Source organism: Paenibacillus sp. FSL H7-689, from assembly GCF_000517905.1.
Lineage (GTDB): Bacteria > Bacillota > Bacilli > Paenibacillales > Paenibacillaceae > Paenibacillus > Paenibacillus amylolyticus.
In genome coordinates, this window is sequence record NZ_ASPU01000002.1 from 230,439 (window position 1) to 288,109 (window position 57,671).

The 57,671-nt window shown below is 47.2% G+C and carries 60 protein-coding genes (2 of these 60 cut by a window edge); 49 read left to right on the forward strand and 11 right to left on the reverse strand.

What is annotated here, in order from left to right; all coding sequences use genetic code 11:
* From cntA to C170_RS01010, 12 genes are all read left to right on the forward strand, one after another.
* Nucleotides 1-838: the 3' portion of a staphylopine-dependent metal ABC transporter substrate-binding lipoprotein gene (gene cntA / locus C170_RS00955; RefSeq protein WP_155985003.1), read on the forward strand. It extends 791 nt beyond the left edge of the window; only the last 838 of its 1,629 coding nucleotides appear in the window; its start codon lies off the left edge, out of view; its stop codon occupies nucleotides 836-838.
* A gap of 13 nt (nucleotides 839-851) precedes the next feature.
* Nucleotides 852-1,784, forward strand: coding sequence for a nickel/cobalt ABC transporter permease (opp1B, locus tag C170_RS00960; RefSeq protein WP_036605824.1), 933 nt, complete (start codon nucleotides 852-854; stop codon nucleotides 1,782-1,784).
* Nucleotides 1,784-2,680, forward strand: a complete 897-nt coding sequence (cntC, locus tag C170_RS00965) for a staphylopine uptake ABC transporter permease subunit CntC (protein WP_036605825.1) — start codon at nucleotides 1,784-1,786, stop codon at nucleotides 2,678-2,680. Before opp1B ends, cntC begins: the two co-directional genes overlap by 1 nt.
* Nucleotides 2,661-3,470, forward strand: coding sequence for a staphylopine uptake ABC transporter ATP-binding protein CntD (gene cntD / locus C170_RS00970; RefSeq protein WP_036605826.1), 810 nt, complete (start codon nucleotides 2,661-2,663; stop codon nucleotides 3,468-3,470). The genes cntC and cntD overlap by 20 nt, the downstream gene beginning before the upstream one ends.
* Nucleotides 3,471-4,223, forward strand: a complete 753-nt coding sequence (locus C170_RS00975; protein ID WP_036605827.1) for an ABC transporter ATP-binding protein — start codon at nucleotides 3,471-3,473, stop codon at nucleotides 4,221-4,223.
* Between the two features lie 14 nt (nucleotides 4,224-4,237).
* On the forward strand, nucleotides 4,238-5,431 hold the full coding sequence (gene cntE / locus C170_RS00980) for a staphylopine family metallophore export MFS transporter CntE (protein WP_036605828.1): 1,194 nt from the start codon (nucleotides 4,238-4,240) through the stop codon (nucleotides 5,429-5,431).
* Between the two features lie 29 nt (nucleotides 5,432-5,460).
* Nucleotides 5,461-6,693: a staphylopine family metallophore export MFS transporter CntE gene (gene cntE, locus C170_RS00985; RefSeq protein ID WP_327196606.1), complete on the forward strand. Its 1,233-nt coding sequence runs from the start codon at nucleotides 5,461-5,463 to the stop codon at nucleotides 6,691-6,693.
* A gap of 236 nt (nucleotides 6,694-6,929) precedes the next feature.
* Nucleotides 6,930-8,126, forward strand: coding sequence for a GTP-binding protein (locus C170_RS00990; RefSeq protein ID WP_036605830.1), 1,197 nt, complete (start codon nucleotides 6,930-6,932; stop codon nucleotides 8,124-8,126).
* 53 nt (nucleotides 8,127-8,179) lie between these two features.
* Nucleotides 8,180-8,449, forward strand: a complete 270-nt coding sequence (gene rpsN / locus C170_RS00995) for a 30S ribosomal protein S14 (RefSeq protein WP_036605831.1) — start codon at nucleotides 8,180-8,182, stop codon at nucleotides 8,447-8,449.
* Nucleotides 8,450-8,565: 116 nt separating this feature from the next.
* Nucleotides 8,566-8,901: a DUF3024 domain-containing protein gene (locus tag C170_RS01000; protein ID WP_051446918.1), complete on the forward strand. Its 336-nt coding sequence runs from the start codon at nucleotides 8,566-8,568 to the stop codon at nucleotides 8,899-8,901.
* A 279-nt stretch (nucleotides 8,902-9,180) separates the two neighbouring features.
* Entirely contained in the window at nucleotides 9,181-9,657 is a 477-nt protein-coding gene (locus tag C170_RS01005; RefSeq protein WP_036605833.1) for a DUF2975 domain-containing protein, read from the forward strand.
* A gap of 9 nt (nucleotides 9,658-9,666) precedes the next feature.
* A complete protein-coding gene (locus C170_RS01010) occupies nucleotides 9,667-9,900 on the forward strand; it encodes a helix-turn-helix domain-containing protein (RefSeq protein ID WP_036605834.1) in 234 nt (77 codons plus the stop codon).
* 79 nt (nucleotides 9,901-9,979) lie between these two features.
* Here C170_RS01010 and C170_RS01015 read toward each other — a convergent pair whose 3' ends face one another.
* Nucleotides 9,980-10,831, reverse strand: coding sequence for a helix-turn-helix transcriptional regulator (locus C170_RS01015; RefSeq protein WP_051446919.1), 852 nt, complete (start codon nucleotides 10,829-10,831; stop codon nucleotides 9,980-9,982).
* 181 nt (nucleotides 10,832-11,012) lie between these two features.
* Between C170_RS01015 and C170_RS01020 the strand changes: the two genes are divergently transcribed.
* Nucleotides 11,013-13,085, forward strand: coding sequence for a beta-galactosidase (locus C170_RS01020; RefSeq protein ID WP_036605836.1), 2,073 nt, complete (start codon nucleotides 11,013-11,015; stop codon nucleotides 13,083-13,085).
* A 149-nt stretch (nucleotides 13,086-13,234) separates the two neighbouring features.
* On the opposite strand, the gene C170_RS01025 is transcribed toward C170_RS01020, so the two are convergent.
* Nucleotides 13,235-14,278 (reverse strand): substrate-binding domain-containing protein, encoded by a 1,044-nt coding sequence (locus C170_RS01025; RefSeq protein WP_036605837.1) that lies wholly within the window; start codon nucleotides 14,276-14,278, stop codon nucleotides 13,235-13,237.
* Nucleotides 14,279-14,515: 237 nt separating this feature from the next.
* Here C170_RS01025 and modA point away from each other — a divergent pair, with 237 nt between their 5' ends.
* From modA to C170_RS01130, 21 genes are all read left to right on the forward strand, one after another.
* Nucleotides 14,516-15,388: a molybdate ABC transporter substrate-binding protein gene (modA, locus tag C170_RS01030; RefSeq protein ID WP_036605838.1), complete on the forward strand. Its 873-nt coding sequence runs from the start codon at nucleotides 14,516-14,518 to the stop codon at nucleotides 15,386-15,388.
* Entirely contained in the window at nucleotides 15,385-16,071 is a 687-nt protein-coding gene (gene modB, locus C170_RS01035; protein ID WP_081745806.1) for a molybdate ABC transporter permease subunit, read from the forward strand. The genes modA and modB overlap by 4 nt, the downstream gene beginning before the upstream one ends.
* Nucleotides 16,072-16,344: 273 nt before the next feature.
* The gene (locus C170_RS01040) at nucleotides 16,345-16,677 is read left to right on the forward strand and encodes a hypothetical protein (protein WP_017692504.1); all 333 of its coding nucleotides are present in this window, start codon (nucleotides 16,345-16,347) and stop codon (nucleotides 16,675-16,677) included.
* Between the two features lie 315 nt (nucleotides 16,678-16,992).
* The gene (locus tag C170_RS01045; RefSeq protein ID WP_036605942.1) at nucleotides 16,993-17,814 is read left to right on the forward strand and encodes a transporter substrate-binding domain-containing protein; all 822 of its coding nucleotides are present in this window, start codon (nucleotides 16,993-16,995) and stop codon (nucleotides 17,812-17,814) included.
* A 23-nt stretch (nucleotides 17,815-17,837) separates the two neighbouring features.
* Complete coding sequence (locus C170_RS01050; RefSeq protein ID WP_036605839.1) at nucleotides 17,838-18,593, forward strand: amino acid ABC transporter permease; 756 nt, start codon at nucleotides 17,838-17,840, stop codon at nucleotides 18,591-18,593.
* Nucleotides 18,594-18,672: 79 nt separating this feature from the next.
* Entirely contained in the window at nucleotides 18,673-19,383 is a 711-nt protein-coding gene (locus C170_RS01055) for an amino acid ABC transporter permease (RefSeq protein ID WP_036605840.1), read from the forward strand.
* On the forward strand, nucleotides 19,380-20,132 hold the full coding sequence (locus tag C170_RS01060; protein WP_017692508.1) for an amino acid ABC transporter ATP-binding protein: 753 nt from the start codon (nucleotides 19,380-19,382) through the stop codon (nucleotides 20,130-20,132). Before C170_RS01055 ends, C170_RS01060 begins: the two co-directional genes overlap by 4 nt.
* Before the next feature lie 121 nt (nucleotides 20,133-20,253).
* Entirely contained in the window at nucleotides 20,254-20,541 is a 288-nt protein-coding gene (locus C170_RS01065; protein ID WP_017692509.1) for a hypothetical protein, read from the forward strand.
* Nucleotides 20,542-20,564: 23 nt separating this feature from the next.
* The gene (locus tag C170_RS01070) at nucleotides 20,565-20,906 is read left to right on the forward strand and encodes a hypothetical protein (RefSeq protein WP_017692510.1); all 342 of its coding nucleotides are present in this window, start codon (nucleotides 20,565-20,567) and stop codon (nucleotides 20,904-20,906) included.
* Nucleotides 20,903-21,202 (forward strand): hypothetical protein, encoded by a 300-nt coding sequence (locus tag C170_RS01075; RefSeq protein WP_017692511.1) that lies wholly within the window; start codon nucleotides 20,903-20,905, stop codon nucleotides 21,200-21,202. Before C170_RS01070 ends, C170_RS01075 begins: the two co-directional genes overlap by 4 nt.
* A gap of 1 nt (nucleotide 21,203) precedes the next feature.
* Nucleotides 21,204-21,545 carry a hypothetical protein gene (locus C170_RS01080; RefSeq protein WP_051446920.1) on the forward strand — a complete coding sequence of 114 codons (342 nt, stop codon included), beginning with the start codon at nucleotides 21,204-21,206 and terminating at the stop codon, nucleotides 21,543-21,545.
* Nucleotides 21,546-21,796: 251 nt separating this feature from the next.
* Nucleotides 21,797-22,891, forward strand: a complete 1,095-nt coding sequence (locus C170_RS01085; protein ID WP_081745808.1) for a CgeB family protein — start codon at nucleotides 21,797-21,799, stop codon at nucleotides 22,889-22,891.
* 60 nt (nucleotides 22,892-22,951) lie between these two features.
* Nucleotides 22,952-24,091 carry a CgeB family protein gene (locus tag C170_RS01090; RefSeq protein ID WP_036605841.1) on the forward strand — a complete coding sequence of 380 codons (1,140 nt, stop codon included), beginning with the start codon at nucleotides 22,952-22,954 and terminating at the stop codon, nucleotides 24,089-24,091.
* A gap of 66 nt (nucleotides 24,092-24,157) precedes the next feature.
* Entirely contained in the window at nucleotides 24,158-25,783 is a 1,626-nt protein-coding gene (locus tag C170_RS01095) for a glycosyltransferase family 4 protein (protein ID WP_155985004.1), read from the forward strand.
* A 14-nt stretch (nucleotides 25,784-25,797) separates the two neighbouring features.
* Nucleotides 25,798-26,889 carry a non-hydrolyzing UDP-N-acetylglucosamine 2-epimerase gene (gene wecB / locus C170_RS01100; RefSeq protein WP_036605946.1) on the forward strand — a complete coding sequence of 364 codons (1,092 nt, stop codon included), beginning with the start codon at nucleotides 25,798-25,800 and terminating at the stop codon, nucleotides 26,887-26,889.
* Entirely contained in the window at nucleotides 26,882-27,868 is a 987-nt protein-coding gene (locus C170_RS01105; RefSeq protein ID WP_017692517.1) for a polysaccharide biosynthesis protein, read from the forward strand. The genes wecB and C170_RS01105 overlap by 8 nt, the downstream gene beginning before the upstream one ends.
* On the forward strand, nucleotides 27,865-28,692 hold the full coding sequence (locus C170_RS01110) for a dTDP-4-dehydrorhamnose reductase family protein (protein ID WP_036605842.1): 828 nt from the start codon (nucleotides 27,865-27,867) through the stop codon (nucleotides 28,690-28,692). Before C170_RS01105 ends, C170_RS01110 begins: the two co-directional genes overlap by 4 nt.
* Nucleotides 28,674-29,615: an NAD-dependent epimerase/dehydratase family protein gene (locus C170_RS01115; protein ID WP_036605843.1), complete on the forward strand. Its 942-nt coding sequence runs from the start codon at nucleotides 28,674-28,676 to the stop codon at nucleotides 29,613-29,615. The genes C170_RS01110 and C170_RS01115 overlap by 19 nt, the downstream gene beginning before the upstream one ends.
* Nucleotides 29,612-30,328: a glycosyltransferase gene (locus C170_RS01120; protein ID WP_036605844.1), complete on the forward strand. Its 717-nt coding sequence runs from the start codon at nucleotides 29,612-29,614 to the stop codon at nucleotides 30,326-30,328. Before C170_RS01115 ends, C170_RS01120 begins: the two co-directional genes overlap by 4 nt.
* Nucleotides 30,329-30,424: 96 nt before the next feature.
* Entirely contained in the window at nucleotides 30,425-31,141 is a 717-nt protein-coding gene (locus C170_RS01125) for a glycosyltransferase (RefSeq protein ID WP_036605845.1), read from the forward strand.
* A gap of 249 nt (nucleotides 31,142-31,390) precedes the next feature.
* Complete coding sequence (locus C170_RS01130; RefSeq protein WP_036605846.1) at nucleotides 31,391-31,921, forward strand: GNAT family N-acetyltransferase; 531 nt, start codon at nucleotides 31,391-31,393, stop codon at nucleotides 31,919-31,921.
* 144 nt (nucleotides 31,922-32,065) lie between these two features.
* Here C170_RS01130 and C170_RS31090 read toward each other — a convergent pair whose 3' ends face one another.
* A complete protein-coding gene (locus C170_RS31090) occupies nucleotides 32,066-32,236 on the reverse strand; it encodes a hypothetical protein (protein ID WP_164783209.1) in 171 nt (56 codons plus the stop codon).
* Complete coding sequence (locus C170_RS01135) at nucleotides 32,233-33,471, reverse strand: glycosyltransferase family 4 protein (protein WP_036605847.1); 1,239 nt, start codon at nucleotides 33,469-33,471, stop codon at nucleotides 32,233-32,235. Before C170_RS01135 ends, C170_RS31090 begins: the two co-directional genes overlap by 4 nt.
* 186 nt (nucleotides 33,472-33,657) lie before the next feature.
* On the opposite strand from C170_RS01135, the gene C170_RS01140 reads away from it, so the two are divergent.
* Entirely contained in the window at nucleotides 33,658-34,017 is a 360-nt protein-coding gene (locus C170_RS01140; RefSeq protein WP_036605848.1) for a hypothetical protein, read from the forward strand.
* A gap of 218 nt (nucleotides 34,018-34,235) precedes the next feature.
* The gene (locus C170_RS01145; protein WP_235200694.1) at nucleotides 34,236-35,765 is read left to right on the forward strand and encodes a DHA2 family efflux MFS transporter permease subunit; all 1,530 of its coding nucleotides are present in this window, start codon (nucleotides 34,236-34,238) and stop codon (nucleotides 35,763-35,765) included.
* 64 nt (nucleotides 35,766-35,829) lie between these two features.
* Here C170_RS01145 and C170_RS01150 read toward each other — a convergent pair whose 3' ends face one another.
* On the reverse strand, nucleotides 35,830-36,903 hold the full coding sequence (locus C170_RS01150) for a glycosyltransferase family 4 protein (RefSeq protein WP_235193923.1): 1,074 nt from the start codon (nucleotides 36,901-36,903) through the stop codon (nucleotides 35,830-35,832).
* Between the two features lie 436 nt (nucleotides 36,904-37,339).
* Here C170_RS01150 and C170_RS01155 point away from each other — a divergent pair, with 436 nt between their 5' ends.
* The 6 genes from C170_RS01155 to C170_RS01180 all read left to right on the forward strand — a co-directional run bounded on the left by C170_RS01155 (nucleotide 37,340) and on the right by C170_RS01180 (nucleotide 43,264).
* Nucleotides 37,340-38,422, forward strand: coding sequence for an ABC transporter ATP-binding protein (locus tag C170_RS01155; protein WP_036605850.1), 1,083 nt, complete (start codon nucleotides 37,340-37,342; stop codon nucleotides 38,420-38,422).
* Nucleotides 38,419-39,135 (forward strand): ABC transporter permease subunit, encoded by a 717-nt coding sequence (locus C170_RS01160; protein ID WP_017692528.1) that lies wholly within the window; start codon nucleotides 38,419-38,421, stop codon nucleotides 39,133-39,135. Before C170_RS01155 ends, C170_RS01160 begins: the two co-directional genes overlap by 4 nt.
* A 4-nt stretch (nucleotides 39,136-39,139) precedes the next feature.
* Nucleotides 39,140-40,534 carry a GldG family protein gene (locus C170_RS01165; RefSeq protein WP_036605851.1) on the forward strand — a complete coding sequence of 465 codons (1,395 nt, stop codon included), beginning with the start codon at nucleotides 39,140-39,142 and terminating at the stop codon, nucleotides 40,532-40,534.
* Nucleotides 40,531-41,538: a DUF4340 domain-containing protein gene (locus C170_RS01170; RefSeq protein WP_036605852.1), complete on the forward strand. Its 1,008-nt coding sequence runs from the start codon at nucleotides 40,531-40,533 to the stop codon at nucleotides 41,536-41,538. Before C170_RS01165 ends, C170_RS01170 begins: the two co-directional genes overlap by 4 nt.
* Nucleotides 41,539-41,805: 267 nt before the next feature.
* Nucleotides 41,806-42,795 carry a YhcN/YlaJ family sporulation lipoprotein gene (locus tag C170_RS29870; RefSeq protein WP_051446921.1) on the forward strand — a complete coding sequence of 330 codons (990 nt, stop codon included), beginning with the start codon at nucleotides 41,806-41,808 and terminating at the stop codon, nucleotides 42,793-42,795.
* Between the two features lie 244 nt (nucleotides 42,796-43,039).
* On the forward strand, nucleotides 43,040-43,264 hold the full coding sequence (locus tag C170_RS01180; RefSeq protein ID WP_017692532.1) for a helix-turn-helix domain-containing protein: 225 nt from the start codon (nucleotides 43,040-43,042) through the stop codon (nucleotides 43,262-43,264).
* A 201-nt stretch (nucleotides 43,265-43,465) separates the two neighbouring features.
* On the opposite strand, the gene C170_RS01185 is transcribed toward C170_RS01180, so the two are convergent.
* The gene (locus tag C170_RS01185) at nucleotides 43,466-43,855 is read right to left on the reverse strand and encodes an aspartyl protease family protein (RefSeq protein ID WP_036605853.1); all 390 of its coding nucleotides are present in this window, start codon (nucleotides 43,853-43,855) and stop codon (nucleotides 43,466-43,468) included.
* Nucleotides 43,852-44,112 carry a hypothetical protein gene (locus tag C170_RS01190; RefSeq protein WP_036605854.1) on the reverse strand — a complete coding sequence of 87 codons (261 nt, stop codon included), beginning with the start codon at nucleotides 44,110-44,112 and terminating at the stop codon, nucleotides 43,852-43,854. Before C170_RS01190 ends, C170_RS01185 begins: the two co-directional genes overlap by 4 nt.
* A gap of 229 nt (nucleotides 44,113-44,341) precedes the next feature.
* On the opposite strand from C170_RS01190, the gene C170_RS01195 reads away from it, so the two are divergent.
* Nucleotides 44,342-44,881 carry a DUF4303 domain-containing protein gene (locus tag C170_RS01195; protein ID WP_036605855.1) on the forward strand — a complete coding sequence of 180 codons (540 nt, stop codon included), beginning with the start codon at nucleotides 44,342-44,344 and terminating at the stop codon, nucleotides 44,879-44,881.
* Between the two features lie 225 nt (nucleotides 44,882-45,106).
* Here the strand turns inward: C170_RS01195 and C170_RS01200 are convergent, their stop codons facing one another.
* A complete protein-coding gene (locus tag C170_RS01200; protein WP_036605856.1) occupies nucleotides 45,107-45,358 on the reverse strand; it encodes a hypothetical protein in 252 nt (83 codons plus the stop codon).
* Between the two features lie 209 nt (nucleotides 45,359-45,567).
* Here C170_RS01200 and C170_RS01205 point away from each other — a divergent pair, with 209 nt between their 5' ends.
* The 4 genes from C170_RS01205 to C170_RS01220 all read left to right on the forward strand — a co-directional run bounded on the left by C170_RS01205 (nucleotide 45,568) and on the right by C170_RS01220 (nucleotide 48,922).
* Nucleotides 45,568-46,431 carry a MurR/RpiR family transcriptional regulator gene (locus tag C170_RS01205; RefSeq protein WP_036605857.1) on the forward strand — a complete coding sequence of 288 codons (864 nt, stop codon included), beginning with the start codon at nucleotides 45,568-45,570 and terminating at the stop codon, nucleotides 46,429-46,431.
* A 9-nt stretch (nucleotides 46,432-46,440) separates the two neighbouring features.
* Entirely contained in the window at nucleotides 46,441-47,169 is a 729-nt protein-coding gene (gene nagB, locus C170_RS01210) for a glucosamine-6-phosphate deaminase (protein ID WP_036605949.1), read from the forward strand.
* Nucleotides 47,166-48,386, forward strand: a complete 1,221-nt coding sequence (nagA, locus tag C170_RS01215) for an N-acetylglucosamine-6-phosphate deacetylase (protein WP_036605858.1) — start codon at nucleotides 47,166-47,168, stop codon at nucleotides 48,384-48,386. Before nagB ends, nagA begins: the two co-directional genes overlap by 4 nt.
* A 164-nt stretch (nucleotides 48,387-48,550) precedes the next feature.
* Entirely contained in the window at nucleotides 48,551-48,922 is a 372-nt protein-coding gene (locus C170_RS01220) for a hypothetical protein (protein ID WP_036605859.1), read from the forward strand.
* A gap of 606 nt (nucleotides 48,923-49,528) precedes the next feature.
* Here the strand turns inward: C170_RS01220 and C170_RS01225 are convergent.
* From C170_RS01225 to C170_RS01235, 3 genes are all read right to left on the reverse strand, one after another.
* Complete coding sequence (locus C170_RS01225) at nucleotides 49,529-51,115, reverse strand: oleate hydratase (RefSeq protein ID WP_051446922.1); 1,587 nt, start codon at nucleotides 51,113-51,115, stop codon at nucleotides 49,529-49,531.
* A 155-nt stretch (nucleotides 51,116-51,270) separates the two neighbouring features.
* The gene (locus C170_RS01230; protein ID WP_235200695.1) at nucleotides 51,271-51,906 is read right to left on the reverse strand and encodes a TetR-like C-terminal domain-containing protein; all 636 of its coding nucleotides are present in this window, start codon (nucleotides 51,904-51,906) and stop codon (nucleotides 51,271-51,273) included.
* A gap of 1,027 nt (nucleotides 51,907-52,933) precedes the next feature.
* Nucleotides 52,934-54,289: a dipeptidase gene (locus tag C170_RS01235; protein ID WP_036605860.1), complete on the reverse strand. Its 1,356-nt coding sequence runs from the start codon at nucleotides 54,287-54,289 to the stop codon at nucleotides 52,934-52,936.
* A gap of 215 nt (nucleotides 54,290-54,504) precedes the next feature.
* On the opposite strand from C170_RS01235, the gene C170_RS01240 reads away from it, so the two are divergent.
* Both C170_RS01240 and C170_RS01245 read left to right on the forward strand, forming a co-directional pair.
* On the forward strand, nucleotides 54,505-56,910 hold the full coding sequence (locus C170_RS01240; RefSeq protein WP_051446923.1) for an AraC family transcriptional regulator: 2,406 nt from the start codon (nucleotides 54,505-54,507) through the stop codon (nucleotides 56,908-56,910).
* A gap of 348 nt (nucleotides 56,911-57,258) precedes the next feature.
* Nucleotides 57,259-57,671 carry the 5' end (the start) of an ABC transporter permease gene (locus tag C170_RS01245; RefSeq protein ID WP_051446939.1) on the forward strand. The gene runs 502 nt beyond the window's last position, so only the first 413 of its 915 coding nucleotides appear in the window; the start codon lies at nucleotides 57,259-57,261; its stop codon lies off the right edge, out of view.

Sequence of the window (57,671 nt, forward strand, 5' to 3'; positions counted from 1 at the left end):
TATCGATGTCGAAGCCATGGACCAATTGGCTGAATCCGGTGATTATCAAGTGGTTCGAAGTGAAGCGATGAACACCAATATGATCGTAGCCAATAGCAGTCGCGAGAATAGTCCGGTTCAGGAAACGGCAGTGCGGGAAGCGCTATGGGTGGGCATTGATCGGGAAACGATCAGTAAAGATATTTTCAACGGAACACAGACTGTAGCGGACACGCTATTTTCAGCCAATGTCAATTACGCCAAAGTGGACCTTAAAAAACGGGAGTATGATCCGGAAATGGCTAAAAATCTTCTGGAGCAAGCTGGCTGGACATTGGCAGATGGTAAAGTGGTGAGAACGAAGAACGGTCAGCCTTTGGCCATGAAACTATACTATGACAGCAACTCGTCTTCACAGAAAATACAGGCTGAATTGATCCAGTTTTCCATGAAAGAATTGGGTGTTCAGCTTGAAATATTGGGCGAAGAGTCCACTTCCATTGCGAATCGGAGAGCTACCGGGGAATATGATCTGCTCTTTAATCAAACCTGGGGACTGGCCTATGATCCACAGAGTACCATTGCTGCATTTACGTCAGATTCGGCATACAGGCATACGACAAGCGGAATTGCCGAAGCAGATGAACTGTATAAGAAAATCGATGCGGTCATGGTTTCCACGGATGAGACATCACGCCAATCCCTATATGCCGACATTATGAAGATTGTCCATGATGAAGCAGTCTTCATCCCGATTACCAACGGACGTGTCACCGTAGTCGCTCCTGAGAATCTCGATGGAATCTCATTCAAGCAGACTCAATATGAACTACCTTTTGAAAAAATGAATTTTAAATAGAGCGGAGATGGATATGGGAAGTTATATCTTCAAAAGGATTATGTTAGCGATCCCTTTACTGATTATCATTTCATTTATAACGTTTGTCCTGATTAATCTATCTCCCTTGGACCCGGCGGTTGTTGTGTTACAGGCACAGGAAGTTCCACAGATCACAGAGGAATTAATTGCCCAGACCAACAAGGCATTGGGATTCGATCAGCCGTTCATGATCCAGTATGCGAACTGGATCATGGCTGTTGTGCAGTTGGATTTCGGCAACTCTTATGTATCGGGTGAACCCGTGTGGTCTTTGATGGGGCCGGCTTTTATGAACACATTGAAGTTAACACTTGTCTCATCGGTATTCATTATTGCGCTGTCCATCCTACTGGGTGTGATCTGTGCCATGAGAGAAGGCAAGTTGCTGGATCGATCGGTCAGAGGCGTATCATTTTTCCTTACCGCCATGCCATCCTACTGGCTTGCAGCCATGATGATCTGGTATTTTTCCGTCAAGCTGGACCTGTTACCTACCAGTGGCATGGACTCGTATCGAAGCTACATTCTACCGGTGATTGTAATCACGGTGAGTTATACGGGCATTTACTTCCGAACGGTTCGAAGTTCCATGCTGAGCAATATGAATGAGGACTATGTGTTATATGCACGGGCAAGTGGCCTGAGCGAGAAGAAAGTCACCCTGCATATTCTAAGAAATTCATTACAGGTGGCCGTGTCCATCTTTTGTATGGCGATCCCGATCGTGTTGGGCAGTACGGTAGTCATTGAAAATGTATTTGCCTGGCCGGGGCTCGGTAGGCTCAGCGTGAAATCCATTTTAAGCAGGGATTTTCCGATTATTCAGGCGTATGTTCTGATGTTGGCTGTCACCTTTGTGTTGTTTAACACGTTATCCGACATCATTAATGCGGCGATGAATCCCCGGTTGAGAAAGGAATTCTGATGCGAATACTGAAAAATCTGAGCAAAGACAAGCTTGCGATGACCTCTTTGGTAGTGATTATGTTCACGCTTATGGCGGGCATATTGGCTCCGCTTATTGCGCCGCATGATCCTGGACAAGTGAACATGAAGCTTCGATATGCCTCCTCGTCCTGGGAGTATCTATTAGGCAATGATCATCTGGGCAGATGTGTATTATCCCGGCTTATCTATGGCATCCGTCCAAGTGTGTTATGGGTTCTGGTTGCGCTCAGTCTATCTGTTCTGATCGGGGCCATTGTTGGATTCATCGCAGGTTACTTAAAGGGGAAAGTGGATGCATGGATCATGAGAGTCTGTGATATCATGCTGTCTTTTCCCGGATACGTGATGACACTGGCGGTGGTTGGCATTTTGGGTGCAGGACTGGAGAATATACTGATTGCCTTTGTGTGGATGAAATGGGCCTGGTTTGCCCGTGTTATTCGCACATCTGTGATGCAATTCTCTGATATGGATTATGTAAAATTCGCCAAAGCCTCCGGAATACCCAATCTGAGAATTATAACCAAACATATTGTTCCGGTTACCTTTGCCGATATTGCCGTCATTGCGAGTGGTTCCATGTGTTCAATGATGTTGCAGATCTCCGGCCTTTCCTTTCTGGGGCTTGGCATTCAGGCTCCGCATGCGGAGTGGGGTATGATGCTCAATGAGGCGAGGGAAGTCATGTTCTCCAGACCTGAATTGATGTTGGCACCGGGCCTGGCCATTGTGGTTGTGGTGTCTGCTTTTAATTTTCTATCGGATGCCCTTCAGGTGGCTCTGGACCCCAAATTGATGACCTCTCAAGGCAAGTCTGACAAGTCTTACGAAAGTGAGGTGAGAAAGACTACTTATGAATATAGTGGAGGTTGAACATTTGAAAGTCTGGGACACCAATACAGGCAAAGTGATCATTCATGACAGTTCATTCGAAGTTAAGCAGGGAAGCTGCATGGCCATCGTAGGGGAAAGTGGTAGTGGGAAGTCCGTTACGTGCAGGGCTATCATGCGACTGAACAAGCCATGGATTCGTCAATCAGGCAGGCTGTTATTTCAGGGCGAAGACCTGAACCAGCTTTCGGAACCGGAGATGCGGCGTAAGCGGGGCAAGCATCTATGTATGATTTTGCAAAATGGCATGAGTGCATTTGATCCTTCCTGTGTCATTGGTGTTCATATTCGGGAGACGCTTCAGCAGCATTTTGGCTGGAATACCCGCGAGAGTGAACGGAAAATCATCAATGCCATGGAAAGCGTCATGCTCAGACATCCGCGCGAGATTCTGAATCAATATCCACATCAGCTGTCCGGTGGGATGCTGCAACGAATCATGATTGCTCTGGCATTGGTGCTTGAGCCTGATCTGATTATTGCGGATGAGCCAACAACGGCGCTGGATACGATCTCTCAATATGAAGTGGTGGAGCAATTGATTCAATTACGCGAACGCATGGGTTGTTCCATGATGTTCATCTCCCATGACCTCGGCGTCGTTCAGAAGATTGCAGATGACGTGATGGTCATGAAAGACGGCAAGATCGTAGAGCATGGCAGCATGCATTCTGTTTTGACAGAGCCGAAGCATGCCTACACGCAGTATCTGGTCTCTACCCGACTGGAGCTAAGCAATCATTTTAAGGCGTTGATGCAGGGGGACTCATAGATGCTAAAGGTGGAAGGTATCGAAAAATCATATAACCAAGGCGGACTGTTCTCCAAGCACAAACAACAAGTTTTGAAACAGGTTACCTTTGAATGCCAGCAGGGCGAGTGTCTCGGTATCATCGGTGAAAGCGGAAGCGGTAAATCTACGTTGGGCCGTCTGATTCTGGGCATTGAACGCCCGGATCGTGGAACGATCTCGCTGCATGGTAAAAACGTACAGGATCGGCGTGTACGAATGGGCAATCTCAGCGCTGTTTTTCAAAATTATACGTCCTCCATCAATCCGTTTCTTACGGTTGAAGCTGCCATTAAGGAACCGATGCAAGCACAGCAAAAGCTTCGAAAGTATCAGGGCAACTCTGAGAAGGTAGATCTGTTGCTGAACCAAGTTGGACTGGACCCTTCCTATAGATCCAAATATCCGCATGAACTATCCGGCGGGGAGGCTCAGAGAGTGTGCATTGCCAGGGCCATCTCGACAGCCCCAAAACTTATTGTGTTCGATGAAGCGATCAGTTCACTGGACGTGTCTGTTCAGATTCAGGTACTGCAATTGTTGAAAGAGCTTAAGGAAATCTACAAGCTGAGCTATGTCTTTATCACACATGATATACAAGCGGCAGCTTATATCTGTGACGGGGTGATCATTTTCAGAGAGGGGCAGGTTGTAGAGATCGTTCCTATTGAGCAGCTAAAGGATGTTCAGTCAGACTATGCGAAGAAATTATTGAAGCATTTAATTACATTTTAGGGGGAACACCCATTGTGAGTGGAGCGATGTCTTGGCCTTTTCTGCGCTTGTACATACTGGTTCTTCTATATTTCAGTGCCAATGCCATTCTTAACGTGATCATCCCATTGCAAGGGGAGTCTTTGGGTGCGAGCGGTACAACGATTGGACTGATCATGGGCGCTTATATGTTCACAACGATGTTTTTCAGACCCTGGGCAGGTCGGATTATTCAAAAGCACGGTCCGATCAAAATATTGCGTTTGATTCTGATCATCAATGGATTTGCGCTGATTTTATATACCTTTACGGGACTCGGAGGTTATTTGGTTGCTCGTATTTTGCAGGGGGTATCGACAGCGTTCTTTTCTATGGCTTTGCAGATTGGCATTATTGATGCACTTCCGGAGAAAGATCGGTCACAGGGGATTTCGTATTATTCGCTATTCAGTTATATACCGGGGATCGTGGGGCCAGTTATCGCATTAGGAATCTGGCAGACGGGTGGCATGGATTATTTTACAGTGGTTCTGATCGGCATTGCCGTCTGTACGGGTGTCTTCGGATATACCGCCAAAATGGAACCAAACAAGGAGAAACCTGCTGAGAATCTTTCGGAGCAGAACGTGAGCATGTGGGAATCCTTTGGTCAGTTGGTGAAGAATCCACATTTATTTCGTTGCAGTGTGTTAATGCTCGCCGCTTCGGTTGTATTTGGCGCGATTACCACCTTTATTCCGCTGTATGCGAGTCAAGTACCAGACGGGAATGCGGGTGTATATCTGATGCTTCAGGCAGGAACAGTGGTGTTGGCTCGAATTATGCTCCGAAAAAGGATTCCGTCCGATGGCAGTTGGCATTCTCCTTTCATCATGGGTACGATGTGTCTGCTCGCCGTAGCTGCGCAATGTGTCAGTTTTGCCGTGACAGGCGGGGTGGTCTTTTTCTATGCGGGCGCTGTATTCATGGGAATCGGTCAGGCGATCCTGTATCCGACACTCACGACCTATTTATCTTTTGTCTTGCCTAAGCTGAACCGGAACGTCCTGATTGGGTTATTTATCGCGATGGCGGATCTGGGGATTTCTCTGGGTGGTGTGATTATGGGACCCGTCGCTGACTTCTCTTCCTATTCATTTATGTACATGATGTGTGCTATCCTAGGAGCGGTAATGATCGTTTTTGCCTATGAACGGCGGAGATCCGTTACAGGTACATCTGTGAGTTGACTGCCAGAAGAGAAAGTGGTGACGAACGTTTGAAGTCTTCAATGACGGCAACATCCAATGGAAAATTAAATCCGGTATCCTTTTCGTTTATCCGGTTTTATATGCTGGCCTTTTTATTTTTTGCGGCAAATTCAGCTTTGACAATTATTCTGCCTTTGCGAAGCGAAGCCGCCGGATTGAACCAGGCTGAGATTGGTCTGATGATGGGGGCATATATGTTCACCTGTATGCTCTTGAGACCTTTTGCAGCACAGCTGCTGGGTAAGCATGGGCCACTTCGAGTGATGCAATGGCTATTGCTTTTGCATGCGGGCACGTTACTGCTGTTTGTTGTTTTTGGTGTGGAGACGTATCTATGGTTGCGAGCCCTGCAAGGGGTGGCTACGGCCTTTTTCTCCATGACGATGCAGGCAGGCATTGTGGAAAAGCTGGAGGACAAAGACCGGGCACAAGGGCTGTCCATGTACACCCTGTTTACAATGGTTCCTTCTCTGGTCATTCCGATCCTTGCCATACAAATCTGGGAAAATGCCAGTGATCTGGCGTTTACGCTGCTGATGATCGGACTGGCGGCGCTGCCACTTCTGATTGGATATAATGTGGATCTGCCGCGGAGTACCGTGCAGAACAAATCGTACACCTTGGGCGATATGTTTCGTTCATTCGGCGGTATCTGGCGCAGTACGCCACTGCTGATTAGCAGTGTGGTGATGTTGTTTGCGTCCTGCGTTTTTGGGGCAACAGCGACCTTTCTTCCCCTGTATATGGTATCCACCGGACTGGCGAGTGCAGGCGTATTTCTGACGATTCAGGGATTAGTTGTAATCCTGTGCAGGTTTATTTTGCGCAAAAAAATTCCGTCCGATGGTAGCTGGAATACCTGGCTGATGGCAGGGTTAATGCTATGTGCTGCACTGGGAACCCAGTTGCTCAGTCTAATGGAGACCATCGGGCCGCTAGTGTATTTATCCGCGGTGTTTAGCGGTTTTGCCCTGGCACTGTTGTACCCGACATTAACCACATATCTGTCTTTTGTGTTGCCTGCGGATTCCAGATATGTATTCATGGGGATCTTCATGTCCTCGTATGACCTCGGATTCTCTCTGGGTGGACTGGCGATGGGGCTCATTGTGCAAGTGAGTTCGTATTCGACCATGTTTATGATCTGCACCTTGCTGTCTGTTGCAGCGATGGTACTGGTGTTGGTGTTCAGGCAACGGATGGAAGCGGGCAATAAGGCCAGATCTGGGGTGACTATATAAATTGAACTAAAGAACATTTACAGAGGAGGTTTATGACTCACTTCTTGCCAAAACGTATCCTCAGGATGCGAAAGTGCAAGGGTCGGCCATCAGCCTTTTTTTGTTTTTTTTGCAGGTTGAAATCAAAAATAGTTTGACAACGACCGTGCAACAGGATTATAGTCATTGTTGTTAATCGTAATAATTACTATTAAAGTCTAAATTACACAGACTGCAAATATAAGGAGTAGATTTCTATGACACAAAAGCAAGTTCCGGTAACCGTACTAAGTGGTTACCTCGGTTCAGGGAAAACGACGGTTTTGAATCATGTGTTAAACAACAGACAGGGGCTCAAAGTTGCGGTGATCGTTAACGACATGAGTGAGGTTAATATTGATGCTGCGCTTGTTAAGGGGGAGGCAACCTTGTCTCGAACGGAAGAGAAGTTGGTGGAGCTGTCCAACGGCTGTATCTGCTGCACCTTGCGGGATGATCTGATGCAGGAGATTGAGAAGCTGGTGAACGAAGGCAAGTATGATTATATTTTGATCGAATCCACCGGCATCAGTGAACCTGTTCCAGTTGCACAGACCTTTACATACGCCGATGAAGAGTCGGGTATTGACCTGACTAGTCTGGCCCGATTGGATTGTTTGGTAACGGTAGTAGATGCCAATCGATTCTGGCATGATTTTGGATCAGGACAGAGTCTTCTGGATCGTAATCAGGCGACCGGAGATGAGGACACCCGTGACGTTGTAGACTTGTTGATTGATCAGATCGAAACCTGTGATGTGCTGCTGCTGAACAAATGTGATCTGGTCGATGACACCGAGCTGAACAAGCTCGAAAGTATCATCCGCAAGTTACAGCCTAACGCCAAGATTATTCGTACCGAGAATGGACAGGTGAATCCGTCTGAGATTCTGAATACAGGCCGCTTTGATTTTGAGAAAGTGAGCATGTCCGCTGGATGGATTCAGGAACTGGAGAAGGAGTCGCATACACCGGAAACCGAGGAATATGGCATTGGTTCCTTTGTATATCGCCGCAGAAAGCCATTCCATCCTTCCCGTCTGGCTGAGTTCATGAGTTACTGGCCGGAGGAAGTGGTACGTGCCAAGGGCTTAGTATGGCTCGCGGCTGAAGGGGATGTTGCTGCAAGCCTCAGTCAGGCAGGGCCATCCATTCAGTTCGGTCCTACGGGACATTGGGTCGCGGCGTTGCCGGAAGCGGACAAGGAAGAAATTTTACGTAACGAGCCGGATGTTCTGGAGAAATGGGATGCCCAGTGGGGAGATCGTCAGACGGAGCTTGTCATGATTGGGATCGAAATGGAACGTGCAAGCATTGAAGATGAGCTGGACCAGTGCCTGCTCAGTGATGAAGAAATGCTGGGAGACTGGGGCCATTTCGACAATCCACTGCCATGGCCTGTGGAAGCCGTGTAACTCGGAGGTTGATGTTCTAAACATAAATTTAATGGATAAAGGAGCTGTATTTCATGGCTAAAAAATCAAAAGTGGTACGTGAGAAGCAACGTCAGGCGATCGTGGCAAAATATGCGGACCTGCGCCGGGAACTGAAGGAGAAAGGGGATTACGAGGCATTGCAGAAATTGCCGCGTAATGCATCTCCGACCAGACTAAAGAATCGTTGTGAAGTGACAGGTCGCCCGCGGGGTTATCTACGCAAGTTCAAGGTATCTCGGATTAAGTTCAGAGAACTGGCTCATCAAGGACAGATTCCTGGTGTAACAAAATCCAGCTGGTAAAATGATCAAGGGATGTAGCTGACCACCTTTGCATGGAGGCAGGTTGTTGTGTGCTTGGAGCTGCATGTGGTGCGTAGAACAGAGGTGGTATTTTGCTGAAAGGATGTACATACTTCATGCTGGACTTGTTTACGTTACGAAGAATTCAGTCCGTAATGAACGGATATATTCACGAGAAGGTACCCACGCCACTACTTACGATGGTGAAGTTGACATATGAGATGAATGATAATGAATTGATCTTGACCGAAGAAAGACCCGCCGAGGAACGGTATCAATGGGATAAGCTGCATATTGCCCGATTTTACTGGGAAGAAAATCAGTGGAAAGTGTATGCCAGAGATGAACAGAGCAGCTGGAATCCGGTAGATGTTATTACACCTTGTTCTGATTTTGAGAATGTGCTCGAGCAGGTGGAACGGGATGAGGCGGGACTGTTCTGGCGTACGTGAGCGAGATCGGTTAAGAGTATATTTCATTCGTGAAAATTAATGTTAACTCAGACAAATATGGCGTATATGCAACCGAGTTCGAAGCTAGCGAAACAGTGGCTAGCATCGGGCTTTTTTTGTGTCAAAGAATCATTGAAGCAAAGAGGGGGGGAGATCTTTTGGACTGCCTTCCTTAATGTGCAAAAGAATAAATAAAATCTGTTTTGCAATAAAAATTTATTGTAAAACGATAAATATCATGATAAATTCATATCACTTAAAACAAGTGAGGTGCTTTTTGTGAAGCGAGGTACAACCATCTTTTTAAAATTGGCTGTGTTGCTTATTGGTGTTCCCATTCTTGCCTTATGTATATTCGGCATACCCTGGTTAGCAAACAATCCGGTGAATCCGAATTATGCAGGTGCACTATACCCCATAGTGATTATTATGTATGTGTCCGTTATTCCGTTTATTGTTGCACTGTACCAGGCATTCCGTCTGCTGAGCTACATCGACAAAAATGAAGCGTTCTCTCTAATGTCAGTGAAATCCTTAAAAACAATAAAATATTGTGCTATTGTAATCAGTAGTCTCTATTTTGTGATGTTGCCATTTGTTTATGTTGTCGCAGAGAAAGATGATGCCCCAGGCCTCATTCTTATGGGGATGGTTCCTGTTTTTGCTTCATTGGTCATCGCAGTATTTTCCGCTGTGCTCCAAAGATTGTTACAGGAAGCGATTGATATCAAATCAGAAAATGACCTAGTGGTCTGAGGTGAATATATGGCCATTATAATCAATATTGATGTGATGTTGGCAAAGCGGAAAATGACGGTTACCGAGCTTGCAGAGAGAGTTGAGATCACAATCGCCAATATTTCCATATTAAAAACAGGAAAAGCAAAAGCGATCCGTTTATCCACTCTGGATGCGATCTGTAAAGCACTGGATTGTCAGCCTGGAGATATATTGGAATATAAGGCTGATGAGGACGAAGATACAAATGAACTTATATAAAAAATGAACGAAAAAGACTCTGCATGTTATATGCAGAGTCTTTTTTACATCAGCTTGTTCAAGGAATACGTCCCGTGCCCTATAACGAATGATTGTGCATCATACGGAATTGCATAGGTGTTACGTTTTCCTGGGTTTTAAAACAGCGGATGAAGTAGCTTGATTGAGAGAACCCCGTTTCCAGCGTAATTTGTTTAATGGAAAGGTTGGTTGTTGCGAGCAGCTGTTTCGCATGTAATAACCTGGATTCCAAGAGGAATTCCGGGAAGGAGATGCCAAACGTCTGACTGAACTTGCGGCTAAAGTATGTTGTACTGTATCCGGCAATTCCGGCAGCGTGATCAAGTGTGATGTGCTCATTACTATGAGAGCGAATATAATTCCCTGCTTCACGAATTCGCTCTGAAGTGTGATTTAAAGAAACATTGATTTGACTCGCTGCGGATTGCAATCGGGTCAGAAGTTCATATAATGTTGCTGCCACACTGTGCTCGTCCTCCACCTGATAGCCTCTGCCTAGCTCCAGCAATCGATCCATGAGCGCGGTAACCACCGGAAAGTTGGAACATTGAAACAGCCAGGGCTCGTCAACGCCTTTTCCATTTAACAGTTCTTCGAGACGAATGCCGTAAAAGTGAATCCAACGAATACTCCACGGATCATCCAAATCTGAGTAGTACGTTTGTCTGAGACCGGGACCATAGAGGAATCCCTGCCCACCTGTTAACTCGTAACAAGCGGTTCCTGTGTCCAGAAATCCTTTACCTTCAAGTACAAGGTGCAGATTATAGCATTGATCCAAGTTGATTTCGGTAGTGCCATATTCTCGATGTACAAGGTGCTTCGGAAAATCACTGTACCCTCCAATAAAATCGGGAAAACATACATGTCTGGGGAAAACCGGCTTGGGGAGAAAGATGTGTTCTTTCACGTGCATCCTCCATTTAAACGCAATATTTTTATGTAGTGAACTGAAATAGACTCAGCCTACTGTTATTTGGATCTTGGACAATGACAATATTTTATTATAAGTCGCATAATCTTGTCATTTATTATATGTGAAGGTTCCAATAGAATGGAGGCAATATGGCAGGTTAAGGGGGCAATTAAAGGTGGCAAAATCAATCCAATTGGATGAATTAAAAATGGGGGTCTGTTATTACCCTGAGCACTGGTCGGAAGCGTTGTGGGAGGACGATTTCCGTAGAATGAAAGAGATGAATATCACAGTTATTCGGATGGCTGAATTTGCATGGTCCATCTTTGAACCGGAAGAAGACCAGTTCGATTTTAGTTTTTTCCAGAAGGCACTGGATCTGGCGCATCAATACGGTTTAAGTGTTATTTTGGGAACACCTACTGCAACTCCACCAGCGTGGTTAACATCCAAATATCCTGAAGTATTAAACGCAAATAAGGACGGGGTGTTGTATCAACACGGCATGCGGCGTCATACCAACTACAGCAGCCCAATCTTCAGACAGCAATGTGAAAAAATCGTGCGCAATATGGTGATTGCCTATAAAGATCATCCGGCTCTTATTGGATGGCAGATCGATAATGAATTCAATTGTCATATGGATGTTTTTTATGCTGAGGCAGATCATGTCGCCTTCCGTGAATGGCTCAAGAATCGTTATGAATCGTTGGAGAATCTGAACCAGGCATGGGGGACTGTTTTTTGGAGTCAGACCTATACTGACTGGGAGCAAGTTCACCTTACCCGAAATATGGTCAGTTCATCGCCCAATCCTCACCTGGCACTAGATGAAAAGAGATTCATCTCCGCCAATACCATTTCATTTGCCAAGCTTCAGGTGGACATCATTCGGGAACTGGACCCGGAACATTGGATCACAACAAACGGTACGTTTGGACACTTGGATAATCATGAAATGACAGAGGAGCTATTGGATTTCTTCTCCTATGATTCGTATCCGCAGTTTGCCACGATCTTCCCAGGGACAGACGATAACTCATTACAAGATCGGGCCTGGAGCATGAAACTGTCGAACGTACGTAACATGTCACCGAACTTCTGCGTCATGGAACAACAGTCTGGGCCAGGAGGCTGGGTCGACAGTATAGGCATGGGTACGCCAAGACCGGGACAGATCCGATTATGGTCGTATCAATCTGTTCTTCACGGAACAGATCTACTCGTCTACTTCCGCTGGCGGACGGCAACATTTGGCACGGAGATGTACTGGCATGGCATCAATGATTACCATAATCAACCCAACAGAAGAGTACGCGAGGTTGCACAAGTAGGGAAAGAGTTTGCCAAGATCGGGCGTGTTATTGCGGGCACTACATATCAAGCCGATGTTGCGATCCTACAGGATTACGATAACATCTGGGATGGAGAGTTGGATGAGTGGCACGGCCCGCTTCAGCAACAGAGTGTACGCTCCTGGTATAAACAGCTCCAGTATCGTCATATTCCGACGGACATGGTTACACTGCAACCAACGACAACACTGGAAGAGTTATCCGATTATAAGGTGATCATCTATGCTCACCCGGCCATCATGACAGACGAGACAGCAGAACTTCTGCAAGCCTATGTCAGTCAAGGAGGCACTCTGTTTTTCGGTGCGCGCACTGGATATAAGGATCTCAGGGGGCATTGTTATATGAGACCGTTCCCTGGGGCTGTCGCTGAGTTGTGTGGTGTAACCGTAGAGGACTTTACCTTAATCAAAGGAACCGTTCCCGCAGCCGAGCTGCAATGGAATGGGACGAGTGAGCGGCTTCAGGAGGGAACGCCAACGGCCGGGTTTAACGAAGTTCTTCATGTGGAGCATCCCGACGTACAAGTCGTAGCCGAGTATACATCCGAATACTATGCAGGTAGCCCTGTTTTGACCAAACGTGAGGTAGGTCAGGGGCAGGTATGGTATTATGGGGCAGCTTACAACGAGCCGGTGGTAGATGCTCTACTAGATGAAATAGGGCTATCTTCACCTGTGAATGACCTGATAGAGGTACCGTCCGAAGTTGAGCTTGGTATCCGTTCCGGTAAGGATAAAGCTTATGTATTTTTACTCAACTACTCGGATCAACAAGTACCCATGAAGCTTAAGAAGCAAGCAAAAGAGTTACTGTCAGGTACAACACTTCAGAATGAGATCAACATGCCCGCGTATGGTGTATTCATCCTGGAGATCGATTTGCCACATTAAAAAATTCAATCATCCATATCATGCATTATTTATAGAATGAAACACCAAAAGCGCCTTGCAGCCATTGCAAGGTGCTTTGTATATACATGATGTAATTGTGATGCGCAACATCCATTAAGCATGGGTGTTTTTGGCTATATCTCGTATAACTATGCTTCGTACAAAATTTCACCTGTTCGCGATACATCATATCCCTCGAATGATTGCAGTTCCTGCCTGAACTCCGGCGATTGGAGAATCCGCAGGACCAATTCGGTCCAGGCTTCATTACCTTGCTTCCTCAGCATGACCAGATCATAGCGCTCCTGAGTGAGCGGGACAAAATCAACCTGACCCACAAGTCGTGCAGCTTTTTCAATGCCAACTCCGACATCAGCTTCACCTGAACTGACTTTGGCAGCCACGCCCATATGACTGGTTTCCTCGGTTTCATATCCGATCAGACCTGCGGCAGGAATTCCATGCAGCCGAAGTTGCTCATCCAGCAATACTCTCGCGCCAGAACCTTTTTCCCGATTAGCTAGTCTCAGTTCAGGCTTGCTCAGATCGGTCCAATTCTGTAAGTTCTGCGGATTACCACGCTGTACATATAGTCCGGCAGGACGTGACAGCAGGTTTACCACAACATAGGACCGCCCCGTCAGAATTTTGCGAATATACGGCAGATTATACTCACCGGTATCTCCGTCGAGCAGATGGGTGCTGACCAGATCGGACTCACCGCGATACATCGAGATAAGCCCATCCAAACTACCCATGAACGAACGTAGCGGACGAATGTCCCGAGTTTGTTTTTCCATATGGCGCATTAGAATATCCAGACTGACATCCTGACCTGTTATGACCAGATGCCGTGGTACAGCAGTCATTGCATGAGCAGAACTCGCTGGAGTAATCGCATGCGTAGACCCAACGGGTGTAGTCCATTGTAAGGAAGTTCCCTGAAAATCACCCTGACCTGGCTGGGTCCCTGATGCCGAGGTCTGATGAGGAGTCGGGATACGCTGCGCTGAGGACTGAAGTTGTTTGGAGCGACGTTTATATGCCTCCAGATCGGTTGCATCAATTCGCATTTGTTTACCCACACGGTATGCGACGAGGTCTCCTTTTTTGATTAGGTCATAGACCGTCAGTTTCGATATTTTGAGCAGCTTGGATATTTCTTCGGTTGTGTAGGATTGCTCCTCCGTCATAAGTGAAGATCCTCCTTCAAAGGTATAGAGCAATTATGGTTTTGTTATGAATGTTTCTTGTACTATATCATTAATTGAGGGATGCCATAAACCTGAGAACACGCAATAAACGCATAGGACAGATAACAAAAATCAAATGTGATCTTAATCACCTTCCCATTTTTTTTGTCTTGTGTATAATTAGATATAATCAATTATAACTAGTTATATCTAAAGATAACGTTGGGGGAGAAATGAATGAGAAAGAGAATCGGATATGTGTTGGGAAGTATGTCACTGGGACTGGCTCTTGTATTGGCTGGTTGCGGCGCAAGCACGGGCACTACGGATACATCCACAGGTGCAGAACAAACAACCTCAACGCCAGCGGCATCAGGTGAAAGTTCATCAGCAGGAAATAACGATCCGCAGGAAACGGTAGATCTGACAATCTCTGCGGCAGCAAGTCTGACCGATGCGATGAAAGAGATTGAAACCAATTATGAGTTAGCTAATCCTTATATAGAACTTAATTTTAACTTTGGGGCCTCGGGTGCCTTGCAACAGCAGATTGAACAGGGTGCCCCGGCTGATGTCTTTGTATCGGCGGCAACCAAAAATATGAATGCGCTAGTGGATGAAAACCTGATTGCATCGGGCGATCAGAAGAATTTGCTACAGAATTCACTGGTGGCCATAGTGCCAGCAGATGGGACCCACACAGTAACCAGTGAAACGGATCTCACCACCGACTCCATCAAGACGGTAGCCATTGGGATTCCGGAAAGTGTTCCTGCGGGAACCTATGCCAAGGAAGCTCTGACCAATGCCAAGCTGTGGGATGAACTGGAAAGTAAGCTTGTGCAGGGGAAAGACGTTAGACAGGTTCTTCAATATGTAGAGACAGGTAATGCAGATGCAGGATTTGTATATAAAACGGATGCTCTTACTTCGGATCAGGTGAAAATTGCGTTTGAGGTGGACAAGAACAGCTACACACCAGCCAATTATCCAATAGGCATTATTGAAGGAACCAAACACCGTACAGAGGCCGAACAATTTTATGCGTATTTACAAACCCCTGAAGTACTGGATATCTTCGCGAAATACGGATTCACAATTCCGGAATGAATGTGAACGCCATAGACTGGTCCGTATTCTGGTCACCGGTGCGCTTGTCACTTCAGGTTGCGCTGTTATCCAGCGTGGTGGCCACTGTGCTCGGAATTGCGATAGCCTGGAAGATGTCACGTTCTTCATTTCGGGGAAAGATTCTGCTGGAAACGGCATTTATGCTGCCGCTAGTCCTTCCTCCGACGGTGGTTGGATTTCTGTTACTTGTCATACTGGGGCGTAAAAGTCTGTTTGGACAATGGATTGAAGCCATATTCTCCGCACCAGTTATTTTCACCTGGTGGGCTGCGGTGATTGCTTCGGTGGTGGTTGCTTTTCCACTCGTGTATCAGACGATGAAATCGGGATTCAGTGGTGTGGATCGTGATCTGGAGGATGCGGGTCGTTCGATTGGGGCGAATGAGTGGCAGGTCTTTCGTTACATTTCCTTGCCGCTCGCAGGCAGAGCATTGATGACCGCCTTCATCCTGGGCTTTGCCCGGGCACTCGGCGAATTCGGAGCGACACTGATGATTGCAGGCAATATTCCGGGCAAAACACAAACGGTACCCACGGCAATCTATGTCGCTGTGGATTCGGGCAATCAGACCATGGCCTGGGCATGGACTGTTTCCATTATTATCATCTCGTTTCTCATGTTACTGATGACCAGACAGCAGCGAGATAGAAAAAATGACTAATTTGATATGTGTTGATATTATATATAAAATGATGAAAAATCCGTTTTGAGGAAAGAACTTTTTTCCTTAACGCGGGTTTTTATTACCAATTTCATATGTACCAATATCAATATCCTGCCAAATTGCTCTTAATGGAAATGTAAAGCTGTTTTAACATAAAAAAATAAAAATTTTCCCGAAATTTAATCGTTCAGTACTCGCTTTCAGTGGGCTTGTTCCTGTAAGATAGAAGTAATGGATTCCAGCCAAGTACTGAAATAAGGAGAGACGACGATGAACACTAAATCTGATTGCGGCGTTTCGTTGCAAATTGATGACTATCTGGATCTTTTGCATTTTGCCATCCAAATTCAGGATCAGGAATGGCAACAATCCCTTATCCGCCAACTCAAAATATTTCAGACGGCGACGGAGCAGCAACGCACACCTGAAGAGGAACTATGGACACGGTTTGATTACATCAACAGCAAACTGACAGGTCTGTGCCACCAGATTCATGCCGCTCATTCCATGGACGAACGCAAGAAGTTCGAGGAACGGATCGGTCTCTTACAATTACAGCGAGTGGAAGTTGCACGTAAAATTAAATGGGCGAGTCGCAGATAGATGAGTAGTGTACACACCAAGTGATGCACCGCCAAAATGGTATAATCAGTATGAGTCATACAAGAAGAAGCCATCCGCCAATCGATATGGGGGATGGCTTTTTCTTGTACTATAGAGAAGTCCTATAACCATATCAGGATGTCCTATTAGTTTAGTTATTGCCCTAAGATGACTTGTAATGATATTCTTTGTTCAACCTAATTCCGACTATACAAGTAAGAATGGTTTGTTAATAGGAAGAGGAATGGGAGTACACATCATATTTGCTGTGATAACAGCCTGTGGAGGAGATTGGGAATGGTTAAAAAACGGGGGATTCAAAAATTCCGGACAGCACTGCTGTTCATTACAATGCTGGCGGTACTGGCTGGATGCAGCACAGGAACTGCAAGCAATGATTCAGAATCTGCTTTGGCAGCAGGCGACACCAAAGTGAAAAAGATCATTGTAGGAACAGGTACACAGTTCCCAAATGTCTGCTTCATTGATGAGAATGGCAAGTTAACAGGTTATGATGTGGAACTGATCCGGGAGATCGACAAACGTTTGCCTGAGTACGAATTCGAATTCAGCACCATGGATTTCAAAAACCTGCTGCTGAGTCTGGAAACGAAAAAAATTGATCTGATCGCTCACCAGATGGAAGTGAATGATGAGAGACAGGCCAAGTTCCTGTTTAATGATGAAGCCTATAATATTTTTCCAAATAAAATTGTCGTAAGTCAGAAAAATGAGGAAGTAAAATCGATTGAGGATCTCAAAGGGAAAAAACTGATTGTTGGTGCTACGAGTAACGCGGCTGTACTTGCTGAGAAATGGAATGCAGCGAACGGCAACGGGATTGATATCGTTTATTCCGGAGCGGGTGAGGATACCATTACCCAGATCAAAACAGGCCGGGTGGATGCCACCATCAGCACGCAGTTTGCCATTGATTATCAGAATAAGGCGGTTGATGCTCAGTTGAAAACGGTAGGAGATGCCCTCTCCAACTCCAAAGTGTACTTCATTCTGAACAAGGATGAGCAGGAGCTCAAAACCAAAGTGGACGAAGCGCTCAAAGCGATCAAAGAAGATGGAACGTTAGGCAAACTGAGCACAGAGTGGCTTGGAGCTGACTATACGGTTGAAGAGTAGTCTGAGAAAGGTGTGCAGCGGTAATGGGAAAATCATTTGATCTGTCATTGGTTCTGGATTTCATCCCGGAACTGCTACGATATTTGCATATAACACTGATTGTACTGGGTGGTTCCATCGTGCTCGGACTGGTGGGCGGCGTACTTCTGGCCGTTCCCCGGCTGTATCGGATTCCGGTACTAAGCCAGTTGGCTACCCTGTACGTCTCATTCATGCGGGGCACACCGATCCTGATCAAATTGTTCCTGGTGTATTACGGACTTCCCGAGTTGCTCAAACCCATTGGCATCGACCTGTCGAGAACCGACCCGTTGTTATTTGTCATTGTGACCTATGCGCTTAGTGACGCGGCATCCTTTGCCGAGATCTTTCGCGGAGCGGTGCGCAGTGTGGATAAAGGTCAGACGGAAGCAGCCTATGCTGCCGGTATGACCACATTCCAGTCTTTTCGGCGGATTGTTGTTCCGCAGGCACTGATTGTTGCTTTTCCGAACATGGCTAACACGTTAATCGGTTCATTAAAGGATACGTCTTTGGCTTTCTCCATTGGTGTCATGGATATGGTGGGCAGAGGGCAGACGTTAATTTCGGCTACATCGCACGCACTTGAAGTGTATATCAGTCTGTCTGTAGTCTATTATGTCATTGTTATTGTGCTTGAAAAAGGATTTGCCTTTGCAGAACGCAGACTCCAGCGTCATGAACGCAAAAGAGTCGTACACAAACCGGCAATTCGAGCAAAACGCCTGAAAGAGGTTGTTCAAAAAGTCCGCTTTTGATTACGAATCATGCCTGGCGCATCGGTACTGAAAACCAGACTTTTTGAACTCTCACTGAAACGAATAGCGGGGTGAGCATATGTCGATTGATCTCCAGTTTATCTATACATCTTTTTTTCAAATCCTGAAGGCATTGCCACTGACACTCGTCATTACGATTGTTCCGTTGATTGCAGGCTTCGGAATCGGTCTGGCTACAGCTCTGATCCGTATCTATCGCGTGCGGTGGATTCACCGCATTGCTGACTTCTACGTTTCATTCCTGCGTGGAACACCGATGCTGATGCATCTATTCCTCATCTATTACGGTATTCCGATGATTATCGATAAGCTGGCGGAACGTTACGGTTGGGCTTTCCAATCCTCGTCGATTCCAATTCTCGTATTTGTACTGATTGCTTTCTCACTCACTGCGGGCGCCTATATGTCCGAGATTATCCGTTCAGGCATTCTTGCTGTGGATATCGGCCAGCTGGAAGCGGCTCACGCTGTAGGCATGAGCACATTCCAGGCTTTAAGGCGCATCATCATCCCTCAAGCGATCGGGGCGGTATTGCCTAACCTGTGCAGTATGTTTGTTGGGTTCCTGCATGGATCAACACTCGCATTTACCGTGTCTCAGATGGACATTCTCGGTAAAGCGGATGTGGTGGCATCCGTCAGTCTGAAGTTTCTGGAGGCCTTTATCGCCGCAGCGTTCATCTATTGGGGGCTGACCATCATTGCCGAGCGGATCACTGCTCTGCTTGAGCGTCGGGTTGCCGTGTACAGCAAAGGAGGCGTGTCATGATTACACTAACGAACATACACAAAACTTTTGGTAAGCAGGAAGTATTGAAGGGAATTGATCTGACCGTGGAACAGGGCGATGTCGTAGCGATCCTTGGACCGAGCGGATCAGGTAAAACAACGCTGCTGCGCTGCGTCAATTTTCTGGAACGTGCCGATGAGGGCGAGGTTCAGATCAGTGGATTAACCGTCGATTGCAAGCATGCACGCAAACATGACATTGTGCAGTTGAGACGAAAAACGGCGATGGTGTTCCAGCATTATAATCTGTTCAAACACAAGACGGTGCTGGATAACGTCACGGAAGGTTTAATTATTGCCCAGAAAATGTCCAAAGCCGATGCCCGCACGCGTGCCTTGCGAGTGCTCGAACAAGTCGGACTGTCTGCCAAAATCAATGAGTATCCAAGTATGTTGTCAGGTGGACAACAGCAACGGGTGGGCATCGCCAGAGCATTGGCACTGAATCCCGAAGTGATTTTGTTTGATGAACCGACCTCTGCGCTGGACCCCGAGCTTGTGGGTGAAGTGTTGTCTGTCATCCGCTCCATTGCTCAAGAGGGGATTACCATGATTGTAGTCACCCATGAAATGGGGTTTGCCCGTGAGGTGGCAAATCGGGTTGTTTTCATGGATGGAGGTTCCGTTGTGGAGGAAGGAACCCCGGAGGAGGTGTTTGTACGTCCCAAGCAGGAACGTACTCGCCAATTCCTCAGTCGATATTCTTCCGACTGGAGTTATGTCATCTGACGATATAGGCGCAAGCTGTAGTAACTGACGATCCCGGCCCGGCATATGCTGTAACAGGCAAATGCAGATAGGCCGGGTTTTTGTATGGGTGAAGCAGGCCGTGACGGTAAGGAGGAGGACCATGCAGAGCAAAATCGATGAAATAATCACACATATTGCACACTCTCACCAGCAGATCGCACGTGTGCTGGATGCCAAACGCCAAGTCGCTGTACGCATGTCTGAAATCATCAATCATTTGCCAGATATCGAACCGGAGTTGGATGGCGTTGACGGTCTGCTGGATAGCTCTGGGCAAATCAACAAAAGCATTATCTCTTACTTGGGGGGCCTTGCAGATCTGGAAGAGGCTGTAGCCGAAACGCTGACCCAAGTCATGCGGGAGATCGCGGTTCAAGAAGAAGAATAAGCCCGGAAGGCGGGTGAAGGAACATGAGTAGAGAACAGAGCCTCATTCTGATGCTGGACGCAGCAGCCAAAATGCAGTGGAATATTGCCCTGATCTTGGAGGCAAAAGCGATTGAGGCCGAGAAGGTACGGAACTGGACGCTGAATCATTTGAATGGGGATACCTTTCTGACGCATGGGGATCAGGTAGGCGAGCCGCTCAAGATGCATGATCAGCTGGTGGAATTGCTGGAAGGATTAACCCGGATGGAGACCGGACTGTGCAACAATCTCAAAGCGGTGATGGTGCAGAACGATAGCGAAGATGGCGGCGGTATGGACGGCGGCATGTTTGGCGGCATGGATCTGGGAGACATGGGAAAATGAGTCTGATGCGGCGTGAGCAGGAAGCCAAACTGGCGCTCATTGAATCCATTGCACACAGTCAGCAGGCGCTGGCACGCATTCTGGACAGTGTAGCCAGTGTAACCGCTCATTCGGAAGTATCCGCCCGCAGTCTGGCCGAGAACATTCGTTTGCTGAGTCGATATCAGGCAGAAATGTCTCGTATGGTTACGGGAATCAGGCTGGCCCGAATCCAGCATGGGGAGCCTGGCTTGCCGTGGCTCAAAGACCCCGGGTGTGCAATTCGTATCGTTCGGGACATACAGGAGGAATGTTGACATGTTAAAGAAGAAGAAAATACGACTGAGAACCAAAAGAGCTTTGTTAATCCGTGGAGCCCGTCTGCGCAAAATTCGCAAACTGCGTGCGCTCAGAGCCAAACGTGTTCTTCACAAACGCCCACTTAAAGGACGCAGTGCGTGGCTCAAAAAAAAGAAACGTGCGGTACGGCGGCACCGGAGTCCAAAGCCCGTACAACCAGTCGTCCCGGCTACCCCTACCGATCCGAACCCGGACGGTGCGTACAGTCAGGGATACAACGAGGCGTACAACGAGGGATTCAACGCGGGTTTCGCCAAGGGATTCGAGGACGGACATCAGCTGGCTTACAAAGCACAGTAACCGAGTAGATAGGATTATTCCTGCATGGAATGATACCTGTATACAGTTAGCCCGGGGGGACAGATCCCTCCGGGCTATTTGCATCGCCACAAAAGCGGACATGCCCGTACAGGCGGATGTGGAGGGCATGCGCCAATTTTACGCCTTGCAGGACACCCGTCCATGATGCATCTGACCCCGAGGCATATCCTTTAGAGGGAAGACCAATCTCGGGGAGAGTCTGGAAGTGAGATCTCCTGAAGGAAGACAGGGTGAATAATGTGGCAAAACGAAGGCACCGTCCGCTGACCGAAGCGGAAACGGCTTACCGCGGCGGATATGCAGAAGGCCGCAGATTTGGCGGCTGTCAAGCCATGATGGAGCGGGTGCAGATGTTTGAACCGACCCTGCGGGACATGAAGGTGTTATATATCCCGCAAGGATTCGATGCCATCGATGAAGGTGTCACCTTGGCTCTGCAGCAATCTGTACGTGAATGCGTTGTTGGATCGCCAGCAGCGATGTTGCAGGAAGCCAGTCAGCATCGGCCCGATGTTGTGCTCGTTATGAATGGTCTGCATGTATTTCCCGCAGATCATGTAGAGCAGGTGAATGGCATACGTGCACTCGGTATCCGAACTGCCGTGTGGTTTGTGGATGATCCGTATTTCACCGAAGATACAACGTCCCTTTGCCAGCACTATGATGTCGTGTTCACGCATGAAGAGGCCGCCGTACCCTTCTATCTGGGACATGGAGCGAACCAGGTCATCTATATGCCACTCGCGGTGAATCCAGGCATGTTTCAACCGCGGCGCGCCGCACCGCAGCATCAGCACGACATTTGTTTTATCGGTACCGGATTCTGGAATCGGATTGCCTTGTTTGATGAGCTGGCCCCTTTTCTAGCGGACAAAAAGGTATTCATTGCGGGTAGCCAGTGGAATCGGTTGACACGCTATGATGTACTAGGCCGTTTCATCCACGAAGGATGGATTGCTCCTGGAGAGACAGTAGATTATTACAATGGCGCCAAGATTGTCATTAACATTCACCGGACTTGCGAGAATGGGGAAGACAATCGCAATACACATCATCTTAAAGGTCACTCGATTAATCCACGAACGTATGAGATCAGCGCCTGCGGCACAATGCAGATTACGGATGCACGTGCAGATTTACCCCGTTATTATAAGCCGGGATATGACATCGAGACGTTCACCAACGCAGCAGAACTTCAGCGCAAAATCCACTATTATCTGAAGCATGAAGAAGAACGACAGGCGATGGCGTGGCGTGGACTTCTCACCACGATGAACCAGCATACATTCACTCGCCGGATCGGTCAGTTGCTGGAACATTTGTAATCCCCGTCTGAAGTGCAGCACCAACATGAACACTATCCCAAAAAATAAAGGAGTGGCGGTATGTCTCTCAAACACCGTAAAACTAAAAAGATTCATGCACCCGTACTAAGCCTGGCTGATCAAGCACGCAAAAATGGGCAACATGCCGGATATGACGCAGGTAAGGAAGAAGGATATCTGCGCGGTCGCGCCAACTATATTGTGAATTGTGCACAGGAACCGTTGCCTTTCCGACAGCTTCACGTGCTGTATGTATCCTCGGGTAAAGGCTTCCCTTACTCCCCGTTGGATGAGGCCATTATGGCCACGCTACAGGGTATGGTAGCTCAAGTAACCCTCTCTGATCCGCGTCAACCGATTTCTGAAATTGCGCTGCAGACGCATCCTGATCTTGTGCTTGTGCTGGATGGAATGGATATCCCCATCGAGCATATCGATGCGATTCGCCAAGCGGGCATTCAGACGGCGATCTGGCTCACGGATGACCCGTACTATACAGATATGACGCTGGATATTGTGACACATTTTGACCATGTCTTCACGTTGGAACTGAACTGTATCGATCTATATCGACAAATCGGCTGCGCGTCCGTTCACTACCTCCCTTTTGCCGCATTTACTAATCATTACTTTCCGATTACAACGCCTTCCCCGTTAAAACGGGATGTCAGCTTTATCGGCTCGGCCTACTGGAACCGGGTATACTTCTTCAATCCGATCATGCCTCAGTTGATGTCACACAATACGGTATTTAACGGAATCTGGTGGGACCGTCTGCCTGACTATACTGCCTATGGCGAGAAGATTGAGCTCGGGCGCTGGATGAGTCCGCCGGAGACCAATGATGTGTACAATGGCACCAAAATTGTCATCAACCTGCATCGATCCCACGAAGATGATTCCGTCAATAATAATCACCTCAAAATTGCGCCAGCTTCACCGAACCCGAGAACGTTTGAAATTGCCGCGTCCACGACGCTACAGCTGACCGACGCCCGGGATGACATTGCGCGTTTCTACAAACCGGGTGTGGAGATTGAGACTTATTCCTCGCCGCAGGAGTTACTCGACAAAGTGGAATATTATCTTACTCATGAAAAGGAACGTCGTGAGATTGCACTTCGTGGACTTGAACGTACACTGAAAGACCACACGTATGGCAAAAGAATTAATGAAATGTTAACCATCATATTCCCTTAATTCTGGCCGGGAGGAGGTGTGCACAGTACCCTGTATCGGATAATCGTGTACAGGGTCCGTGCGGCCATGGCAACGAAACCAAAGATGATGTTATTTTCACATGTGTGTAATACTCGCAGCATTACAGGCGCCGAGAAGCTGCTGCTTCATTTTATGAGAGAGATCGGTACGATCTTTGAATGTGTGCTCGTAGCCCCTCAGGAGGGGAAGCTTGCGGGGCTTGCGCGAAGATTCGGCATTCAGGTCAAAATATGCACTCTGCCGATGCTTCACGGTGTGTACACACCTTACCTGGGCATTGCAGATGATGCGGAGCATCTTCGCCATACACCGGCGTATCAGGAAGCAGTCTCCCTAATACGGGAGACTGCTCCCGATATGGTGTTAACGAACACCTGCGTTAATGTGATGCCGGCTGTAGCGGCAAAGTCCCTTCAGATTCCGGTCATCTGGAAGATTACCGAGATCATTCATACGAATGAACATACAAACGAGGCAATCCAGATGATTGGGCGTTACGCGGATTGGATTATCGGTATATCCGAGACAGCGGTAGCCCCATTCCACGAAGCCGGCATAGGTGACAAAGTGACCATTATCTCCCCAACTTGGGAACCCGCGCTACCAGCACCGGACCGCTGGGTTCATCTGCGCGAACGCAAGCGTAAGGAGCTCGGTTTCAAATCATCGCAGACCTGTATCGGTTATATTTCTTCATTTATATATGATGCCAAAGGGTTGAAACCTTTTGTAGATATGGCCTTGAGGATCTGTGAAACACATTCGCGCTGTCGCTTCTGGATCATCGGGGCAGCATCGGATAAAAAGTATTACGACGAGTGTGTATCACGGGTGAAAAAATCCGGGTATTCACGCCGGTTTACCTTCACCACATTTGAAGAGAACGTATCTCTGGCGTATACCGCGATGGATATCCTGGTCATCCCAAGCATGGTCAAAGAAGGGTTTGGCATGACCGCACTGGAGGGTCTCTATTTTGCCAAACCGGTCATCGCTTTTGCTCAGGGTGGACTGAAGGAATTAATGGAATCTGTAGGCAGTGATGCATTTCTGGCCCCGCCGGGTGATACCGAAGCGCTTGTCACCTTGGCAACAACCTTGCTGAATGATGCAGAGCTGGCCTCGAATACGGGGTGGCGTAATCGGACAGAAGCGGAAAGGCTCTACGGCGTTGAAACCTACCGAACGAAACTGCATACGATGGTGACACAGTGGTTATTGCGTTTTCCCGGATGGTTTGCTTATATCCAACCTCCGAATGGACCTGTGTATACCCATGGGGAGGGAGGACTACGCACTGTACTGGTTCTGGAGCCGACTACGGTTCGAGCACTATTATTCCCACTGACCGTCATACAGGCGTTGCCACATTCCTCATTACCTCCAATCGCATTGGGTCACGATGCTCCTGTTGCCTCAGGTACTGTCCCGGCTGCAAAGCCGATTCAACAGAGGGGCAAAACGCGGAAACGTCGTCGCAAGCCACTTGCACCTCATTCTCGCCGAGACCGTGAGGGGCTGAAACGTACTTCCGGAACTGGCAGACGTAAGGGGAGAACCCGTACAACCAAGGGACCGCGTCCACATATGGGGAAATCGGCTAGTCGCAGACGCAAATCTACCAAAGCGGGACGTAGCCGAGCAGGGCGCAAGGGTTCCAATACAAGATGAAGGCAGGGATTACGATGAAGATCATGACGGTGCTGGGTACGAGACCTGAGATCATACGGCTCAGCCTGATCATCTCCAAGCTGGACCAGTACGCGTCCAAACATATTCTGGTGCATACGGGACAGAACTTCACGGAAAGTCTCAGCGGTCTCTTTTTCAAGGAAATGGGCCTGCGCGCACCGGATTACGTTCTTCAGGATGAAGCGGCCACTCTGGGACGACAGCTATCCTCGATGTTTACGCAGATGGAAGATCTGATATTGCAGGAGAAACCCGATAAATTGCTGCTGCTCGGCGATACCAATAGCGCATTATGTGCAGTATTGGCTGAGCGCATGGGTGTTCCTGTTATTCATATGGAAGCAGGCAATCGTTGCTTTGACCTGGATGTGCCTGAGGAGAAAAATCGTAAGGTTATTGATGCCATCTCCACCGTTAATATGCCTTACACGGAACAGAGCAAGAAACATTTGGTCAGCGAAGGGGTACCAAGCAGGCGCATCGTGCTAACGGGCAATCCCATCTATGAAGTCATGCAGCACTACGACGCGCAAGTAAGTTCCAGCAAAATACTGAAGAAGCTCAAGCTGAAGTCTGGGCAATACTTCCTGGTTACTGCCCATCGAGCTGAGAATGTGGATCATGCCCCTCATTTGCTGGAGATTATGAAAGGACTGAACCAGGTCGCAGAGGAACACGGGTTGCGTGTGATCTGCAGTATTCATCCGCGTACAGCGATCCGGATTGCGGAGCATCTGCATCTGGAGATGAACCCGCTGGTGGAGTTTCACGAGCCGTTTGGATTCTTCGACTTTGTAATGCTTGAACGTCATGCACGCTGTGCACTTACGGATAGCGGTACCGTGCAGGAGGAGTGTTGCATTATGGGCGTGCCGACCGTAACGATGCGTCGAACTACCGAGCGGCCGGAAACGGTCGATTGCGGCAGCAATGTAGTCTCCGGTCTGGATGCCGCGCGCATCGCTGATTGCGTGAAAGTCATGACAAAGATGTCTAGCGACTGGGATTGCCCGCAAGGTTACAAAGCCACAGATGTATCCAGTAAAGTGGTTAAATTTCTGCTTGGAGGGAAAATGCATGTTTGAAAATAAGCGTATACTCGTGACTGGCGGTACGGGATCATGGGGTTATGAACTTGTGGCTCAACTACTGCCCCAGCAGCCCAAAGAAATTATTGTATATTCCCGGAACGAGTCTAGCCAAGTGGCTATGAGTCGTGAATTTGAAGACCCGCGTCTTCATTTCCGGATTGGAGATATTCGTGACAAGGACGCCTTGACGGCGGCTTGCCAGCATGTGGACTATGTATTTCATCTGGCTGCGCTCAAGCATGTTCCGGTGTGTGAAGACCAACCGTACGAAGCACTCAAAACCAACGTGATTGGTACACAGAACGTAATTGAGGCTGCTATTGAGAACAAGGTGGAAAAAGTAATCTATATCTCGACTGACAAAGCTGCCAATCCGTCCAACTTCTATGGCATGACAAAAGCGATCGGCGAGAAATTAATTGTATATGCAAACTTGTTACACAGCGATACCAAGTTTGTTACGGTACGGGGCGGGAATGTACTGGGAACAAACGGAAGTGTGGTACATCTGTTCAAGAATCAGATCCGCCAGAAAGGGCAGGTCTCCATCACGGATATGAGTATGACTCGATTCTTTCTTACGCTGAAGGATGCAATTACCTTGCTGTTCAAAGCTTCGGTGGAAAGTGTCGGCGGAGAGATCTTTGTCATGACGATGCCTACCTGCAAAATCGTTGATCTCGCGGAAGTACTGATTGAGGATTCCGGTGTGGAGAATGTGAGCATTGTAGAACGGGGCATTCGTCCAGGGGAGAAAATCCATGAAATATTGATGAGTGAATTCGAGAGCATGACCACCGTTGTCTACGATGAGCAGTACCTGGTAATTCTTCCTACCCTGGGCATACCGGGCCTGCGTGAACATTATACCAATTGTCCTCCGGTCTCCTTTAACAGTTTCAGTTCTGAACACCAACTCATGACCAAAGAGGAGATTCGTGAAATTCTGAAACGCGGAGGATTCTTGTCATGAAACTGCTGATACTTGGTGGAAACGGAATGGCCGGCCATATTTTGGTCGACTATTTCCGCCGTCAAGGTGTACACAGCGTCTTCTACACATCTCGGGATGTAACAGACCCCAATGGTCTGCTCCTGGATGTGAACGACAGCTTCATGGTTGATCGATTGGTAGAAGCTGTGCACCCGGATGTGATTATTAATGCTGTAGGTGTGTTGAACAACTTCGCAGATGAGGACAAAATTACTGCATATCATATTAATGGTTTCCTGCCACATCGTCTGCGGCGGGTTGCAGATACGATTGGTGCACGCCTGATTCATATCAGCACGGACTGTGTGTTCAGTGGAGAACGGGGAGCATACCGGGAAGATGATGTTACGGATGGGACTTCAGCTTACGCTATCACCAAAGCACTTGGCGAAGTTCAGGATGAAGGTCATCTGACGATCCGTACGTCCATCATTGGACCCGAGATTCGCCAGGGCGGCATTGGTCTGATGCAATGGTTTATGTCCAGCACAGGTGAAGTTGGGGGGTATACCCGCGTATTTTGGAACGGTGTGACCACCCTTGAGCTGGCCAAATGGGTAGACCATTACCTGGCCTCATCGGTTAGTGGTCTGATCCACTTAGCTCATCCGGCACCTGTCAGCAAGCATGACCTGCTTGTATTGTTCAAGCAGACCTGGGATAAGCAGGATGTGACGATTGTGCGTGATGACAGTGTAGTGCAGGACCGTACGCTGGTGTCCACTCGCGAGGATGTGAAGACAGACCTGCCGGATTATTCTACAATGCTGAAGGAGTTGGCATTATGGATGGAGCAGAGCTGAGAGGCAAAAAAGTGCTGATTACAGGCGCTTCCGGTTTTACCGGGCGACATGCCGTATCTTATTTTCGGGAAGCGGGTGCAGTGGTTGCAGCGGTAGTCCGGAGGCCGGATGTGTATTCATTCGGTAAAGGTGCACAAGTCCATGTCTGTGATCTGAACGATAAACAGCAAGTACGTCATCTGATCGGCGAGGTGCAGCCCGACTATGTGCTGCATCTCGCTGGCAAAAATTCAGTGCCTGATTCGTGGTCTGATCCACTACTGGTCCTGGAGACCAATGTGATGGCCGTGCTGTATCTGCTGGATGCGCTTCGCAGTTGTCCGACAGCACGAACCGTTATTGTAGGATCGCGGTTAAAATATACGCCGGAACCTGGCCAGATTCCCCAGCCTCCGCATCCATACAGTCTCAGTAAAGCGCTGGAAGAGATGGTGTCCTTGTCGTGGATGTCGCTCTTCGGACAACAGATCATGCTGGCGGAGCCAGGCAATCTGATTGGTGCGGGTCCTTCCACAGGCATCTGTTCACTGCTTGCACGCCATGTTGTTGCCTGTGAGCAGGCGGGCAAAACCGAGGCATTCCGTCTGTCCGGACGGGACAATACCCGTGACTTTCTGGATGTGCGGGATGCCGTCAGAGCGTATGCGACCCTCCTGGTACACGGGTCCAGCGGTACAGTATACCCGGTGGTGTCTGGAGTTGAGCGCAGTCTTGGTGAAATTGCAGATCTGCTGTTATCCATGACAGAAGCGGAAGTTCCTGTTCGCTGGGATGGGGCATCTTCTGGTCCAGATGGTTCGGGGAAACAGGAGGAATTATCACTGCTGCGCAAGCTTGGCTGGCAGCCGATGATTCCATTTGCCACATCACTTCAGGATATCCTGAGTGATGTTCGTGTCCAGCAAGGGAGGACGACAAGTTGAATCCGAGAGTATCCATTGTCATTCCATTCTACAACTGCCCTTATGTGCCTCAGGCGATTCAGAGTGCGCTGAACCAGACGTATCCCGATGTGGAAATCGTTGTTGTGAATGACGGTTCAACCCGGCATGCAGAGTTGCTTCAACCCTATCTTCCTTATATTAATGTGCTTGGCAAAAGCAATGGCGGGACGGCTTCGGCACTTAATCATGGCATCCGCCATGCCTCTGGTGATTATGTAGCCTGGCTCAGTTCGGATGATTATCTGTATCCGGATAAAATTCGTTATCAGCTGGAGTTTATGCAACGCGAGAATGTGCTCGTCTCACATACAAACTTTCACTATATCAACGAGCATTCGGCAGTTACCAGAATGCATGGTGGGCCTGAACCGATGTCGGATATGGATTTACTACGACGGTTTGTTAACGGCAATCCAGTGAATGGTTGCACGGTCATGATTCGCAAGGATCTCTTTAGCGGAGTGGGGCTGTTCGATGAACTTCTTCCCTACACCCATGATCTGGATCTCTGGATGCGTATTGTACTGAACGGTCATCGGTTCCCATACCTGAATGAACCGCTTACTGCCTATCGGTGGCATGGGGGAATGGGATCGGTACGTCATGCGGATGTCATCGGCAGAGAGGCATCCATGGTATGGTCCAGATATCGGGAACCGCTGTTGCAGCGAATAGCGACGCTTGGCGGGTAGCGTAGGGAGGGCAGTTAAGAAAGCCAAAAGATGGCTGATTAACGCCCTCTTTGCGCAGCATTTTACCTAAGACAGTAAGAGGAGGGGAAGGCCCGAATGGAGCCAAAAGTATCGATCGTCATTCCTTTTTACAATTGTGCTTATATCGAGCAGGCTGTTCACAGTGCCATTCACCAGACGTATCCGCATATCGAGGTCATCGTGGTGGATGATGGGTCAACCGAGCACGTGGAGCGGCTACAGCCATTCATGGATTCCATCCGCTATATTCGCAAAGAAAACGGTGGAACCGCGACAGCATTAAATGAGGGCATCAAGCAGGCAACAGGGGATTACTTTGTTTGGCTCAGCTCAGATGATGTGATGCTGCTGGATCGGGTGGAGAAGCAACTGAAGTTTATGCGCGAGGTTAAGGCTTCATTCTGCCATGGTGCCTACCATTATGTGAATGAGAAGAGTGAATGGTTGGATACGGTGCATCCGGAAGTGGGAAGTCGTCTGGAGATGTTGCAGGTACTGCTGGAAGGTTGTCCGATCAACGGCTGTACTGTCATGTTAGAGATGGAAGCATTCGAGCGGTTTGGACTGTTCGACACTGATTTTCGCTACACCCATGACTATGAGATGTGGATGAGGCTGTTTCCAATGTATGAGCTGTTCTACTACAATGAACCTCTGATGTGTTACCGATTGCATGAGTCAATGGGAACCAAACGTCACTTCAAGGCACTGGTTGCCGAGATGGAAAAAGTTCAAGAGAAGCATCGGCCTATTCTGTTTAACTTACTTCAGGTTGGCGGGTACTGGAAGTAGATGGATTTGGCAACGATGGCTGAATGGAATAGGTGTTAAATGGACAGGAGAGCACCCTTATGAAACGCTTTTTAAGTGTTATAAGTGGAAGCTCTTTTTTTGCTTTATGGACAGATACGTGGACACAAAGGGTGATCGATTGCTGAAGTCTCTGTATAATGAAATGATTCATACACGGAAGGGACTGGACTATGCGCAGATATCAATATCTTAAACCCAACTATTAATAAACTAATGGAGGTAAGAGTATTGATTACAGAGTTATACACAGAACGGTTATATTTGCGAAAAATGAACGTATCGGATGCGGCCAGCTTGTTTAAAATTTGGTCTGATCCGGATGTAACTAGATTTATGAATATCACTCATTTTACGGATGAAAATCAAGCTATAGCCATGATTAATCTTCTGAATGATCTTGCTCAGGAAAACAAGGCCATTCGTTTCTCTATCCTTGTGCAAGAGTCCAACGAAATCATAGGTTCATGTGGTTATAATGCACTGGATTTTGACAATCTCAAAGCAGAAATTGGGTATGACATTGCCAGATCACACTGGGGGAAAGGATATGCTACGGAAGCGATCTCTTCTTTATTAGCTCATGCATTCTCGACTATGAAGCTGAATCGTATTGAGGCAAAGGTTGACCCCGATAATGTGAATTCTATCAAGCTATTACAAAAGCTCAATTTCACATATGAAGGTACTCTCAGAGCATACGAGAGGGTAGGCGAAACGTTCAGTGATCTGAATATGTATTCCAAGTTGGCGACAGATTAGAGAGATCTGTAGTAGCGTGTCCTCGGTCTGTTAGAACACATTTGAAGCGAACAAGGGGTGTCCTCAGTCATTCATATGACAGATGGGACACCCCTTGTTTGATATTTCGATATGTTATATGAAGACGGCATGTCACTGGACGACTCAATCTTTTGAATTCATGATTGCCATCGATGCAGGATCGGGAAATATATATCCTTTAGGCAACTTTTTCATCAATTCATTCATTACAGCGTAATCCACGTTGATGTGAGGTGTGGAAACTGGAGTCGAAAACCAGCGATTGTATAGATCACTTGGTACAAGTAACGTCATATCGTATGTCCTCCTCTGTAAATGGCTTCTTGGTAGACTTGAAATGTACGAAATCCCATCACTTCCAGTGAACGGTGTTGTTCAGCCCAGGCTTTCGCCGCTGCACCCACTGTTCTTCGGGTAACATCATCCTCAAGTAGTGCATCCAACAGTTCACGGAGCGAGTCGACATCCTGCGGAGGAACAACCCATCCCGTACGTCCAGGTTCAACCATCTCGGGCATGCCGGCTGTGCCACTGACGATAACAGGTATACCCGCGAGTTGCGCTTCGGTAACGGAGAACGGCTGGGTGTCCTGCAGGCTGGGTTGGACATAGATGTCTGCATGGCGCAGGAAGGAAGGAATATTGTCCAGCTTGCCCCAGAACACAACATCGGCTCCAATACCCGTTGACGCGGCCTGTGACCGCAATTCGTCGGTTAGATTGCCTTCTCCTGCGATCCAGCAGACCCAATCGGAACGTTTATTTTTCAGACTGGCTAAGGCCTTGATTAACACATGAACGCCCTTGATGTATTCAAGTCGTCCGGTAAAGGCAATGACTTTCTTGCCCGCAGGTGGTCGCTGGCGGAACTTTACAGCTGCTGAGGCACGGTAGGCTGGGAGATCTACAGCATAGGGAATCTGTCTGAACTTTGATTCAGGAACGGCAAGCTCTGTAAGCGTACTCTTGATCCAGTGGCTTGACACGAGAATGAGCTCGGACTGTGCTGCACTTCGCTCTTCCAATGAGAGAAAATAACGCCCACGCTTGGATTGCAAATATGAAGGGAGAGTAAGCTGTGGGTTGGAATTTTGAGCATCGTAAAAGGCTTCGCGTGCAAGAGCGCCATGATAGCTTGTAACCAGTGGGATATTGCGGTTCAATATGCGTTTTATGGCTACGGCAGCTACCGGATCTTGCGCATGAATAACGTCATAGTCCTCCACCCCCAGATAAGCGGCTGCCATCTCGAATGCATATCTATTCAGTTCATAATAAGCGAGGAGAGGATCGGCAGTGAATTGTGGCAGATCAGTCGGATTGAGTTTGGCTTGCAACATGGGCCACACCTTATCCTTGGAGAAAGCTCGGTTCAGATTACGAACATATACTTCGTTATTGGCACCATTTGTGCCCATGATATCAACCTCTACACCAAGTGCGATTAACCTGTCGGCCAGTTGTTTAACATATGTCCATATGCCTCCCATATGTGTAAGCTCCCAATACGTAACGAGCAGAACTTTCATAGCTACCTCCTTGTCACGGCCTGCACCGGCCGAGCTTCTATCCTTTTATTCTATGAAAAAAGAGGACCGGAAGGTCGGGCATTTCCGTGTAATTGGTCGAAAATGGGTGAATGCAAATGGCAATGGACGAGAGGAAGCATATCCTATGTACAGGAAGGTTCGTGTGCTCCGAAGGAGGGATCTACAGTGGCGGTATATTTACTTGAGATTCATGAGAATCTGTTACAGACATTTGTTCCCGTCAAGTACATGGATGTGGAGTTGGCCTATGTGGGCGGCGAGGAAGGGACGGATGTATTTGTTGGTGGAGCCAGTATTCACGGAGAACTGTATCGACACCTTTTTCACCTAACGCCAAATTCGGGGGGAGCGGGCGGTAATCAGGTCATTCATAATCTGGATGTGTCATCCGAGCCTTATGAACTGAGGATCATCAGCAACAGTTCTTCACCGAAGCATCTGGTTATTCGAATATATTGCAGAAGTATTCACGGTCAGACATTGGGCATACTGTCAGAATATCAGATGATGAAGCTTGCAGATTGATATGGACATCATTGCATAATCATGATTAACCAACGTGTGGAGCAGGGAAGGTGCCTGTTCCATTTTTTTGTGGTGCATCCATAGTAGAATTGTCTGAAAAAATAGCTTGACAGCAAAGGTATTTTCATTAGAATTAGATCAGTATTAAATGAAAGTTTAAAACGACGATTTAAAACGATAGTTTGAAATTAGTCGTCAATATAGGCTGAGTGAGACGCATGGCTAAACCTGCGATCTTCTGGCTGGAAAAGAGTGTGGAGAACGTGAAAGAGCAAACAGCAGTATCCCAGGAGCCCGCAGAGTTTTCAATCAAAACAATTATACTGCCACTCCTGGCTATTATCGTCGGTATGATCATGGTTATACTGGACAGCACGGTGGTGAACGTGGCCATTCCGAATCTGGTTCAATATTTCGAGACGGATCTTAAAACGATCCAATGGACGGTTACGGGTTATACCCTGGCTTTGTCTGCAGTTATTCCACTGGCAGGCTGGTTAACGGACCGGTTTGGTGCCAAAAGAGTATTTCTTTTCACGATTGCCATGTTTACCTTGGGTTCTGTATTATGCTCGATCGCTCAATCACCTGAGCAATTAATCATTTACCGTATCATTCAAGGCCTTGGTGGAGGCATGGTTGCTCCTATTGGTATGGCGATGGTCTTTCGTCTGGCTCCGCCTGAGCGAAGAGGTTCCATCATGGGGATGCTGGGAATTCCGATGCTGCTTGCCCCTGCATTGGGTCCGGTGTTGTCCGGGTGGTTTATTGAATCACTGAGCTGGCACTGGATCTTCCTGATTAACTTGCCCATTGGTATTGCAGCTTTCATTCTATGTATCAAGTTTTTGCCGGATACAGATCGTGGACGCACACCTGCACTGGATCTCCTCGGCATGATTCTGGCGCCAATTGCGTTCTCGATGCTGGCTTACGGTGTGAGTGAGGGTGGAACGAGCTGGACGTCTGCAACAACTTTGACGGGTGTCATTGTGGGTGGTGTAGCGCTCATTTTGTTCATTATTGTGGAGCTTCGTCATCAAAATCCTTTGCTCGAACTCCGGGTATTCAAATCATCTGATTTCTCACGGGGAATTATTCTCGCATGGGTGTCACAAGTGGCGCTGTTCGGTGCGATGATCCTGATCCCGCTTTATTTGCAGCAGATCAAAGGGTACACTGCACTGGAAACAGGATTGATTCTACTGCCACAGGCGTTGGCTTCCGGAGTGGGTATGCCTCTTGGTGGTCGGTTGTTTGATAAAATCGGTGCTAGACCTCTGGCCTTCGTGGGTCTGGGTATTATCTCGGGAGCATTGTTTATTCTGTCCTCCATCACGGCAGAGACAGGTCTTGGCCTGATTATAACGGCTCTGGTCATGATGGGGCTGGGTATGGGCTTGTCCATGATGCCACTCAATACGCATGTATTAAATGCTGCACCGCGTAAGTTGGTTGGACGGGTGACACCGCTCACGGCGGCTGCACAGCAAGTGGTCGTGTCCTTTGCGGTTGCAGGGCTTACAGGCTTCCTGACTTCAAGAATCGCAGACAATACAACGAGTACAGAGCCGACCGCTATCGTGCATGGTTTGGTGGCTGGTTTCAATGATACGTTCTTCCTTGCCGCTTGTATTGCATTGTTCGGATGTTTGCTCAGTCTGATTCTGCGCAAACCTAAGCCGATGCCGAAAGAAGAGCTTCAAAATGGCGATAAGCCTGATCCCGCGATGATGATGGGACACTAAGACTCTATAAAAACCATACTAAGGCAGTTCAGAGAAATTTTGCTGAACTGCCTTTTTGCTATGCTCAATGGAAAATTCGCAGTGCTGTCATCATTTCACGGAAAGAAATCGCATATCGATCTGGTGAAAAAGACAAGCTCATATGCTGTCTGCCCTGAATGCGAATATACTCACGCAGTTTCTTGTTATTCATGAGGTCCCTTGCTTCGGCTACAGCGGCCTCTACATTTCCAATTGGATAAAACTTCCCAGTCTTATTATGTGTGATAAATGAACGCACACCATCCGAATCCGTGCTGAGCACCGGGCAGCCACAAGAGATGGCTTCAGCGACGGCATAACCGAATCCTTCAAGCAGGGAAGTGGATAACATGATGCCCCCTGAAGCGGCAATCATGGAATAATATGCAGGCATCTGAGAATGAGGAACATTGATAAAGATGCCAATCCGATCCTCAAGCCCGTATTCTGCCAGCATGTGCCGGAACATGACTTCATCTTCTGGATTAGCCAAAGTTGGATCGTGGAATAACCATAGTCTGGCTTCCGGATTTTTTTTGACGATTTCACTCGATATGATTAGATATTCACGCCAGTTTTTGTTGTGTTCAAGTCGTCCTACCCAAGCCAGCACCGGATAGGGTGGGGTATCCACCAAGATTGGTGCGAAGGTGTCCGTATCCAGCATGTTGGGAATAACAAACCGATGAAGCCAAGGGCAGATATGAATGAACATATCCAGCAGGTGGTCTGTGGGAGGTATAACGGCAGCATCACAATGAGCTTGGAGGTATGGGACACCCATCTGTATCGTTTCCAGAGCTTGATCGCGTGCTCCGAGTCCCTGCGCTTCAAAAATAATTCGTCCGGTATAACCAAGTCCTCTCAAACGGCCGGGCATAGCGATGTCTGAAGTGGCAATGATGGCATCATAATGATGAGTATGGATGATATGATGGATATCCTCGTCACTGGACGCGGTGAAAATGGGTGTATCACTGTTGTTCTGCAATCCCGAGCCTGTGCTGAGATACAATAGGTGCGCTTCAATGCCATGGCGTTTCAGAACAGCGGTGCGCAGTCGATTTAACGTATCCACGCCACCGCTCGGAACATAAAACGTGAATAATACTTTCACACGATTCACCCTCTGACTTTTGGTCAGGAGCACATTCTCCTGTACTCTATGTTACGTTGGCTTTAAGCGCAGGGTGTGGGTGTTGGTCAGAATGTTCACATTTTGGACAAAAATTTTTAAGCTGTCTTTTAAGTGTCATTAAGCTGAGGCTAGGATAGCTCACGTAATATACAAGGAACTTCCCGTGCCCATCATCTATTACATAAGTTCAACGTAACATTTACACGATAACGGAGAGGGCAGAAATAACTTGAAGAAGCGAAGCGGTCACCTTTATCAGCGGATTTTTCCTTCTGAATGAAGGAATCAAAAAAATCTGGGGATAACAGTGATCGGAAGGTTATTCTGCCATCGGAGTGCAAGTGTAAATATTTTCAGTTGAATTTATATAACGAACGATGCTGCACGGGTATTTTAACGGGAAAGGATGAATGATGTGCTCGAAGTGAAACAGGTCAGCAAAGTTTACGAAGGGCAACGCGGCGTACATCAACTGGATTTCACCATGGAACGTGGTGAGATTGTTGGCTTTCTCGGACCCAATGGTGCCGGAAAAACAACAACGATGCGTATGATTACGGGTTATGTGCATCCAACCGCGGGTTCCATTATGGTGGATGGGGTATCGGTGCATGAGCAGGGTCAGCGTGTTCGTTCCAAGATTGGGTATCTGCCTGAAACGCCGCCACTCTATCCGGATATGACCGTGCAGTCCTATCTTAAATTCGTAGCCAATTTGCGAGATGTCCCGGCACGTGAGGTTAAGCTGCGGATCAGTGAGATGGTTAGCAGACTGGGACTTCAGGGTCGGGAAAGGCAAATGGTACGTGGGTTATCCAAAGGATACAAGCAACGCCTCGGGTTAGCAGGAGCCATTATTCACAAGCCGGATCTGCTGGTTCTGGATGAGCCAACATCGGGCCTTGATCCAAATCAGATTATTGAGATCAGAGATCTGATTCGAGAACTGGGGGAGAACCATACGGTGCTACTCAGTACGCATATTTTGCCTGAAGTGAGCACGCTCTGTAATCGAATGTTGATCATCAATCAGGGACAGCTCGTGCTGGATGGTTCACCTCAGCATTTCGGATCAGCAATGGGGGATCAGTTCAAGGTATCGATAGAAGTGAAGGCCACTGCGGAGCAATTACATAATGTGCTGACACCATGGGAGAAGGTGCGGAGTGAAGTCATTCAAGCATTGGATGTGAATACCGCCAAAGATACTTCACTTACTTCAGATTCAGCGGATACGGTTAAAATGCTGCTTACTGGAGAAAACTCGGAAGATTTCCGGGAGGAGCTGTTCTACCTTTTGTCAGGTGCAGGATTACCGATACTGGAGATGAAGAAGGAGAACCTGAGTCTGGAGCAAATCTTCCTGAAGCTGACCACAACCGAGGCAACAGACACAGACGCAAATTCGGACATCGACTCGTCGAGTATATCGGGAACATCAGTTAGTACAGCAGCCGATGCTTCGCCCCAAGCTCGCAAAGGGGAGGACTCCAAATGAGACGAATGATGGCGGTATGCAATAAAGAGCTGCAAGCTTATTTTCTGTCACCAACGTCCTATTTTGCTTTTGCCGTATATGTACTGATGACCAGTCTGCTGTTCTATTCAAGCTTTGTATATTACCAGCCGAGTATTGTTGATTATCGTCTCGTGTTGGGCGATACGTTGTCCATGCTGCTATTTGTCGTGCCATTGTTAACGATGCGACTGGTTGCAGAGGAATTTAGACAGGGAACGGATGAATTGTTGCTGACTTCTCCGGCACGAGTAACAGAAATTATTTTTGGCAAATATCTTGCTTCTCTGGCCATTCTGGTCGTGCTCATCCTGTGCAGTCTGGTGTACCCTTTCATCATGTCATTCTATGGGACATTGGATATGACGACGGTATGGATGTCTGCGCTGGGGTTATTTTTCCTGGGCGGAAGTATGATGGCGATTGGACTGTTCGCTTCTACATTATCCCAGCATCAGATGGTGTCTGCGGTGGCGGGTTTTATTATTTTACTCGTTTTGTGGATGCTTGATTCATTCGCAGGCAATACAGGTTCTGCTTTGCAACAGTGGCTGGACCCGTTTGCTCTGACCAACCGGTTCGACAGCTTCATGAAAGGTGTGCTTAGTGGGCCGGATATCTTGTATTATGTCACCCTTTCGGGTGTGTTTCTGCTGTTAAGCATTCAAATTGTGGAACGGAAGCGGTGGAGGTGAGAAGATGAAAAAATGGTTAAGTCATACCAACAGTACCGTGCTGTCCGTAGCGGTGATTGGCATCTTTATTTTGCTAACACTGTTCCTGAATTCACTTGGCGGCTTCCAGCTGGATCTGACCTCGAACAAACAATACACGTTATCTGACCAGTCCCTTACTGCGATCAAAAATGTGAAGGATGACGTCAACATTCTGGTGTTAACGGTTGAAAATGCCAACAACGCCGTCCTGAACCGTGAGGTCACGGATATGGTTGAGGAATACACGAAACGCAATAGCAAGCTGAAAATAAAACAATATAATCTGACGCAGGAACCTGCGCTTGCATCCAAATATGGCATAACAGGCAGCTCCATTGTGCTGGAGCAGGGAGATCAACACAAAGTGATTGATATCGCCAGTCTGTTCACCGCGACAGGTGACGGAAGTGATGGATCATATCAGTTCACAGGTGAGGAAAAACTTACGCAGGCGCTCATGAACATGTCATCCACGGAGATGCACAAAATGGTCTTTTTGACTGGACATGAAGAGTTGAGTCTCGCTCAGATGACTACGCTGCAATCCTCCTTGGAACAAAATAATGTGCAGACGGAAGAGTTACAGCTGAATCAAGCTGGCAAGGTTCCAGAAGATGCAGATGTACTCGCCATTATTGGTCCACAACGTGATTTCAGTGATACGGAAATGAAAGCCATTCGCACATATCTGAGTAATGGAGGCAAGCTGTTATTATCCCTCGGATTTGTAGAAGATATGAAATCCAGTTGGAAAAACATCGATGCCCTCATGGCTGACTATGGCGTCGTTGATGAGCATGCGGTCATGGTGGATAATCAGCAAGCCAGTACGATGGGGCCACTCTGGGTGGTGCCGGAGTATGGTACACATGCAATTACGGACAAACTCGCTGCGAGCCAATTGTATCCGATGTTGTCGCTGTCGATTGCGTTGACCAGCAAAGAACAGGATAAATATACCCTTTCACCGTTAATTCATTCTTCGAATGACAGTTATGGGGAGACGAATATCGGCGGCTTATTGCAGAATGAAACAACCAAAGATGCCGAAGAGGACATTCAGGGACCCGTTGAATTAGGATATGCAGCCGATACGACGGATGGTAAACCGAAGGCGGTTATTCTGGGCTCGTCCATTTTCATGCAGGATTCGGAAATTGCGAATGGCGGCAATCGGGACTTTATTTTGAATACGGTAAACTATTTGAGTGAGAAAGAAAATGGTTTGACGATTCGCCCACGGGTGCAAGCCGGGTATGAGATGGCATACCTGAATGGCGAACAGGCCAGAACGATTTTCTTCGTGGCTATTGTAGCATTCCCACTCATCTTTGTTATCATTGGTGTACTCTTATGGTGGAGGCGCAGACGAGTATGAGAAAATGGGTCCCAACGATTCTGGTGGTCATCGTACTAATTGTGGGCTGGGTGTACGCGGCCAGTCAAAATTATTTTCGGGAAGAAGAAGCGGTTCAAGCCAAGTTGCTTGGTATTCAATCCGGGGATGTTCAATCTATTACAATACATGACACAACGGAGGAGACATCCGATGTAGCAGCAACTTCGACTTTAACGCTTGAAAATGGCGTATGGCAGATGGTTGAGCCAAAAGCCTATCCTCTGAACGGTTACAGTGTAAGCAGCTGGCTGGATGCTCTGAGTGATGCAAATCAGGAACTGGTGGTGGAAGAAGCGCCGAAGGATCTGAATAAGTACGGATTAGGAACAGATGCTAGACGTATGGATATCAAACTCAAAGATAATCGGGAGATCAAACTGGCTATTGGTGGCCAGCTTCCAGCAGATGATGCACGTTATGTGCGTGTTGATTCGGGCCCTGTGGTTGCCGTGCAGACAGAGGCGATTACCAGCATAGCTTTGTCTCGTCGTGATTTGTTGGACACTACACCTTTCAATATGGATGAGACAAATGTTGGGTCTCTGGAGTGGGAGGGTGAGGCAGCTACCTGGATGTTAAAAACGACATTGGAGAACGATGCGGCAGAACAGACCTGGACACTGAATGGAAAAACGATTGAAGCCACAGATGCCGTATCTCTTATCGGCAAAATCAAAAACTTGTCGACAGCAGATGATGTGCGTAAAGCGTCTGAGCTGAAGAATTCGGTTCCACGATTCACCCTGTCTGTTGAACAGACGGTCAATGGGCAACAAGTTCGAGATGTGTATCGGGGACTTACGGTGCCATCCGAACCTAATCAGATCTGGGTCATTACGCCGGATGGTCAATGGGCATATGGCATGGATACGACAAGTCTAACGGAAGCCGAGAAATTTCCGGATACAATTAAAGCATCTACAACTTCTTCGGAAGAATCATCGAGTTCTGCAAATGACGAAACATCAACAGACGGGAAATGAGCGGGGCGGAAGATAAGTGATATTGTTGTGTTGAAATGCAAATATGATTTCGAGGCAGTGCTGCGAACAAGCAGCACTGTTTTTTTTATTTTATATAGCGAAGAAACTCACGGTCCACAGATCAAAACTAAAGATCAATAAACAAAGACCGAAACCAGAATACCTGAATCTACAGGGTAAGGTACCATATCCTTTCAGCATATCGGTACGTATAGAAGCGCATCCTATCTTTGTGACCAAAACCAACAAACATTGGAGGATGAGTACATGCCAGCAGTCAAAAAGGCAACAGCTATTACGTTATCATTATCTACTGCAATCTTTGTAATGGTCGGTTTGACAGGTTGTGGCACGAATCGGGATACCAACAATATGCATACGCAAAGTGTTCGTCAGCAAGCCAACGGCATTAACCGTTATGGTGTGGAAACAAATGGCATGGATGGTATCCGTGCGAAAAGTTATCGCATGCACAATGTGACTGACCTGAAATCCAGTGAAGAGCTGGCAAAACGTATCACGGAGATGAAGGAAGTAAAATCCGCCCGTGTCATGTTAACGGATCGTAATGCTTATGTGGCTGTTCGTTTGGCAGATGGTCATGCAGGCAAGTTGGAAAGCAAGTCCAATGGTCGTACGAGCATGCTTAATGGAACGATGCGTAATCATGCCAGTGATACCATGCGTGGAGGCAACATGAATCACGATATGGGTGGTATGCGTGTGAATGGCGGTACGGGTACAATGTCTCCGTACAGCACTAGCGGAATTGCTCCAGGACTGAACACAAATTCGGCAACGGATCGTAGCCATATGGGGAATGACCGCAGCATCTATGGAACCATGGGCACAGGCGCCGTTGGCATGATGCGTGGTCTGACAAATAGCGGTAAAGCACGTGGGACAGACGATGGGCATTATGGTATGAAAAGTGAAGGACAACGTGTAGATAGTACGGACGATAACACATCAGCTGAGATTAAGGGTAAGATTTCAGCCAAAATCAAACAGTTTGCACCAAATATCGAGAATGTATATGTATCAGCCAATCCTGATTTTGTGGAGCATGTCGAGAACTATGCCACAGATATTCGTAACGGTAAGCCCGTTAGTGGTATGATCGATACGTTCCAATCGATGGTAGAGCGCATTTTCCCAACGAACGGAACAGATACGAATAACCGTGATGGCATCCTTGACGATGGCCTGATGAACCGTAATCACAACGGTGGTGTCATGAATCGAATGAATCGGTAGTTCTGAAGACAGATGAACAAGTGTGCCTTTGCGCAGATGGTAACATCTGTTGCAGGGGCGTGTTTGTTTTACATGATCCAATACATAGACAATTGAATACGTTCTCTTCGGACAATGAATCACATGTTTACTGCCCATTTTTCTTATAAAACTGAACCAACGCCCTTGACCTGACATAAGATGAGTTGACTGTATCCCCTTAACCTTGTTACACCAACACAACCCGAGCAAGGAGGGGTGAACATTGAAGGGTATCGATCATAAAAGCAAATTTTTGTTGACCCACCGTGAACGCGAAGTATTCGAATTACTGGTTCAAGACAAAACAACGCGTGACATCGCAGGGCAGTTATTCATCAGCGAGAAAACGGTGCGTAACCATATTTCGAATGTGATGCAGAAACTCAATGTTAAGGGTCGTTCGCAGGCAGTTGTCGAGCTGATTAAGCTTGGAGAACTGAAGATTTAGTTGCGAATTACAGTTAGGATTAAGTAGCAGCATGAAAGCCTTTCTCTATTCTTTGTCATGAAGAATGGGGCAAGGCTTTTTTGCTGCTGATTTATAGTTTATTACATCAGATGATCCGCTGTTCCGGGATGGAGTCACCCAACCATGGTGTACAAAAATAAGCCACGCAACGACAACCATCAAAGGTTATCATTACATAGCTTATGTTGAAAATTGAACATCCATTAATTCAAAGTCGACTTTGCATGAGGCTCTCATCATAAAATCAATGCCAATGATTCCGTCAAAACCATAAGGTTCTTGAATTGAACCAAGTTGAATTGGAAAATTAGTCAAAGCAATATGCTCAATATGAAGATTGGGAATGTGCTGTTCATAGCAGATTTCGCTCGTTCCACCTACCCCATACATTCGCTTAGCTCGTCCATTAATAAAATCAATCTGTATACCTACTGCAGCTAATGCATCGGTATCAAACACAGTTGCTGCACAGCCTGTATCAAATAAAATATTATGCAAAATGATAGTTTGTTCATTGTGGCTTATGGTCAAGGATACGATAGGTAAGCCTTGCTGTAGTTGTAGTTTCATGTTCGTTGCCGCACTCCTGAGAAAAATTCCTCTACAACCTCAACATCGCTTCTGCTCGTATGAAATACATATAACTCGCGTGTCGGATGGAGCTTGTGCAGTTCTTTATAACCGCTCCAGGCTTCTTGAGGATTATCATAGTTTTGAATAACCGCTATATCCTCTAGTTGACGGACACGGTTGCTGGAACTTGCCTTGATTGCTTCCACAAGCACAAAACGATCTGGGTGTAATTCAGTAATCTCTCCCCATTTCATCGGCGTCACCTCGCTTGGATAGTCGTATTTTTATTATAGCATAGTTGTTTAAGGGTGTAGGAAGTAAGCACGTTATTTGTAATTATGTGGTACCTTGTAGTTATTGAGAGACCTATATAGCAACAGGGCGGGGATATGAATATCTCGTTAAAGTTTTTGGGCCCAATTAATTTATGGTTTGAACAGACAATTGAATCTTAAACTGTATTAGCATGAAAGGATGAGCTGAATGGATCGCTTTTTTAATAAATTCGAAGACCAATTTCGAGCGGGGTTTCTACCCGATCTGGAACAAACGCTGGCAAAAGTAGAGCAGGAGAAAGTATATGCTTGTGTATTTGGAACAGACAGTGATTGGGTAACGCTGTTCATGGCGGTAAATACAGAGGAATCCCTGACTAGGCATATCACCAATATGAAGGAACAGGGGTTGTGCGACAGCGAGCAGGACGAGATCTATTACAGATGGGGCTGCTCCGAATATCAATATGGCGAGGATACGCACTTTAACCACATCAGCCGATTGTTGTATGCAACAGAAGAAGTTCAGGAGTATAAAGATGAGATCATTCGAATCATTGCGAAAGTTGTGAATGAGACAGCAGATGACGTTTTCGCCCGATATGGACAAACCAAAGCAGATATTACGTTCTTCGTTTCTCTCACAGATGACGATCTGGCGGAGGAGATTGAGAATCAATCGGTTCATCAAATGACTGTCCCCAGCTTAGCCAGCAAGTTCTTAAAACGATATGATGGCATCAATTAGAACGAGCTAACTTGAATCAAAATGAATTGAATCGTTGTACCGCGAAAGTCTTTCCTATTCTTTATCCAAAGAAGGGAAGAGGCTTTTTTTGTTTTAGCGTGAAAAAATGAAACAACCGAATTTATATCACTTATAGATTCCTATTCATTTGAGTGAACATCCTCCATCTTTTCTTCGATAAAGGCTGATAAAAAAGCTGCTCCAATTCCTCGAACTATGCTTCGTTCAGATGAAGATGGAGTTCTTTTTCGCAATTTTGGCGGCAGGCTGGGAAGAAAATTTTCGGCCTCCGGCTTTTCGTTTGATCGGAATATGAAATTGCAGCAGGTCTTCGAGCTGATTCCAGCCTTCCCAACTCAGCCGACCTCCGCGTTTCCAGTCGATAGCATAGAGGGCATAATAGGCGTGTCCTTCTGTTTGTTTGGAAGCCATAATCCAGATGGAAGGAATGAGCTTTTCCCGTTGTCTTCGATTCATTAGAATTGCACCCCTCTCGATTCTCAATATAAAGGACATCAACTATGCGTATCAAGCAGGTGAGGGTCTATACACGCTCAGATCATTGCAAAAGTCATGTTAAATTTCTCTTGATTTGCAGGATCGTCTTGATTAAAATGAAGTTATAAAAATAATTTTCTTAATTTATTAAAAATAAATAAAAATAATTTTCATAAAGTGAGGACCTCATGGCAGCCATATTACGTGCGTTGCAGCAAGAACTGAATAACCTTCCGTCTCAGGAGCGACGTATTGCCGAAGTCATTATGCAATCTCCATCGGACATTCCCGGCTGGACGATTAGTCATCTGGCAGAGCAGAGTGGCACAAGTGCGGCGACGGTAACACGCTTTTGCAAGTCGTTTCATTTCAAAGGTTTTCCCGATTTCAAAATGAAACTCGCCGCAGAATTGTCCCACGCATCCGATGAAACGGCGTATCAGGATATTGTAGCGGGCAATTCCCTATCCAAAATTGTTGAAGCTATCGAAGCCAACCACCTCGCGTCGATTGCAGATACCACCCGTTTGCTGGATTTGGGCAGATTGGAGCAAGCAGTGCAATTATTGTGCCAGGCTCGCCGCATCGATCTTTATGGTGTGGCGACCTCGTCGATTGTTACACAGGATTTCTATCAGAAATTGGTGCGGATCGGCAAAAGCTCTACGGCTTTCTCCGACTCACACATGCAGATTACATCCGCATCTTCGCTCGCAGAGGGAGATGTGGCGATGGCTGTATCCTATTCAGGCGAAACACCAGAGACCATCGATGCCCTGCATTGTGCCAAACAGGCCGGAGCTTCTACGATTTCACTGACTTCCTATGGCAGTAACAAGCTTGCAACTGTATCCGATATCCCACTCTTTACGTCCTCTCTGGAAGAAGGCATGAGGCGTGGAGATATGGCTTCACGTATTGCACTGCTGCATGTGGTCGATATTTTGTTCACAGGCATGGTAAGTGCCGACTTCGACCGTTTTATCCCCAGACTGGAACAATCCTATCACAATGTGCAATCTTATCGAGTCCAACACAACGGAGGTGCCTGACAGATGAAGATGAATATACGCATTTTTGAAAATGAAGAAGATTTGAACGCTACAGGTGCTGGCCTCATTGCCAGCTTGTTGCAGACCAAACCACGTGCTGTATTGGGGCTTGCGACAGGAAGTTCTCCTGTAGGCATATATAAACAGCTTATCACGCTATATCAGAAGGGGCTTGTCAGCTTCTCACAGGCTTCTTCTTTTAATCTCGATGAGTATGTCGGACTTCCAACAGAACATCGCGAAAGTTACCGCAGTTTCATGAACCAACAATTATTCAATCATATCGATGTAGATATTGCTAGAACGCAAGTGCCTGATGGTCAGGCTGCAGATCTGGAACAGGAATGTAATTCCTATGAACAACGGCTGGACGATCGTGGACCGGTAGATCTTCAACTGTTGGGTATTGGACATAATGGTCATATTGGCTTCAATGAACCGGGAACTGAACTTACAGGACGAACGCATGTCGTGGATTTGAAAGAAGAGACGAGAAAGGCAAACGCACGCTTCTTTGACAGCATTGATGAAGTTCCGGCTCAGGCGATTACAATGGGTGTCGGTACCATTCTGAAAGCCAAACAGATTCTGCTCATTGCCCGTGGCGAGGAAAAAGCCGAGATTATTCGCGAAGCTTTTATGGGCCCAATCACAACGGCCTGTCCTGCATCGCTTTTGCAATGTCATCCAAATGTGGTGGTGTTGCTGGACCGTGCGGCAGGGAGGCTGGTGAGATGACCGAGGAGAATAGCCGTGAACCTGGGAGCCAGCGTGATGAAAATATTTCTCTTCTTCGAGGCAGGCTGCTCCTTTCAAATGAGATATTGGAAGACGGTGTATTAGCTTGGAGGGATGAGAAAATCCTCTATGCTGGGTTACCTGAAGGTCTGCCCGAACAGATTCGGCGAGAGGCTTTGCCTATAACTGTACCGGAAAACAGCCTCATTGTGCCTGGATTCATTGATATCCATGTGCATGGTGGGAACGGAGAAGACTTTATGGACGCAAGCCCGGAGGTGTTGGACAAGATCACTTCTTTCCATAGTACGCAGGGCACAACAGCGATGCTTGCGACGTCCATGACGGCTCCGAAAGAGCGACTGGACAGCGTACTTGCTGAAGTGGACCGCTACCGTTCCGGTGAAATGCCATATGCACAGCTTGAGGGCGTACATCTGGAAGGTCCATTTTTCAGTCCGAAATGGCCTGGTGCGCAAAATCCGGAACATATCATACTGCCTGATGTATCCTGGCTCGAAGCATGGGAGAAGCAATATCCTGGCCTGATCCGTCAAGTTACGTTGGCACCGGAACGTGAAGGCGCGCTGGAAGTCATTTCATGGCTGCGAGAACAACGGATTACAGCGGCACTCGGTCACACGGATGCGACCTATGAAGAGGTGGAGCGGGCAGTTGAGGCAGGACTACATCATGCAGTACATACGTTCAATGCCATGACACCGCTGCATCACCGGCTACCCGGGGCTGCCGGAGCCGTGCTGAGTGATCCACGTATCAGTGCTGAGGTGATTGCCGACGGAATTCACGTGCATCCTGCGGCGATCTCAATCTTGGCTCAGCTGAAGCAACATGATGATCAACTCGTGTTAATCACAGATGCCATGTCTGCTGCGGGACTGGATGATGGGGAATACAAGATCGGCGATCTGCCCGTAATCGTGAAGCATGGGGAGGCAAGACTGAAGGACGGCGGCGCACTGGCGGGAAGCACGCTGACGATGATACGTGGTTTCCGTTACCTGGTACAGGAAGTGGGCTTGAGCCTGAACGCTGCATCACGTGCAGCAAGTCTGACCCCGGCACGCCTGCTCGGCATTGATCATCGGACAGGTTCCCTGGCTCAAGGCAAGCAGGCAGATATCGTTTTGCTGAATGCGGAGTTGGATATTGAGGGTGTGTGGGTGAAGGGCAGACGGATCGGCGAGTCATATTAGATTTAGAAAATTAGTATCGAGCTAATAACTCTCATTTGTGATGCATCAGCCTTCGGAGTTAAAACTTGGCTTTTATCTGTGGAGAGGCAACACCTTGCGCAATATGTTAAAATAGATCTCAAAAAGACGGGATCTGCGGATCACGCATAACGGAGGCGTGAAACATGGAACGTAACGCTATGCTCGAACATGATCCGTTCATCACAGTGTTGGCGGAGAAGTTGCACATACACGGATATTATGCCTTTTATGGCGAGCATTACAATGAGACCGATATGGAGCTGTACCGCAGGCATCTGTTCACATCATTCAGCAACATCGTATGGGTAGAGCTGGATGCACGCAAAAAGTATATGATTGTGGATCATCGTGGACGCAACACAGTCATGAAACTGATCGAGGGTATGCTGAATACCCGTAGAACGCTGCGAGCAAATCAGGCAATGACAGGTACGGACACCTCTGGAGTCCAGCAGGAGATCACACATTTATCCAAGCTTGTGCACATGCTGAAGTTCACAACATTCCGCACTTAAGCGAAGTGTGATATGTAGGCTGTAATAAGCGGCGTGAGTAGTGCTAACGAATCTGTGAAGCCTTATTCCAATGATTTGGCAGTCATAGAAAATGTAACGAATCTCAGACACGCTATTTAATGCAATTTAACGATATTTCGTTACTTAAACATGTCTAAAGCGCAAATAAGATGTCTACGATTCGTTAGATTTTCAAACCTGCGAAATTTCAAGTAATAAGGTTTGTGAGGTTCTTTAGACGACAGTTGGCAATCTCGATGAAAGCTATGGGTTGGACTTAGATAGTACACGAGTAAACGAAAGAGAGAGTCCTGTCATAGCTGACGGAACTCTCTCTATTTTCCTTATACAACGACTCTTCAGTTCAGCAACAACCATATTCACTCATTAACTCGTTCAACGGGGATGCAAGCTTCTGAAGCTAACTCATGTAGTAACTCATATCTTACTAACTTGGCACAATACATAGAATTAAGATAACAAAGCTTCCTAAAGATCACAAAGTTACTCACCGAACTCTACAGATATCTCCAAAGATCTATCCCCATCCACAGATCCATCCAACATTCCTTCATTCATCTAATGTCTGAATCCTCTTTGAAGTGGTCATCTAAACGAAGTCACAAAACTACTGAACAGCGTCCGAACATCATACTGATACTTATTGATCGGCTCAATTGGCCGGTTCTCTCCGAGAAGAGTGTATACGGCGATCCGTGCTGCCCGGACCGAATATTCTTCCGTGAATACCACGTCATCGGGAATTTCGCAGAATTGGCTGATGAAGGCCAGGTTGGTGGAGCCTTCAGGCACAACCTTTGGTCTGTCGCTGTTCAGTCTAGGCATGAATTGGGCTGTAATGTATGGCATCATGCAAGGAATGCAGTTGGCGGTGGCCATGATGGCCTCTTGATGTTCCTGGAAATGAAGATGGCCGATCAACTCCTGCATAATCTCTTCCCCTGTACAGTCGCACATTCTTTTCTTCACGTAATCGCCCACGTTATCCGGGGATAATCCGTATCCCCAGAATACGTTGACATGCTCCGGCTGACCACGGAAGTGCGGCTGGAAGGCGAGAACGACAGACATGAACCAGCTGGAGTCCTTGAAAGTAACCAGAGCACCGGTACCTGCCCGGTTGCGTGTGAATTTCTCCATCAGATCGAAGAAGACCGAATCATGGAAGGTGACCGTAAACGATTCCCATTTGGACTCATCCACATGATCATTAAAAGAAGAAGGGTTGCCCAGCAGCGGTTTCTTGGCGGCAATGTTCTCCCACAGCTTCCATGAGCTGCCCTTGCCGTTCAGTTTCGGTGCGGAAGTCATGGAGCCGATATCGGCCCCTTCGGTCATCGAACCGTTTGTGACAATGACGAGATCACCTTCGAGGATGTCAATGACTTCCTCTTCACCTCCCCTGAGCACATGCATCCGACTTACTGTAATGCCGTCACCGTCTTTGAAATCCAGATCGGTAACCGTACATTTCAGCGTGAAATCTACGCCAAACGGCTCCAGGTAGTTATGCAATGGCAGGATAATCGAGTCATATTGGTTGAACGGTGTGCGGGTGACGCCTTCCAGCGTTTGAATTCTTGGGAATTCGTGAAAAAAGCGAAGCATGTATCTTTTGAATTCCACGGCGCTATGCCAAGGTTGGAAGGCGAAGGTGGTCGCCCACATATACCAGAAGTTCGTTTTGAAAAAATGAGGGCCAAACCAGTCGTTGATTCGTAATTTACCCAGCGTGTCTTCAGGAGTAATAATCAGTTTGCCCATCGCCAACCGGTCCGCCATATCAAAACCCATGGAGAGCACATCTTCGACTTTACCGTCACGGTTGATGAGCCGTGCATTGGAATGTGTGGGATTGGCATCGTCAAATTTGGTGATTTCCTGTCGGACAGATATGTCCGGACGGTCGATGGAAGGGATGGAAGCCAGCAACTCCCACAGATTCTCATAGGCCTCGTCATTGAGCATCCGTCCGCCGCGGATGATATATCCTTGATCGGGATTACCAGCACCGTCATTGCTGCCGCCGAGAATCGGCATTTCTTCGATAATGTGAATATGTTCTCCGGGAAAGTCACAATCTCTAACCAGATAAGCTGCACCCGCCAAAGATGCAATGCCGCCGCCTACAAAATAGACCTGTTTATTACCATGTTCTTTCTTCACGATCATTCGCCTCCAAAAGTTACTGTAATCACATCCCTAATGTAAACCTTGCAGGTTCGGTAAGGTATGATTAAAAGAACGGGAGTGTCCAATTTTTGGTCACTTTTGGAAAAGTGTCTAAAAATCAGGCTTAGATCACATGCGAAAAAAGCCGCGCATCCTTAAGTGGATGGCAGCTTATTCTCATACCTGTGCAGTGCTCTCAGGACATTGCCTTCGATTAGCTCACTGAGCTTCTCAATAATCTGTTTTGGCGGTTCTTGCATGTTGCCCCTCATCCATTGAATGATCAGCCCAGTGAAAGCCAGGGTATAGAAGTTGGCAACGAACTCTTTGTCTTCTCCGCGGACCTTAATCCCGCAGGCGAGTTCATCAATAACACCCATGATCAGATCATGGGTTACTTCATAGAGGTATACATCCAGGTGGGTACGCCCGAGCGAGTTGAGTGTGTTGCAGCAGAACGTTTTGTTGTTCTCGATGTAACAAAAGATTTTATAGAATCCGTCCGTCCATGTGCTATAGCTTCGGTACTCCGTAAGACTCTCCACCGCTTCAGTCTGATAGATCCACCCAAGCAGCGCGTAAATATCCTGAAAATGATAATAAAAGGTTTGCCTGTTCACGCCGCAATTCTCCACCAGATGTTTGACCGTAATCTTGTTCAATGGAGTATGCTCCATCAGTGATTTAAGCGAGTGAGCCAGCGCATTTTTGGTCAGGTGAGAAGTAGACACAACATTCACCTCATCATTTTGGATTAGCTTGCCGGGGCGCAACAGCACGTAAACACTCATGGCAAAAGCCCCGCGCCGAAGTCGCTAAGCACAAACAAGTCAAAATGCAGGAATCCCGAAAGACCCTCCCATCCACAAAACCCCTTTAACTATCAACATCTTCGTTACCCGATCCACATCATGCTCCATAAGGGCGCATTCTACATATCAATCGTTTCAACCAAACAGCCGAATACCACCGCTTGAGTTATCTCTATCAAAACCCTTAAAAGTTAGCCGTCGTCTAAAACCAGTCACAATAAAGTAGCCCAGTCAGGGTAAAAGCTGAAACCTAGTGAAGGATACCGATCAATCTTAAAAAACGGCCGATAAGCCGTCGCGTATGTTATCTCCCATACACTAAACCATTAAAACCGAGACTACGTCTATAAAATCAGTCATAGGAACAACGATAACGAAGTTATCGAGAAAAAAATCTAAAAAGCGTTCAGTAGCCCATCGTTAAGGTAATCTATCACACTAACCCATCAAAGTGAGACCCAATCCTTCGAAGCAGCCGCGATAAGGCTACAACGTAACGATCGCGACAAAATCCAAAGAAACGGCCTATAAGGTCACCATGTTGTTATCTCCCATACACTAACCCATTTAAAAGTAAGTCTTCATCGTCTCCATCATAAAAAGCAGCCATCAAAAAAACTACAATTTCACCAAAGAAACAAGAAACAAGAACCCAAGAACCAAAGAACCCAAGAACCAAGAACCAAAGAACCAAGAAACAAAATCAAAAAAACAAAATAAATCAAAAAAACGACCCGAAGGCCGTCCTTTTGTTCTCCTAATTACACTAACCAATCAATAGTTAGCTCAATCTTAAAATCAGTCATGCGAGAAGCTGCAACGTAGTGGAGGGGACGAAATCGATTCTGAAGAAGCGGAGCGTTCGCCTTTATCGTCGGATTTTACCCTTTGAGAAGGGGAATCCAAAAAAATCCGACGATAACAGCGATCTAAAGAACGATTCGGCCCCGGAACGTCCACTCAGCACGCCCTCATGAACTGGTTTTAACACGATGAGCCCTAACTATTACAAACTCTTCAAAAATTGAACAATCGTCAACAACCCTTTATCAAAGTTCTCCAGGTTGAAATGCTCGTTCGGTGCATGCAGGTTCTCATCCGGCAAGCCAAAACCCATCATAACAGCAGGGATTTCGAGTACACGTGAGAGCTTCTCAACAATCGGAATGGAGCCGCCATCTTTGGTGAAGAGGGCACGAACGCCATACACGTGCTCATACGCGTCTGCTGCTTTTTGCAGAATTGGATTCGAAGGATCCGTGTTGAAAGCAAAAGCTTTCTCGATTTGTTTCACATGCAGCGTTGCACCCGGTTGAACGTGAGCGCGCAGATGTGCTTCGATACGATCCAATACATGTTGTGGATCTTGATCCGCGACAAGGCGGCATGTAATTTTGGCATGAGCTTCCTTCGGAATAACCGTTTTGCTGCCTTCGCCCTGGAAACCACCCCATACGCCGTTGAGTTCCAATGTTGGACGAGCGCCTACACGTTCCACGAACGAGTAACCTTCTTCGCCGTACAATTGCTCCAGCCCAAGGTCTTGACGAAGCTGTTCTTCATTGAAGCCCTGTTTCACAAATTCTTCTCTCATCTCAGGAGACAGTGGCAGTACGCCGTCGTAGAAACCATCTACACTTACACGGCCTTGCTCATCATGCAACGAAGCGAGCAGGGACACGAGTGCATGCAGTGCGTTTGGTACGCCGCCGCCAAATGAACCGGAGTGCAAGTCGGTATTGGCTGTGTTCAGATCCACATGCATGGAACATAGGCCACGTAGGCCAGTGGAGATAGCCGGTTTACCTTTTTCAAGCAGAGATGTATCCGAGATCAGTATCATGTCTGCACGTAGCTTGTCTGTATGTTCATTCAGATAGATGGGCAAGTTCGGGCTGGAGATTTCCTCTTCGCCTTCGATACAGAACTTGATGTTAACTGGAAGTTCTTTGTTTTCGGCGAGAATGGCTTCTACTGCCTTGATATGTAGGAAAATCTGTCCTTTATCATCCGTTGCACCACGGGCATACAGCTTGCCATCACGAACGGTCGGTTCAAAAGGAGGTGTCTCCCACAGGTTAAGCGGATCAACAGGTTGTACATCATAGTGTCCATAGATCAGAGCCGTTGGTTTGCCGGGTGCATGCAGGTGATCTGCATAGACAATTGGATGTCCAGCCGTTTGAATGACCTCTACGTTTTCCATGCCTGCACGTGTGAGCGCATCTGCTGCCCATTGTGCTGCACGATTAATATCCTCTTTATGCTCTGAAATGGCAGAGATACTTGGAATGGACAACCATTCATTCAGTTCTGCCAGGTGTTTTTCTCTATTTTGTTCAAAATAAGTCTGTTCTTTCATTAAAAAGGCCTCCTTCATGTTTGCTATATCTCATTGTAATCCATTTTGTCATGTTAATAAAACATTGGTTAAAAAAATGATCGGTTACAGATCGTTTCATTCACCTGAGGATTGTGCGTATAATACAAGAAAAGGATTTCATCCATATATTCTCAGGGGAGTTGAGGAAGTTTCCATGACAGTCAGACTCGATGCAAGCAGGCAGGTGAGCAGCGATGGAACCGACTAGGAGCGATCGAATATTTGGCAGATTCAAGCGGTTATCCGATTTGAAGGCTGGAAGGCATAAAGGACGATTTTATCGAAACAGCCTCATGCTTATTTTACTCATTGCCAGCATTCCCGGACTAATCACAGGTATCGTCATGTATCAACAGGTTGTTGGCCGGATGGAAACCGAGTTCAATCAAATGCACCAGAACCAGATCGAGAACCGGGCACGCAATGTGGATGACCAGCTGGCTTATCTGGAGATGAACTTATCCCATTGGGCTTTTGAACCGAGGTTTGGCAATGCACTGCGAACGCTGGATTTTGTGTACTATTTTAATGAAACGCAGGAGATTGTGACTACCTTATACGTATTACAAGGTTCCCATCCACTGATCAAGTCAGCACAGCTGTATTTGCAGGAACCGAAGCCAATCTTGTTTAATCGGGATTATACCGAATTGAACGATGAAGCGAAAGTACAAGCCTATGATCGATACCTTTCCATGGGGAACCACGTGTACTGGACAGACTGGGTTTCCAGCACCAACAGAGATACCGAACTTTCGACCAACGATAGTCCACTGCATACGGATGCAGGCAATGCACTTGTTCTAGTACATAAGATACCAGGGGAGAGCATTAATCCGTTTGGTGCACTGATCATCACGCTGGATAACGAGAAAGTCGCCAGTTTATTGAAAACGCTTACTCCTTATGACGAGGGGTTAACGTTCCTTATGGATCAGGAAGGAAACACACTGGTTACCGGGAATCCGGGAACGGCGGGAGAGACTTCTGCTTTTGAGCAGCAGCTAAAAGAAGAAGTAGCCCTACATGCGGGCAGCCGCTCATTCCTGTTCCGATATGAGGATCAGACCTATTCTGTCTCATACGGTTCATTGAGTCGGATCGATTCGGACTGGACTTACGTCTCCGCAGCACCTTTGACCTCAGTCACTTCGCCAGTCAAACTGGTATCCAAAATCATCGTCATTGCCAGTGCAGGTAGTCTCATCCTGGGATTATTGTTATCCTGGTTTGCTTCCCGCCGCATCTATTCGCCTATAGCACGGATGCTGCATCTGCTTACGCCTGGCAGAAACGAAACAACACCAACGGATGCCAAACTGGACGAGTTTGAGCTGCTGGAGCAACAGTGGAACGAGCTGACCTCTCGCAGTGTCACGGCACATCGCCAATTGCAGGAGCAGCTTCCCCATCTGCGCGACAGTTTTGTCTTACAACTTGTACAGGGGCACCTATATGCCTATAACGAGCAGGATCTCCAGCAGCGGATGCGTAATCTTGGCTTTGAACTGGAGGGCCAGCAGTTTTTGCTGGTGCAGATGTATTATACGGGGTATGAGCAGCTGCAAGGCAGATTTGGAAGCCAGGACACGGGATTAGTCACCTTTGCAGCAGTGAATATCACTCAGGAAGTGGCGAAAAATTATTTCAGGCAGATCAGTGTCATGAACTTTCATGACTTGTCTTCCGCCATGCTTGTGATTGCTCCCCAGGACGAACCTGTGAAATCACAAGCGCTGTTATGGGGACAGGAACTGGTGGAGGTCATTGGACGGACGCTCAAAATGAAGGTGACCTTGATGGTCAGTCGCCCAGTAGCTTCACTTCAGGAACTGCCCGGACGATTCGTCGAGATGGAACAGGCCGTGGTTTATCGCAGTGTGGAGGAAGGAAGTCAGATTCTCGATCTGGAGGATGAGGCGTGTTTCCGCAGAAATGAAGCAGCTTCCTATCCGCTTGGGCTGGAACGGGAATTGTTACAGGCGGTCAGGCTGGGCAAACAAACCGAAGCGGAACGTGTGCTGGAACAATTCATGAGTGAGATTACGCGGACGGGCAGTACCGAATTTCAGGTGCAACAGATGATGCTTCAATTGCTTGGCAGCATTCAGCACATGATGTTGCAAACGGGTGTCACACCTTATAAGCTGTTTGGTGGTTATAACATGTATGAGCAACTATCCGGTATTCGTGAACCTGTACAGATGAAGCAATGGATGATGAATGAGGTACTCATACCTTATATACAAGAGGTTGAGGTACGATCGCAGGAACCGCTGAAACTGGTGGTGGAACGAACGATGTTGTATATCGATACACATTACCGCAGCGACATTTCGCTGGAAAACTGTGCTGACGAGGAGCAGATGACACCCTATGCACTGAGCAAGGCATTCAAACAGGTATCGGGCATCAACTTTATTGATTATCTGACACGTGTGAGAATGGATGCGGCGAAGCAATTGTTACGGGAGACAACGATGAAAATCAATGATGTTGCGGCGGCTGTGGGATATCAGCATAGTTATTTTAATCGGATTTTCAAGAAACAGGAGGGAGTTACCCCGAGTCAGTATCGAGATCAATGGTTCGGACAATAACCGTTTATATATTTGTCATTTCAAACCGGCATTCGGCTTTAGCGGATGCCGGTTTTTTCTTTTTTTTACCGTGATACAAAGAAGGATAAACCCGCAAAAATGTGCAATTCTACCTGCTACGTTATGTGCAATTTCTTGTGAAAATGGCGTTATAGCGGGCTTTTCGGCCATCATGTCGCAGCAATGCAAAAAATGAAGGTTGCCGGAAACTAGGCGTCTGTATAGTCTGAATAACAGATGAATTGATAACGCTTACATCGTTGAGGGAGGGGAGACATGATGAACGGGAAGACGGACTGGAATACCAACGCCACTGCAACCACCCAAGCGGATAGGGCCACAAGGCCCATGAGACGAGAGTCTAACTGGAAAAGGCAGATCAAACGAAACAAATGGTTATATGTGCTTGTGCTTCCCGGCTTTTTGTACTTTGTCATCTTTAAATACTTGCCCATGTGGGGGATCATCATTGCCTTTCAGGACTACCAGCCTTTCCTGGGCATCCGGGAGAGTAACTGGGTGGGGCTAGAGAACTTTACGAACTTTTTCTCCAATCCGGACTTCTTCCGACTATTACGCAATACGCTGGTTCTTGCCCTGTATGATCTTATCTTTTTTTTCCCGGCACCGATCATTATCGCCTTGTTATTAAATGAAATTCGGGTCGCTTTCTTCAAAAGAACGATTCAAACGCTGGTCTATGTACCCCATTTTGTATCGATGGTTATTATCGCGAGTATCACGTACGTGTTCCTGACCCC

What these genes read in the sequence shown, in the direction of transcription:
- C170_RS01050 (WP_036605839.1), top strand. Translation starts at nt 17,838, where the DNA reads ATGGGAAAATCATTTGATCTGTCATTGGTTCTGGATTTCATCCCGGAA.
- C170_RS29870 (WP_051446921.1), top strand. Translation starts at nt 41,806, where the DNA reads ATGCCAGCAGTCAAAAAGGCAACAGCTATTACGTTATCATTATCTACT.
- C170_RS01240 (WP_051446923.1), top strand. Translation starts at nt 54,505, where the DNA reads ATGGAACCGACTAGGAGCGATCGAATATTTGGCAGATTCAAGCGGTTA.
- C170_RS01125 (WP_036605845.1), top strand. Translation starts at nt 30,425, where the DNA reads ATGGAGCCAAAAGTATCGATCGTCATTCCTTTTTACAATTGTGCTTAT.
- C170_RS01115 (WP_036605843.1), top strand. Translation starts at nt 28,674, where the DNA reads ATGGATGGAGCAGAGCTGAGAGGCAAAAAAGTGCTGATTACAGGCGCT.
- C170_RS01075 (WP_017692511.1), top strand. Translation starts at nt 20,903, where the DNA reads ATGAGTCTGATGCGGCGTGAGCAGGAAGCCAAACTGGCGCTCATTGAA.
- C170_RS01040 (WP_017692504.1), top strand. Translation starts at nt 16,345, where the DNA reads ATGAACACTAAATCTGATTGCGGCGTTTCGTTGCAAATTGATGACTAT.
- C170_RS01070 (WP_017692510.1), top strand. Translation starts at nt 20,565, where the DNA reads ATGAGTAGAGAACAGAGCCTCATTCTGATGCTGGACGCAGCAGCCAAA.
- nagA (WP_036605858.1), top strand. Translation starts at nt 47,166, where the DNA reads ATGACCGAGGAGAATAGCCGTGAACCTGGGAGCCAGCGTGATGAAAAT.
- nagB (WP_036605949.1), top strand. Translation starts at nt 46,441, where the DNA reads ATGAATATACGCATTTTTGAAAATGAAGAAGATTTGAACGCTACAGGT.
- C170_RS01060 (WP_017692508.1), top strand. Translation starts at nt 19,380, where the DNA reads ATGATTACACTAACGAACATACACAAAACTTTTGGTAAGCAGGAAGTA.
- C170_RS01000 (WP_051446918.1), top strand. Translation starts at nt 8,566, where the DNA reads ATGCTGGACTTGTTTACGTTACGAAGAATTCAGTCCGTAATGAACGGA.
- C170_RS01170 (WP_036605852.1), top strand. Translation starts at nt 40,531, where the DNA reads ATGAGAAAATGGGTCCCAACGATTCTGGTGGTCATCGTACTAATTGTG.
- C170_RS01025 (WP_036605837.1), bottom strand. Translation starts at nt 14,278, where the DNA reads ATGACGGAGGAGCAATCCTACACAACCGAAGAAATATCCAAGCTGCTC.
- C170_RS00975 (WP_036605827.1), top strand. Translation starts at nt 3,471, where the DNA reads ATGCTAAAGGTGGAAGGTATCGAAAAATCATATAACCAAGGCGGACTG.
- C170_RS01080 (WP_051446920.1), top strand. Translation starts at nt 21,204, where the DNA reads ATGTTAAAGAAGAAGAAAATACGACTGAGAACCAAAAGAGCTTTGTTA.
- C170_RS01090 (WP_036605841.1), top strand. Translation starts at nt 22,952, where the DNA reads ATGTCTCTCAAACACCGTAAAACTAAAAAGATTCATGCACCCGTACTA.
- C170_RS01135 (WP_036605847.1), bottom strand. Translation starts at nt 33,471, where the DNA reads ATGAAAGTTCTGCTCGTTACGTATTGGGAGCTTACACATATGGGAGGC.
- C170_RS01190 (WP_036605854.1), bottom strand. Translation starts at nt 44,112, where the DNA reads ATGAAATGGGGAGAGATTACTGAATTACACCCAGATCGTTTTGTGCTT.
- C170_RS01225 (WP_051446922.1), bottom strand. Translation starts at nt 51,115, where the DNA reads ATGATCGTGAAGAAAGAACATGGTAATAAACAGGTCTATTTTGTAGGC.
- C170_RS01165 (WP_036605851.1), top strand. Translation starts at nt 39,140, where the DNA reads ATGAAAAAATGGTTAAGTCATACCAACAGTACCGTGCTGTCCGTAGCG.
- C170_RS01200 (WP_036605856.1), bottom strand. Translation starts at nt 45,358, where the DNA reads ATGAATCGAAGACAACGGGAAAAGCTCATTCCTTCCATCTGGATTATG.
- cntD (WP_036605826.1), top strand. Translation starts at nt 2,661, where the DNA reads ATGAATATAGTGGAGGTTGAACATTTGAAAGTCTGGGACACCAATACA.
- C170_RS01095 (WP_155985004.1), top strand. Translation starts at nt 24,158, where the DNA reads ATGGCAACGAAACCAAAGATGATGTTATTTTCACATGTGTGTAATACT.
- C170_RS01105 (WP_017692517.1), top strand. Translation starts at nt 26,882, where the DNA reads ATGTTTGAAAATAAGCGTATACTCGTGACTGGCGGTACGGGATCATGG.
- wecB (WP_036605946.1), top strand. Translation starts at nt 25,798, where the DNA reads ATGAAGATCATGACGGTGCTGGGTACGAGACCTGAGATCATACGGCTC.
- C170_RS01145 (WP_235200694.1), top strand. Translation starts at nt 34,236, where the DNA reads ATGGCTAAACCTGCGATCTTCTGGCTGGAAAAGAGTGTGGAGAACGTG.
- C170_RS01065 (WP_017692509.1), top strand. Translation starts at nt 20,254, where the DNA reads ATGCAGAGCAAAATCGATGAAATAATCACACATATTGCACACTCTCAC.
- C170_RS01160 (WP_017692528.1), top strand. Translation starts at nt 38,419, where the DNA reads ATGAGACGAATGATGGCGGTATGCAATAAAGAGCTGCAAGCTTATTTT.
- C170_RS01185 (WP_036605853.1), bottom strand. Translation starts at nt 43,855, where the DNA reads ATGAAACTACAACTACAGCAAGGCTTACCTATCGTATCCTTGACCATA.
- modA (WP_036605838.1), top strand. Translation starts at nt 14,516, where the DNA reads ATGAGAAAGAGAATCGGATATGTGTTGGGAAGTATGTCACTGGGACTG.
- C170_RS01220 (WP_036605859.1), top strand. Translation starts at nt 48,551, where the DNA reads ATGGAACGTAACGCTATGCTCGAACATGATCCGTTCATCACAGTGTTG.
- C170_RS01195 (WP_036605855.1), top strand. Translation starts at nt 44,342, where the DNA reads ATGGATCGCTTTTTTAATAAATTCGAAGACCAATTTCGAGCGGGGTTT.
- rpsN (WP_036605831.1), top strand. Translation starts at nt 8,180, where the DNA reads ATGGCTAAAAAATCAAAAGTGGTACGTGAGAAGCAACGTCAGGCGATC.
- C170_RS01110 (WP_036605842.1), top strand. Translation starts at nt 27,865, where the DNA reads ATGAAACTGCTGATACTTGGTGGAAACGGAATGGCCGGCCATATTTTG.
- C170_RS00990 (WP_036605830.1), top strand. Translation starts at nt 6,930, where the DNA reads ATGACACAAAAGCAAGTTCCGGTAACCGTACTAAGTGGTTACCTCGGT.
- C170_RS01055 (WP_036605840.1), top strand. Translation starts at nt 18,673, where the DNA reads ATGTCGATTGATCTCCAGTTTATCTATACATCTTTTTTTCAAATCCTG.
- modB (WP_081745806.1), top strand. Translation starts at nt 15,385, where the DNA reads ATGAATGTGAACGCCATAGACTGGTCCGTATTCTGGTCACCGGTGCGC.
- C170_RS31090 (WP_164783209.1), bottom strand. Translation starts at nt 32,236, where the DNA reads ATGACGTTACTTGTACCAAGTGATCTATACAATCGCTGGTTTTCGACT.
- cntC (WP_036605825.1), top strand. Translation starts at nt 1,784, where the DNA reads ATGCGAATACTGAAAAATCTGAGCAAAGACAAGCTTGCGATGACCTCT.
- C170_RS01230 (WP_235200695.1), bottom strand. Translation starts at nt 51,906, where the DNA reads ATGAGTGTTTACGTGCTGTTGCGCCCCGGCAAGCTAATCCAAAATGAT.
- C170_RS01235 (WP_036605860.1), bottom strand. Translation starts at nt 54,289, where the DNA reads ATGAAAGAACAGACTTATTTTGAACAAAATAGAGAAAAACACCTGGCA.
- opp1B (WP_036605824.1), top strand. Translation starts at nt 852, where the DNA reads ATGGGAAGTTATATCTTCAAAAGGATTATGTTAGCGATCCCTTTACTG.
- C170_RS01205 (WP_036605857.1), top strand. Translation starts at nt 45,568, where the DNA reads ATGGCAGCCATATTACGTGCGTTGCAGCAAGAACTGAATAACCTTCCG.
- C170_RS01010 (WP_036605834.1), top strand. Translation starts at nt 9,667, where the DNA reads ATGGCCATTATAATCAATATTGATGTGATGTTGGCAAAGCGGAAAATG.